The 56,170-nt window shown below is 49.5% G+C and carries 58 protein-coding genes, 5 tRNA genes and 6 pseudogenes (2 of these 69 only partly in view); 34 read left to right on the plus strand and 35 right to left on the minus strand.

Translation table 11 applies throughout. The features are described from left to right. A pseudogene (locus tag HS1genome_RS04240) lies at positions 1–148 on the plus strand (type II toxin-antitoxin system RelE family toxin) (it extends 147 nt beyond the left edge of the window). Here the strand turns inward: HS1genome_RS04240 and HS1genome_RS12230 are convergent. After that, positions 129–269, minus strand: a complete 141-nt coding sequence (locus HS1genome_RS12230) for a hypothetical protein (protein ID WP_170166193.1) — start codon at positions 267–269, stop codon at positions 129–131. The pseudogene HS1genome_RS04240 and the gene HS1genome_RS12230 sit on opposite strands and share 20 nt — an antisense overlap. A gap of 194 nt (positions 270–463) precedes the next feature. Between HS1genome_RS12230 and HS1genome_RS04245 the strand changes: the two genes are divergently transcribed. Beyond that, the gene (locus tag HS1genome_RS04245) at positions 464–1,309 is read left to right on the plus strand and encodes an NAD(P)-binding protein (RefSeq protein WP_126449753.1); all 846 of its coding nucleotides are present in this window, start codon (positions 464–466) and stop codon (positions 1,307–1,309) included. Here HS1genome_RS04245 and HS1genome_RS04250 read toward each other — a convergent pair. From HS1genome_RS04250 to pth2, 4 genes are all read right to left on the minus strand, one after another. Beyond that, positions 1,281–2,060: a carbohydrate kinase family protein gene (locus HS1genome_RS04250; RefSeq protein WP_126449754.1), complete on the minus strand. Its 780-nt coding sequence runs from the start codon at positions 2,058–2,060 to the stop codon at positions 1,281–1,283. The two genes, HS1genome_RS04245 and HS1genome_RS04250, sit on opposite strands and share 29 nt — an antisense overlap. A 692-nt stretch (positions 2,061–2,752) precedes the next feature. Further along, on the minus strand, positions 2,753–4,525 hold the full coding sequence (gene cedB, locus HS1genome_RS04255; RefSeq protein WP_126449755.1) for a DNA import protein CedB: 1,773 nt from the start codon (positions 4,523–4,525) through the stop codon (positions 2,753–2,755). A gap of 32 nt (positions 4,526–4,557) precedes the next feature. Continuing rightward, the gene (gene truD / locus HS1genome_RS04260; protein WP_126449756.1) at positions 4,558–5,652 is read right to left on the minus strand and encodes a tRNA pseudouridine(13) synthase TruD; all 1,095 of its coding nucleotides are present in this window, start codon (positions 5,650–5,652) and stop codon (positions 4,558–4,560) included. Between the two features lie 8 nt (positions 5,653–5,660). Further along, on the minus strand, positions 5,661–6,008 hold the full coding sequence (gene pth2 / locus HS1genome_RS04265) for a peptidyl-tRNA hydrolase Pth2 (protein ID WP_170166198.1): 348 nt from the start codon (positions 6,006–6,008) through the stop codon (positions 5,661–5,663). 57 nt (positions 6,009–6,065) lie between these two features. On the opposite strand from pth2, the gene HS1genome_RS04270 reads away from it, so the two are divergent. Together HS1genome_RS04270 and HS1genome_RS04275 are read left to right on the plus strand one after the other, a co-directional pair. After that, positions 6,066–6,266, plus strand: coding sequence for a zinc finger domain-containing protein (locus HS1genome_RS04270; RefSeq protein ID WP_126449758.1), 201 nt, complete (start codon positions 6,066–6,068; stop codon positions 6,264–6,266). 9 nt (positions 6,267–6,275) lie between these two features. After that, entirely contained in the window at positions 6,276–6,551 is a 276-nt protein-coding gene (locus HS1genome_RS04275) for an elongation factor 1-beta (RefSeq protein WP_126449759.1), read from the plus strand. A gap of 1 nt (position 6,552) precedes the next feature. On the opposite strand, the gene HS1genome_RS04280 is transcribed toward HS1genome_RS04275, so the two are convergent. Beyond that, positions 6,553–6,978 carry a hypothetical protein gene (locus tag HS1genome_RS04280; RefSeq protein WP_229768200.1) on the minus strand — a complete coding sequence of 142 codons (426 nt, stop codon included), beginning with the start codon at positions 6,976–6,978 and terminating at the stop codon, positions 6,553–6,555. Between the two features lie 51 nt (positions 6,979–7,029). Between HS1genome_RS04280 and argC the strand changes: the two genes are divergently transcribed. The 8 genes from argC (at position 7,030) to uppS (ending at position 13,306) form a co-directional block, all read left to right on the plus strand. Then, positions 7,030–8,076, plus strand: coding sequence for an N-acetyl-gamma-glutamyl-phosphate reductase (gene argC / locus HS1genome_RS04285; RefSeq protein WP_126449761.1), 1,047 nt, complete (start codon positions 7,030–7,032; stop codon positions 8,074–8,076). Then, positions 8,076–8,864 carry a [LysW]-aminoadipate/[LysW]-glutamate kinase gene (locus HS1genome_RS04290; RefSeq protein ID WP_126449762.1) on the plus strand — a complete coding sequence of 263 codons (789 nt, stop codon included), beginning with the start codon at positions 8,076–8,078 and terminating at the stop codon, positions 8,862–8,864. The genes argC and HS1genome_RS04290 overlap by 1 nt, the downstream gene beginning before the upstream one ends. Beyond that, positions 8,861–9,283 (plus strand): HTH-type transcriptional regulator LysM, encoded by a 423-nt coding sequence (lysM, locus tag HS1genome_RS04295; protein ID WP_179950429.1) that lies wholly within the window; start codon positions 8,861–8,863, stop codon positions 9,281–9,283. The genes HS1genome_RS04290 and lysM overlap by 4 nt, the downstream gene beginning before the upstream one ends. Positions 9,284–9,369: 86 nt before the next feature. Beyond that, complete coding sequence (gene lysW/argW, locus HS1genome_RS04300) at positions 9,370–9,540, plus strand: alpha-aminoadipate/glutamate carrier protein LysW (RefSeq protein WP_126451309.1); 171 nt, start codon at positions 9,370–9,372, stop codon at positions 9,538–9,540. Then, positions 9,537–10,400, plus strand: coding sequence for a lysine biosynthesis protein LysX (gene lysX / locus HS1genome_RS04305; RefSeq protein WP_126449764.1), 864 nt, complete (start codon positions 9,537–9,539; stop codon positions 10,398–10,400). The genes lysW/argW and lysX overlap by 4 nt, the downstream gene beginning before the upstream one ends. After that, the gene (gene lysJ, locus HS1genome_RS04310; RefSeq protein ID WP_126449765.1) at positions 10,397–11,554 is read left to right on the plus strand and encodes a [LysW]-aminoadipate semialdehyde/glutamate semialdehyde transaminase; all 1,158 of its coding nucleotides are present in this window, start codon (positions 10,397–10,399) and stop codon (positions 11,552–11,554) included. Before lysX ends, lysJ begins: the two co-directional genes overlap by 4 nt. Then, entirely contained in the window at positions 11,493–12,536 is a 1,044-nt protein-coding gene (locus HS1genome_RS04315; RefSeq protein ID WP_126449766.1) for an N-acetyl-lysine deacetylase, read from the plus strand. The genes lysJ and HS1genome_RS04315 overlap by 62 nt, the downstream gene beginning before the upstream one ends. Further along, positions 12,533–13,306, plus strand: a complete 774-nt coding sequence (gene uppS / locus HS1genome_RS04320; protein ID WP_373286778.1) for a polyprenyl diphosphate synthase — start codon at positions 12,533–12,535, stop codon at positions 13,304–13,306. Before HS1genome_RS04315 ends, uppS begins: the two co-directional genes overlap by 4 nt. Here uppS and aspS read toward each other — a convergent pair. Beyond that, positions 13,303–14,592 (minus strand): aspartate--tRNA(Asn) ligase, encoded by a 1,290-nt coding sequence (gene aspS, locus HS1genome_RS04325; RefSeq protein ID WP_126451310.1) that lies wholly within the window; start codon positions 14,590–14,592, stop codon positions 13,303–13,305. The two genes, uppS and aspS, sit on opposite strands and share 4 nt — an antisense overlap. Continuing rightward, positions 14,592–15,101, minus strand: coding sequence for a transcription elongation factor NusA (locus tag HS1genome_RS04330; protein ID WP_126449768.1), 510 nt, complete (start codon positions 15,099–15,101; stop codon positions 14,592–14,594). The genes aspS and HS1genome_RS04330 overlap by 1 nt, the downstream gene beginning before the upstream one ends. 65 nt (positions 15,102–15,166) lie before the next feature. Between HS1genome_RS04330 and HS1genome_RS04335 the strand changes: the two genes are divergently transcribed. After that, on the plus strand, positions 15,167–15,337 hold the full coding sequence (locus HS1genome_RS04335; RefSeq protein WP_126449769.1) for a 50S ribosomal protein L40e: 171 nt from the start codon (positions 15,167–15,169) through the stop codon (positions 15,335–15,337). Here the strand turns inward: HS1genome_RS04335 and HS1genome_RS04340 are convergent, their stop codons facing one another. Then, the gene (locus tag HS1genome_RS04340) at positions 15,338–15,892 is read right to left on the minus strand and encodes a nucleotidyltransferase (RefSeq protein WP_126449770.1); all 555 of its coding nucleotides are present in this window, start codon (positions 15,890–15,892) and stop codon (positions 15,338–15,340) included. It lies immediately after the preceding gene. Between the two features lie 67 nt (positions 15,893–15,959). Here HS1genome_RS04340 and HS1genome_RS04345 point away from each other — a divergent pair. Next, positions 15,960–16,069, plus strand: a tRNA-Cys gene (locus HS1genome_RS04345). Positions 16,070–16,355: 286 nt separating this feature from the next. Further along, positions 16,356–16,429: transfer RNA gene (locus HS1genome_RS04350), tRNA-Ala, on the plus strand. 801 nt (positions 16,430–17,230) lie between these two features. Here HS1genome_RS04350 and HS1genome_RS04355 read toward each other — a convergent pair. Continuing rightward, the gene (locus HS1genome_RS04355; RefSeq protein WP_126449771.1) at positions 17,231–17,869 is read right to left on the minus strand and encodes a nucleotide-binding protein; all 639 of its coding nucleotides are present in this window, start codon (positions 17,867–17,869) and stop codon (positions 17,231–17,233) included. A gap of 123 nt (positions 17,870–17,992) precedes the next feature. On the opposite strand from HS1genome_RS04355, the gene HS1genome_RS04360 reads away from it, so the two are divergent. Both HS1genome_RS04360 and HS1genome_RS04365 read left to right on the plus strand, forming a co-directional pair. After that, on the plus strand, positions 17,993–18,949 hold the full coding sequence (locus HS1genome_RS04360; protein WP_126449772.1) for a phytoene desaturase family protein: 957 nt from the start codon (positions 17,993–17,995) through the stop codon (positions 18,947–18,949). An 11-nt stretch (positions 18,950–18,960) separates the two neighbouring features. After that, positions 18,961–19,251 carry a hypothetical protein gene (locus HS1genome_RS04365; protein ID WP_126449773.1) on the plus strand — a complete coding sequence of 97 codons (291 nt, stop codon included), beginning with the start codon at positions 18,961–18,963 and terminating at the stop codon, positions 19,249–19,251. Between the two features lie 450 nt (positions 19,252–19,701). On the opposite strand, the pseudogene HS1genome_RS13290 reads toward HS1genome_RS04365, so the two are convergent. Further along, a pseudogene (locus HS1genome_RS13290) lies at positions 19,702–20,347 on the minus strand (zinc ribbon domain-containing protein); the annotation flags it as partial. A 327-nt stretch (positions 20,348–20,674) separates the two neighbouring features. Between HS1genome_RS13290 and HS1genome_RS04375 the strand changes: the two are divergent. Continuing rightward, positions 20,675–20,761: transfer RNA gene (locus HS1genome_RS04375), tRNA-Ile, on the plus strand. On the opposite strand, the gene HS1genome_RS13295 is transcribed toward HS1genome_RS04375, so the two are convergent. From HS1genome_RS13295 to dcd, 4 genes and pseudogenes are all read right to left on the minus strand, one after another. After that, the gene (locus HS1genome_RS13295) at positions 20,743–21,138 is read right to left on the minus strand and encodes a TIGR00304 family membrane protein (protein ID WP_126451311.1); all 396 of its coding nucleotides are present in this window, start codon (positions 21,136–21,138) and stop codon (positions 20,743–20,745) included. The two genes, HS1genome_RS04375 and HS1genome_RS13295, sit on opposite strands and share 19 nt — an antisense overlap. Continuing rightward, positions 21,044–22,187: pseudogene (locus HS1genome_RS04385) on the minus strand (zinc ribbon domain-containing protein). The gene HS1genome_RS13295 and the pseudogene HS1genome_RS04385 overlap by 95 nt, the downstream one beginning before the upstream one ends. 234 nt (positions 22,188–22,421) lie before the next feature. Then, positions 22,422–24,034: pseudogene (locus HS1genome_RS04390) on the minus strand (thiamine pyrophosphate-binding protein). Between the two features lie 116 nt (positions 24,035–24,150). Further along, the gene (gene dcd, locus HS1genome_RS04395) at positions 24,151–24,666 is read right to left on the minus strand and encodes a dCTP deaminase (protein ID WP_126449774.1); all 516 of its coding nucleotides are present in this window, start codon (positions 24,664–24,666) and stop codon (positions 24,151–24,153) included. Positions 24,667–24,850: 184 nt separating this feature from the next. Between dcd and HS1genome_RS04400 the strand changes: the two genes are divergently transcribed. Further along, positions 24,851–26,710 (plus strand): DUF460 domain-containing protein, encoded by a 1,860-nt coding sequence (locus HS1genome_RS04400; RefSeq protein WP_126449775.1) that lies wholly within the window; start codon positions 24,851–24,853, stop codon positions 26,708–26,710. On the opposite strand, the gene HS1genome_RS04405 is transcribed toward HS1genome_RS04400, so the two are convergent. Both HS1genome_RS04405 and HS1genome_RS04410 read right to left on the minus strand, forming a co-directional pair. Then, a complete protein-coding gene (locus HS1genome_RS04405; RefSeq protein ID WP_126449776.1) occupies positions 26,700–27,914 on the minus strand; it encodes a methionine adenosyltransferase in 1,215 nt (404 codons plus the stop codon). The two genes, HS1genome_RS04400 and HS1genome_RS04405, sit on opposite strands and share 11 nt — an antisense overlap. A gap of 31 nt (positions 27,915–27,945) precedes the next feature. Then, positions 27,946–28,218, minus strand: coding sequence for a U6 snRNA-associated Sm-like protein LSm6 (locus HS1genome_RS04410; protein ID WP_126451312.1), 273 nt, complete (start codon positions 28,216–28,218; stop codon positions 27,946–27,948). 189 nt (positions 28,219–28,407) lie between these two features. On the opposite strand from HS1genome_RS04410, the gene HS1genome_RS12545 reads away from it, so the two are divergent. Beyond that, on the plus strand, positions 28,408–28,665 hold the full coding sequence (locus HS1genome_RS12545) for a hypothetical protein (protein WP_126449777.1): 258 nt from the start codon (positions 28,408–28,410) through the stop codon (positions 28,663–28,665). Positions 28,666–29,669: 1,004 nt separating this feature from the next. Here the strand turns inward: HS1genome_RS12545 and HS1genome_RS04435 are convergent. Beyond that, positions 29,670–30,408, minus strand: a pseudogene (locus tag HS1genome_RS04435) (IS200/IS605 family accessory protein TnpB-related protein); the annotation flags it as partial. A 67-nt stretch (positions 30,409–30,475) separates the two neighbouring features. Here HS1genome_RS04435 and HS1genome_RS04440 point away from each other — a divergent pair. Then, positions 30,476–30,784: an ArsR/SmtB family transcription factor gene (locus tag HS1genome_RS04440; protein ID WP_373286777.1), complete on the plus strand. Its 309-nt coding sequence runs from the start codon at positions 30,476–30,478 to the stop codon at positions 30,782–30,784. Positions 30,785–31,093: 309 nt separating this feature from the next. On the opposite strand, the gene HS1genome_RS04445 is transcribed toward HS1genome_RS04440, so the two are convergent. From HS1genome_RS04445 to HS1genome_RS04470, 6 genes and pseudogenes are all read right to left on the minus strand, one after another. Further along, positions 31,094–32,728 (minus strand): CTP synthase, encoded by a 1,635-nt coding sequence (locus HS1genome_RS04445; protein WP_126449779.1) that lies wholly within the window; start codon positions 32,726–32,728, stop codon positions 31,094–31,096. Positions 32,729–33,493: 765 nt separating this feature from the next. Further along, positions 33,494–34,156, minus strand: a complete 663-nt coding sequence (locus HS1genome_RS04450) for a CopG family transcriptional regulator (RefSeq protein WP_126449780.1) — start codon at positions 34,154–34,156, stop codon at positions 33,494–33,496. A gap of 449 nt (positions 34,157–34,605) precedes the next feature. Beyond that, the gene (gene pdo / locus HS1genome_RS04455) at positions 34,606–35,295 is read right to left on the minus strand and encodes a protein disulfide oxidoreductase (protein WP_229768198.1); all 690 of its coding nucleotides are present in this window, start codon (positions 35,293–35,295) and stop codon (positions 34,606–34,608) included. A 63-nt stretch (positions 35,296–35,358) separates the two neighbouring features. Further along, positions 35,359–36,015, minus strand: coding sequence for a TIGR00296 family protein (locus HS1genome_RS04460; protein ID WP_126449782.1), 657 nt, complete (start codon positions 36,013–36,015; stop codon positions 35,359–35,361). A 91-nt stretch (positions 36,016–36,106) separates the two neighbouring features. After that, positions 36,107–36,448, minus strand: a pseudogene (locus HS1genome_RS04465) (DUF5615 family PIN-like protein); the annotation flags it as partial. Further along, positions 36,449–36,694 carry a hypothetical protein gene (locus HS1genome_RS04470; protein ID WP_126449783.1) on the minus strand — a complete coding sequence of 82 codons (246 nt, stop codon included), beginning with the start codon at positions 36,692–36,694 and terminating at the stop codon, positions 36,449–36,451. 33 nt (positions 36,695–36,727) lie between these two features. Here HS1genome_RS04470 and HS1genome_RS04475 point away from each other — a divergent pair, with 33 nt between their 5' ends. Beyond that, a complete protein-coding gene (locus tag HS1genome_RS04475; protein WP_126449784.1) occupies positions 36,728–38,455 on the plus strand; it encodes an Rqc2 family fibronectin-binding protein in 1,728 nt (575 codons plus the stop codon). Here HS1genome_RS04475 and tmk read toward each other — a convergent pair. The 3 genes from tmk to HS1genome_RS04490 all read right to left on the minus strand — a co-directional run bounded on the left by tmk (position 38,421) and on the right by HS1genome_RS04490 (position 41,470). Further along, positions 38,421–38,993, minus strand: a complete 573-nt coding sequence (gene tmk, locus HS1genome_RS04480) for a dTMP kinase (protein WP_126449785.1) — start codon at positions 38,991–38,993, stop codon at positions 38,421–38,423. The genes HS1genome_RS04475 and tmk overlap by 35 nt on opposite strands. Positions 38,994–39,047: 54 nt before the next feature. Continuing rightward, positions 39,048–40,436, minus strand: coding sequence for a hypothetical protein (locus tag HS1genome_RS04485; protein ID WP_126449786.1), 1,389 nt, complete (start codon positions 40,434–40,436; stop codon positions 39,048–39,050). Positions 40,437–41,395: 959 nt separating this feature from the next. Continuing rightward, positions 41,396–41,470: transfer RNA gene (locus HS1genome_RS04490), tRNA-Val, on the minus strand. 152 nt (positions 41,471–41,622) lie between these two features. Here HS1genome_RS04490 and HS1genome_RS04495 point away from each other — a divergent pair. The 3 genes from HS1genome_RS04495 to HS1genome_RS04500 are packed head-to-tail and all read left to right on the plus strand — an operon-like array spanning position 41,623 to position 42,998. Next, positions 41,623–42,507 (plus strand): Mrp/NBP35 family ATP-binding protein, encoded by an 885-nt coding sequence (locus HS1genome_RS04495; RefSeq protein ID WP_126449787.1) that lies wholly within the window; start codon positions 41,623–41,625, stop codon positions 42,505–42,507. 45 nt (positions 42,508–42,552) lie between these two features. After that, entirely contained in the window at positions 42,553–42,696 is a 144-nt protein-coding gene (locus HS1genome_RS12550; RefSeq protein WP_232018790.1) for a helix-turn-helix domain-containing protein, read from the plus strand. Between the two features lie 29 nt (positions 42,697–42,725). Further along, a complete protein-coding gene (locus tag HS1genome_RS04500) occupies positions 42,726–42,998 on the plus strand; it encodes a helix-turn-helix domain-containing protein (RefSeq protein ID WP_232018801.1) in 273 nt (90 codons plus the stop codon). Here HS1genome_RS04500 and HS1genome_RS04505 read toward each other — a convergent pair. Continuing rightward, positions 42,964–44,115, minus strand: coding sequence for a tryptophan--tRNA ligase (locus tag HS1genome_RS04505; protein ID WP_126449788.1), 1,152 nt, complete (start codon positions 44,113–44,115; stop codon positions 42,964–42,966). The genes HS1genome_RS04500 and HS1genome_RS04505 overlap by 35 nt on opposite strands. 170 nt (positions 44,116–44,285) lie before the next feature. Between HS1genome_RS04505 and HS1genome_RS04510 the strand changes: the two genes are divergently transcribed. Further along, entirely contained in the window at positions 44,286–44,480 is a 195-nt protein-coding gene (locus HS1genome_RS04510) for a hypothetical protein (RefSeq protein ID WP_126449789.1), read from the plus strand. Here HS1genome_RS04510 and HS1genome_RS04515 read toward each other — a convergent pair. After that, on the minus strand, positions 44,464–44,673 hold the full coding sequence (locus HS1genome_RS04515) for a hypothetical protein (RefSeq protein ID WP_126449790.1): 210 nt from the start codon (positions 44,671–44,673) through the stop codon (positions 44,464–44,466). The two genes, HS1genome_RS04510 and HS1genome_RS04515, sit on opposite strands and share 17 nt — an antisense overlap. A gap of 2 nt (positions 44,674–44,675) precedes the next feature. After that, positions 44,676–44,948: a stationary phase-response protein gene (locus tag HS1genome_RS04520; RefSeq protein ID WP_126449791.1), complete on the minus strand. Its 273-nt coding sequence runs from the start codon at positions 44,946–44,948 to the stop codon at positions 44,676–44,678. A gap of 116 nt (positions 44,949–45,064) precedes the next feature. On the opposite strand from HS1genome_RS04520, the gene HS1genome_RS04525 reads away from it, so the two are divergent. The 6 genes from HS1genome_RS04525 (at position 45,065) to HS1genome_RS04550 (ending at position 49,383) form a co-directional block, all read left to right on the plus strand. Further along, a complete protein-coding gene (locus tag HS1genome_RS04525; protein ID WP_229768204.1) occupies positions 45,065–45,346 on the plus strand; it encodes an Sjogren's syndrome/scleroderma autoantigen 1 family protein in 282 nt (93 codons plus the stop codon). Positions 45,347–45,378: 32 nt separating this feature from the next. Beyond that, positions 45,379–46,197 (plus strand): DUF1028 domain-containing protein, encoded by an 819-nt coding sequence (locus tag HS1genome_RS04530; RefSeq protein ID WP_126449793.1) that lies wholly within the window; start codon positions 45,379–45,381, stop codon positions 46,195–46,197. 511 nt (positions 46,198–46,708) lie between these two features. After that, the gene (locus HS1genome_RS04535) at positions 46,709–47,020 is read left to right on the plus strand and encodes a hypothetical protein (RefSeq protein ID WP_126449794.1); all 312 of its coding nucleotides are present in this window, start codon (positions 46,709–46,711) and stop codon (positions 47,018–47,020) included. Between the two features lie 151 nt (positions 47,021–47,171). Then, positions 47,172–48,524, plus strand: a complete 1,353-nt coding sequence (gene glmM, locus HS1genome_RS04540) for a phosphoglucosamine mutase (RefSeq protein ID WP_126449795.1) — start codon at positions 47,172–47,174, stop codon at positions 48,522–48,524. Further along, entirely contained in the window at positions 48,521–48,922 is a 402-nt protein-coding gene (locus tag HS1genome_RS04545; protein WP_126449796.1) for a Trm112 family protein, read from the plus strand. Before glmM ends, HS1genome_RS04545 begins: the two co-directional genes overlap by 4 nt. A 47-nt stretch (positions 48,923–48,969) precedes the next feature. After that, a complete protein-coding gene (locus HS1genome_RS04550; RefSeq protein WP_126449797.1) occupies positions 48,970–49,383 on the plus strand; it encodes a DUF2153 family protein in 414 nt (137 codons plus the stop codon). A gap of 242 nt (positions 49,384–49,625) precedes the next feature. Here the strand turns inward: HS1genome_RS04550 and HS1genome_RS04555 are convergent. From HS1genome_RS04555 to HS1genome_RS04565, 3 genes are all read right to left on the minus strand, one after another. Then, positions 49,626–49,710, minus strand: a tRNA-Leu gene (locus HS1genome_RS04555). Between the two features lie 159 nt (positions 49,711–49,869). After that, positions 49,870–50,346: a hypothetical protein gene (locus HS1genome_RS04560; protein ID WP_126449798.1), complete on the minus strand. Its 477-nt coding sequence runs from the start codon at positions 50,344–50,346 to the stop codon at positions 49,870–49,872. Positions 50,347–50,364: 18 nt separating this feature from the next. Further along, positions 50,365–51,039: an orotidine 5'-phosphate decarboxylase / HUMPS family protein gene (locus HS1genome_RS04565; RefSeq protein ID WP_126449799.1), complete on the minus strand. Its 675-nt coding sequence runs from the start codon at positions 51,037–51,039 to the stop codon at positions 50,365–50,367. A gap of 196 nt (positions 51,040–51,235) precedes the next feature. On the opposite strand from HS1genome_RS04565, the gene HS1genome_RS04570 reads away from it, so the two are divergent. Both HS1genome_RS04570 and HS1genome_RS04575 read left to right on the plus strand, forming a co-directional pair. Then, positions 51,236–53,029: an ATP-dependent DNA ligase gene (locus tag HS1genome_RS04570; RefSeq protein ID WP_126449800.1), complete on the plus strand. Its 1,794-nt coding sequence runs from the start codon at positions 51,236–51,238 to the stop codon at positions 53,027–53,029. 23 nt (positions 53,030–53,052) lie between these two features. Next, the gene (locus HS1genome_RS04575; protein ID WP_126449801.1) at positions 53,053–54,027 is read left to right on the plus strand and encodes an MBL fold metallo-hydrolase; all 975 of its coding nucleotides are present in this window, start codon (positions 53,053–53,055) and stop codon (positions 54,025–54,027) included. Between the two features lies 1 nt (position 54,028). On the opposite strand, the gene HS1genome_RS04580 is transcribed toward HS1genome_RS04575, so the two are convergent. Then, the gene (locus HS1genome_RS04580; RefSeq protein ID WP_126449802.1) at positions 54,029–55,132 is read right to left on the minus strand and encodes an NAD(P)/FAD-dependent oxidoreductase; all 1,104 of its coding nucleotides are present in this window, start codon (positions 55,130–55,132) and stop codon (positions 54,029–54,031) included. Beyond that, on the minus strand, positions 55,129–56,170 hold the 3' portion of the coding sequence (locus tag HS1genome_RS04585) for a (2Fe-2S)-binding protein (RefSeq protein WP_126449803.1). Its footprint extends 350 nt past the window's final position; 1,042 of the gene's 1,392 nt are visible here — the last part of the coding sequence; its start codon lies beyond the right edge, outside the window; its stop codon occupies positions 55,129–55,131. The genes HS1genome_RS04580 and HS1genome_RS04585 overlap by 4 nt, the downstream gene beginning before the upstream one ends.

The raw sequence follows: 56,170 nt of genomic DNA on the forward strand, positions 1-56,170 counted from the left end.
CCCTAAAAAGTATGCTAGGGAGAAATTGAAGAATCAAACAGATAGGGACGGAAGGCCTTTATTCTCTATAGAAGTAACTGGAGATATAAGGATGATTTATAGCTTTGAGCCAAAAAATTGTACTGTATTCATTTGGAGGATCGGGTAGCATAAGAAAGCTTACCGTTTCTAGCCCTAATCTTCTTAAGCGTTAATTCCTTCAACTTCTCTAATTCTTCATCACTTTCAATTGTTACGAAATAATATTCGCCGTCTTTTCCGCTCTTCATATGTGTAGACTTCTCACAGAGGTTATTAAAGGTGTAGTCTAGAATAAACTCCCCAGTTAACTGAATAGAAATTCAAAGTAGTTAATCCTGTCTAGATCTCAAAAATTTTTAGTGAAAGAGCTCGCTCTCGTGATAATGAAGTTTGGTTTCCAGAAGCTCGACTTCTTTATGTGTAACGACGTACTCCAAAGCGTATGGATTTGGTAATCGGGGGAGGAATAGCCGGACTCGTTGTGGGGAAAAGAACAAGGGGGTTAGTAATAGAGGAGCAACCTAGGTTGGGAGGGGTGTTCGCGATTGAGGAATTGATGGATCTCAAGGTCCCCACAATTGCCCCAGTAGTCTGGAATCCGAGCTGTGCCGACGTGCTTCAGGAGAAATTGAGGGTGCAAGAGGTAGAAGCCGTCTGGACTGGAAAGGGCAAACTAGAACTAGATAACGTGGAATGGGCTCCGATCCCCTCCAAGAGATTCTTTCTCATTCAGAACATGGACATGTTCATTGAAGGAAGTTTTAGGGAGGTGCGAACTATGAGAGCTAGGATAATCAGGTTGACCACCTCCAGGGTAGTACTGTCAAACGGAGCTTCCCTTCCACTTGACTCTGTGTATAACGCTGGTTCCAGGAGGAGGGTCGGAGAAATGTTGGGAATTAAGGAGGAACTCAGTTCTCTGGCGGTAGGAGTCACATTAATGATTTCTGAGAAACTTCGCACAGATTGGAACGTCGCCATAATGAGAGGCACTTCTTTTCAGTATGCCCTGAGAATCGAGGCCCCTAAGTGGGACCTAGTTTTCGCTTACTCCATTTACGAACCAGAGAAGATCCCCCCCGATTTACTGCAGAGAGTCGTCTCTGAGGCCAAGAGGAAGTCGTTAGTGGGGACAGTGGTGGCAGTGAGACAAAGAGTTCTGAGGGAAGGAGTATTAAGTGGTAGTCCAGGAGGACAATTCCCGTCTAACTTCCACCATTGCGGAAGGTTGGGTGAGTGGAAGAACTTGGACCTTTGCTCTACGATAGAGTCGGCAGAGAGTTGCTGAAGGCCTCTACCAACCACTTTGCCTTTTCCCCTGCCTCCCACAAATCGTAACCGGAGAGCCTGAGAGTGAAGAAGGCAGCCAAGAGAAAGTCCCCATTGCCTACAGTTCTTTCCCCCTTCATGTCTGTTCTAACAAACCTAGAGCGCGAGTCGCCGACTAATATAAAGCCGTCAGAGTCGAAGGATAGTAAGACCTCTCTATTTCCAGCTAAACTGAGCTCTTGAAGTGTAGACTTCAGAGTTGAGTATTCCTCGAAGTTTGAGTGAAGTACCTGACCCAGTGGAGGTATCGGCCTCAGGCCGCACTGAGGCCTCACGAAACCTTGAACATCCACAGCTAGGGGTGCTTTCACCCCTCGAAGAAACTCCTCCCTCACCTCTCCGCACACCGGGTCAACTAACACCCCGTCCGCGTCGACATTCACCTTTTCGGAAATCGAGCCAGCATTACTGAGCACTTCCATCCTCCTTACGCCATCCACGAAGGAAACCCCAAAGGTCGTTGTGGAAGGACCCCTCTCTCCTATTAATTCGTGAGGAAAACTGAGTATATCCAACGGGTAGTCAGGCCCGTAGTTTCCCAGCAATAACGGGATTCCACCAGCCGCTACCACCCCCATGCCTGCGTAGAGCGGGGGACCACCGGGATACCTCTTGCCATCTATCAAATCAAAGGTAAAGTTGCCTACAACGAGAACTCTAATCTTCTTCCTCCTCTTCGACATCTTGACTCTCTTCCTCCTCCTCTTCATCTGTACGCTCTATCTCGCGAATTTGAGTACGATCGTGGTTCGCCAGGTGATAGATGGTATCGTCTTGTGTGAAGAAGTAGGTCCCCTTAGTTCTTTCGTCAAATCGAGAATCACAGGGTCTACAGATGGGACACGAGTACAGTCCCGTTTGGAGATCGTAGCATATGTCGTATTTCCTTCCATTTATCTCAACTCTCTTAATCTCCCACTTTGGCGTCCATCTGGCCGTCATTGAGAGGGATTTCAGGGTGTGAATAAAAAGATGTGGAGTCCCCCACTATTTCTCGTATAGAGGGTAGAAGTTAGTTACAGATTAACAGGCCAAACGAGTATAAAGCTTAATGCCTCAGGGTGAAGAGATAGTCTCTACGTAGAGTTGGTGTATATTCGTTACCCCTCATGGAGAAAGGGATTCAACGGGAGTGGAAAAAGTAGTCCTTCAGAGAGGAGTACTTCACATCAATGTAAGTGTACTAGGGGACACCCTCAAATTAATACATGGAAATCCCTCATCGGACACGTCTGGATCTTGGGTGTGTGTTCGTTGCTCCTCCCTCGCTTCCATTCTTCGACAGAGCTGAGGAAGAGCGCCATTAGCGTCGCTGAGAAGATTTTCTTAAGGACTTCACTATTTTATAGAGTCTATACATCTTCGTCGTGAGGTAAGTCTGTTCTCTGGTTAATGCATAACACTAAGACCACCTTTGAGGCACGTCTAGACTGACCCTCATAGGTCTCGGATCACCCAGAAATCTAACTAATGCCTCGCCTCTACCCATATACAACAAATGCCTATCTACCTCTTCCTCCGTGAGATTGGCGAATCTAGCTGCTGAACTCCAGAACTTCCTGTCTCCGTTGTTTAGAAGGACCATGAGTCCCACGTTGTCTAAAAAGACGTCGGCCTCCTCACCTAGGTCTTCTGGATTTTGTGTTGCTATCATTGCAAATAAACCGTGACCTCTTCCTCGTTTCACTATGTCGGCCACTAGGGGATAGTCTGGACCTTCTGCCCTCAGAACTGTCCATGCCTCGTCTAAAAGAACCCCCATCCTAGGTTCGTCTGGAGTTTCAGAAGAGTACTTGTTCATTAGGTCCACCAAGACGGTAAAGGTAGTCAGTCTCCTCAACTCCTCGCTTTTCAGGAGAGAGAGGTCTACAACATTAATCCCATCCCCTATGGCATCTACGATAGAGCCCCCCACCTCAAGAAATTTAACTGAATCAACGACCTTCCTGATGTAAGCGGTGTATCGCACGTCGTTCGACATTACTTTATCCATGACGTGATCCCAGCTAGTTCTATCCGCTTGGGATTCCCTCAAAACGTGAAGAACAGCTTCATAAATGATGGAAGAGGTATATTTGTCCAATCTGAACGAGTTTGCCAGAATCCCTTCCACCTGCTGGGCCCTTACTTCGAGAGGGACCCCTTTTACCTCAAGTAGCCCCAAGCCATTGACTAGCGGGGAAATAACCCTGTGTTGAATCCCGTTCCTCCTGAGCCGCCTCCTCACGTCTCCCTTTACGTCGATAGCCAAGATTGGGAGTCCGCTTACGACGTTGAGTTTAAAGGAAGTCCACAAGAGGAATTCGGTCTTTCCACTCCCAGTTGGGCCCAAAACCAAGAGGTGAGGATTCTGGGACGCGTCGATGTTCCAGAACACCGGAGTCCCATGTTCCATCTCAGTCCCTAGGTAGATACCATTGAGTCTCAGCTCCGCTCTCGGGGTCTTGGGGAAAGAGAACGGAGCGAGGAAAGGTAATTGAGAGGGTAGGGCGGGCTTACTTCCCCCTTTGAGGTTCATTCCTATCAGCCTGCTAACTTCGTCGGAGGTCGCATTTCCCAGCCTCATCCCAATTGAACTTAACGCCGATCTTACAACGGAGGAGACGGACCTGACTTCCTCCGCACTCTTCCCGTGTATGACTACGTAAAACTCGAACTTGAACGGGGCCTCCCCTTCGTTCAACTTATCGATCATTTTCTGAATTATGTCCAGCTTCCTTCTGGCCTGTTGGTTAGATGGATCTGCCTCGACCGTTATTCTCAGGTTCTGTGCAGTGTGGAGAAGCTCCTTGAGGTATTCCGACTTATCAACGTGAGTTCTTCTCATCACAAGAGTCACATCGTTCTCCACATTGATAGACCTGTAAAACATGTTCACCTTGTCCCTTAGGGCATCTCCCCCCATGTCCCTGTAGTCGAAGGGAACGTCAGTCACCTTCAACACAGCGATGGCACCCTTGGGAAATACGGCAAGCCCATCCTCTAGTCTTAATGGACCGTCTGCTCTGGTTATCTTTAGTTTTGACCTTATCCAAGGCCATCCAAGGAAACCCAAAAGGGCCAAGGCTAGAGCAACGAAGAGCGGGTTTTTTGTTATAACATAGAGGAAAGCCAATGGTAACAGGATAGGTAAGAGGTTCCTCTTCCACTCGTCCACGTATGGATGGAGTCCCAACAAACAGGGGGTGAAGACCGAATCTAACTACCCTAGGTGTAGAGCCTAGGATCTCCCCGCAAAATTTCCCTCAATACCACGGAAGCATACATTCCCCTCTCCAAGGAGAACATGAGGACGTTTCCGATGACCTCCAAATCCCTAACTTCCATGAATGCTCTCCTAACGATTGGCCTGAGTGACACCTTGAGCTCCTTCACTCTAAATGAGTCCTTCTCGATGCCTTCCTCTAAATATATCTCCCTGCAGTCCTCATCACATTCGTTGAAGTTGGTAGATAACCTTAGCGAGGTATCTCTTTTCGATTTATGAATGACTCTCGAGAGATACCTATTAAAGAGGTAACTCTGATAAGCTTCAACGAAGAAAGCGGGAGGAACTAAGGATGCCTTGAGGGCCTCTAAACAATTACTGGTTTTCGTGTACCTAGAGAGGACAACCCTTTCCTGCTTGAAGTATGAAGGGATCAGCTCTAGAGCCTTCTCAAGTTCCCCCCGTTGAACCGCCTCTCTGAAAGCCCTGCCCTGAGGACCTTCTCCCAGGAACGGGCGAGAAACGAGGAAACTCAGAGCTCCACACCAGTCACGCTGAGAAATCAGTTTCCCGATGACGTGAGTCACGGGTCTCCGAGTTCCAAACCGTTGATACCCTATGAAAGCTGGAAGGATACGTAAAGCAGATATCTCATTTGCCCTCCTATGCAATTCACCTGTGTCCTCTATGTCCAGTGTGATGTTGAACCTGTTACCGTAATGCGAGGGCCTCACGTTTGTCCTTCCAACCAATCTAGCGACGAAACCCCTTCCCTCCACCACCTGCGGCAGATTAGGCATGTTAGGCACTGTAAGGAGCTGCAACGTTACAGCATCGGCGTCCTTTATGCCCATGTAACTTGGCTTGGCCCTCAATACAGAAGCGAGTTCTCTTACTACAGAGAAGTGATCTCTCCCCTCCTTCCAGAGAAGGTAAACGGCCAACTTCCCATCTTCTCCACCTTTCCAGCTGGAAACGTCCGTTCCTCCATCTACTAGCTCTCGTACCTTAAATCCCTCCGGTCTTACCACTTTCCCGAGTAGGGGAGGCCACGAGTTGATGAAGTAGGTTTCCATTCCGACGACGAGGTCCACAGGATGGACTACAGTAACTTCAGGTCACCTGTTACAACGTCGATTAACTCGTTGGGACCTGGACCGACGGCCGCGCACGTTAAAGTGCCCGGCTCCACTTGAGTCCTCCCAGCGTCTCTTATTTCGGAGCAGATTAGTCCCAACGATCTCGCCTTCCAGCACCTCTCAACTAGCTCGGTCTCAGAGGGAACTTTGACGACGACCTTAGGCTGTCCCTCGGAAAGCCAAGAGTCTAACCACTCTTTCCAACCTCTTTTCTCCATCGCTTCGAGGACAGCTGACACTGCAGCGTGGGCGACCTGTGCGGCGATCTTTCCCTTCCCAAGTTGCAAATCTGTCCTTACCATCACCACCATCTTCACGGCCTTGAGGCGAGGTATAAACTTAAAAACGTATCCAGAGATGCCTCCTTCATGGCAGTTCCAAGTCTGAGCATAAAGGACGAGGTGTTGTCGCCAATATGCTCCAGTTGCGGTAAATTGATCCACCCGAGGGAGAAAGCGGTGGCGTTCCTATGCCCAAACTGTGGGGAAGTGTTGATATGGAGGGACTATCACTGCAGGAAGCAGGGGATACCGTACACTTGCCCCAAATGTGGATTCGAAGGCCCGTAGGTGAGACATGTGACCGATATAATGGCAGTAGTTAAGGTGTTCCCAGAGGGGGACGAAGTAAACTTAGACAAGTTAACTGAAGAAATCAGGGACAAACTACCCCAGGGCTACAGGCTAGTAAGGACGGACAAGGAGCCCATAGCCTATGGGCTGAACGCCCTGGTGTTGTTCATAACTCTTCCGGAGCAAACAGAAGGTGGGACGAATCCTCTGGAGGACACGATAGGAACAATCCAGGGAGTTAGCCACGTTGAGGTCGTCAACGTCACTAGGCTGGGGTTCTAAATCAACGAGGCAGCATTTCTAGTATGGCGGCAATCCCAGACTTGAGCTTGGAGTACGTCAGGTCGTCGTTGATGTTCTTGAGGACAACTTCCCTTAACGAATCCCCCTCTGTTGAAACCTCGTACTCTACCTTGCTCAAGTTCTTCTCGCTCTCCAGAAGCCTGTGAAGGGCGTTAAAGTAGGCCTGGGGAATTTGTAACTTCCGCTTTATTGTCACTCGCACGAGGGGGGGAGTGTAGAATACCTCCGCCAATACTTCCCCCTTGGAGCTCTTGATGTACTCGACAGTTCCTTTGCTACTTCTTAACCCCTGGACTCCTCCAGCCTCGATCACGCTGAGGAGGTATTCGTATACCTCAACTTCTTTTTTCAGGGACGCGATCTTGGATTCCAGAAACCTCTTTAGGTCCTCAACGTCTATCTCCATCAAATGAAATACTCATTAACCTATATATAATCTCCATATGACTGATGGACGATGATAAGAGTAGCAGTGGTGGGAGCGTCAGGCTACACCGGCGGAGAACTGTTGAGGTTGTTGGCGGTGCACCCGCAAGTGGAAGTTACAGTCGCCACTTCCAGGGAGTACGCTGGGAAGCCGGTGGGCATGGTACACCCTAATCTGAGAGGGGTTTACTCCATCAACTTCACCCAGTTCACGGTAGATAAGGTGTCTGAGAAATCCGACACGGTCTTCCTAGCACTACCTCACGGAGTCTCAATGAACTACGTTCCTGAGTTGCTTCAGGTGGGAGTTCAAGTGGTCGACTTGAGCGCTGACTACAGGTTGAAGGATCCCTCTCTGTACAAAACGTGGTATGGAGTAGAACATCCTCATCCGGATCTCCTCGGAAGGGCTGTGTACGGACTCCCAGAGCTTCACGGAGAGGAACTGAAAGGTTCAAAGCTAATAGCCTCGCCAGGTTGTAACGCTACAGCCACGATCTTGGCTCTAGCCCCCGTAGTTGGTTGGGAGCCCCTAGGAAATAGCTTTCTGTCCGACGTAAAGGTGGGAAGTAGCGAAGGTGGAGCTAAACCATCGGAGGGAAGTCACCACCCTGAGAGGCAGAACGCCATAAGGCCTTACGAGGCTGAAGGACATAGACACGAGGCCGAGGCTGAACAGGAATTGTCGAGGTTGTCGAGGGGGCAAGTTAGGGTGAGCATAATACCCCACGCGGTCAGTAGCGTCAGAGGTGTCCTGGCTTCAGCACATGCGTGGAGTTCTTCTGATGTGGAGGAGACTGAGATGTGGCGAAGGTTCGCCGAGTTCTACAGGGGTAAGTCGTTCATCAGGATAGTGAGGAGGGGAATTCATCCGTATCCAGACCCTAAGTACGTGATTGGGAGTAATTTCGCGGACCTAGGTTTCGCGGTAGATAGGAGAGTGAGGAGAGTAACCACCTTCGCAGCCATAGACAACATGATGAAGGGAGCAGCAGGGCAGGCTGTCCAGGCATTCAACGTCTCCAGGGGATTTCAAGAGAACGAAGGGCTTAGAATACCTCCCATGAGGCCTGTCTAATGATAGTGGTAAAAGCTGGAGGCCGTGTAATAAAGCAAGCCAGAGAAAGAGTGGTCGAGAGTGTCGCCAAGGCCCAATCCAAAGTGCTCCTCGTCCACGGAGGAGGAGACCAAGTGACGGAAACCAGCAAGAGAATGGGGATTGAACCAGTCTTCGTAACTTCACCGAGCGGGATAAGAAGTCGCTATACCTCAATGGACGAGCTCCAAGTCTACGTCATGGTAATGGGGATGATTAACAAGTTCATTACGGCCTCCCTGTTTAAGGCGGGGAGGAGAGCAGTAGGAATAACTGGAATAGATGGTCCCACGATATTGGCCGAACGGAAGAAAAGGATAGTAATAATTGATGAAAGAGGTAAGAAGAGAATAATAGACGGCGGGTATACCGGAAAGGTGGTGGAGGTGCGAACAGAATTCGTAACGTCAGTCATGGAGAGAGTGGACGTCGTAGTAGCCTCTCCTTTGGCAATAGATAGAGAAGAAGGGGTCCCCCTCAACATAGATGGAGATCAAGCCGCGTTCTCCCTGGCCTCAGCGCTTAAGGCGAATGTTCTGGTGCTCCTCACAGACGTTGAAGGGGTGCTACAGGACGGCAAGGTGGTGCCGAAGTTGACAATACAAGAGGCTGCCGAGCTCTCCAACAAGATAGGGCCTGGCATGAACAGGAAACTGATGATGGCGGCTGAGGCCGTCAAAGCTGGAGTTACCAAAGTCATCATATCCTCGGGTTTAGTTGAGGATCCTGTGGGAAATGCCCTAGAGGGAAAGGGAACGGTGATATCTTGAGGGAAATAGACGACAACGACATTAAGATACTCGAGATACTGAAGAAGAACGCCCGAACGCCTTACACTACAATAGCGAAGGACCTCAAGGTTAGCGAGGCTGCAGTAAGGAAGAGGTTGGAGAAGTTAGCCAAAATGGGAGTGATCAAGAGGTACACAATAGAGTATGAGTTAGAGAACGAGGTGAGAGCAGTCGTTATGGTTAAGACTGCGCCACCTACGCCTTCTCCTGAAATCTCTAAGAAGATAATAAAGGTTCAAGGGGTAGAGGTGGCCTACGAGACCACCGGTGACTACGACATAATGGTCGTACTAAGGGGTCCTAACATCGCCGCTGTGAATAAGAGCATAGACGAAATAAGGAGCATTCAAGGAGTTGCTGGTACAACTAGCTCCATAGTTCTAAGAGTGTGGTTCTAGGGGCTCAATGGTTCTAGATTCGAACCAAGTCATTATGCTTATACTTTTTCTACCACGTACCAGTTACGTTCACTAGGATGATAAGAATGATGCAGCTGAAGTGTCCAATCTGTGGAGGTCAGGTGGTCGTCTCGGACGACGCCTTACCTGGAGAGATAGTAGAACACGAGTGTGGGGCCCAACTGGAAGTGTTCAAGAAGAACAACTCGCTTTCCCTTAGGTTGGCGGAGGAGGTAGGAGAGGACTGGGGAGAGTGAGGCTAGCTTTAGCGTATGACATTCTGAGGTGGGAGGAGAGGGACATCCTCGAGAAGGGAAGACGGGTTGGAATTGACGTTAGACCCGTTCACCTCGACGAGGTGTTCTTCTCCATGGACAAGGAGGGAGTAAGGGTGCCCTCTATAGGAGAGGCGGACGCGGTGCTACAGAGGAGCATAAGCCACACCAGAGCTTACCTTACCTCAGCTCTCATGGAGGGAGCAGGCTATTGCGTGTTCAACAGCTCTTTTACTATAGAGAGGGCGGGTAACAAGGCGATCGCCTCTTCTCTATTGGCCAGGCGGGGAATTCCAACTCCTAGAACGGTAGTAGGATTCCATAGAGAGGTGGCCATTAAGGCTGCGGCACCCATTGGGTTTCCGCTCGTTATAAAGCCTGTCGAGGGTTCGTGGGGAAGAATGACAGCCAAGGCAGAGAACGAGGACTCGCTGTTGAGCCTCATGGAGTACCAAGAAGGTACTTCCATGAAGTACAAGAGCGTGTTCTATCTTCAGCAGTTCGTTAGGAAGCCTGGAAGGGATCTAAGGATATTCGTGATAGGAGACGACGTTCCAGTGGGAATATATAGGATAAATGACTCAAATTGGAGAACAAACACCGCCCTAGGAGCTAAGGCGGAGCCCGTCGACATTAACGGTGAGCTTAGGGAATTGGCACTCAAGACGAAGGATGTCTTCGGCGGAGTTTTCCTCGGTGTAGACGTCTTTGAGGATCCCTCTGAGGGCTACCTGGTGAATGAAGTTAACACAGTCCCAGAGTACAAGAACACTGCAAGGGTGACCGGGTACGATATTACTTCGGCCATCCTAGGTAAGTTGAAGGAGGAAATTAAGAAGTGAGACTACTCAGTTTCTACCAAGAGCGATCTCTCAGGGTGGTGAGGGCTCAAGGTCAGTACGTGTGGGACGAGCACGGCAGAAGGTACTTGGACCTTCACATAGGTCACGGCGTGGCTTTCCTCGGGCACCGGCACCCGAAGGTAGTCGAGGCACTAAAGAACCAAATGGACGAGATAATGACGCTCAGTACCGCCTTTCAAACCAGAGCTAGGGAAGAGATGTTGAAGGAACTGGAGAACGTGAGGCCTGAGGGGATGGAGAACGTGTTTCTCCTCAACAGTGGAACCGAGGCTGTAGAGCTCTCGCTAAAGGTAGCAAGGAAGGTGACTGGGAGAAGGAAGTTCGTAGCTTTTAGGAACTCCTTCCACGGAAGGACGGTGGGAGCCCTCTCAGTCACTTGGAACAGAAAGTATCGAGAGCCGTTCGAGCCCCTGCTGGAGCCGGTGGAATTTCTTCCGTTCAACAATGTTGATGCACTTAAGGCTATAGATGAGACTGTGGCTGCTGTTATAGTTGAACCGGTTCAGGGCGAGGGAGGCGTAGTACCAGCGACAGATGAGTTCATGAAGACCCTGAGGGAGGTGACCAGGAGTAAGGGGGCCCTCCTCATAGCTGACGAAGTTCAGACCGGGTGGAGGACTGGGAAGATATGGGCGCACCAACACTTCAACGTCAACCCCGATATGGTAACTGCTGGGAAAGCAATAGGAGGTGGGTTCCCAGTCAGTGCAGTGTTTCTTCCAGACTGGATAAGGGAACGGTTGGATGAGGGTGACCACGGAACGACTTACGGAGGTAACCCCTTAGCGGCAGCAGCTGTGGCTGCGTCGTGCAGGGTGCTCAAAGAAGAGGGTGTTGTAGAGAAAGCGGAATTAATGGGACGTGAGTTCCTCAGGGCCCTATCCCCCTTAAAGGAAAGGAGGATAGTCAGGGAAGTGAGGGGTCTAGGCCTCATGGTGGGAATAGATCTCAAAGTCAACCCAGGCCCCGCGATAAAAACCATGCAAGACGAGGGAGTTCTGGCGTTGAAGGCTGGAACTACCGTGGTTAGATTCCTTCCACCATACGTGATAACGAAGGAGGACGTGGAGTTTGCAGTGGCTACGACCAACAAGGGAATCTCTACGGCTGAATCTAAAGTATCTGCTAACTGAGCTCGTCTCCACATACACCCCGTCTGGAGAGGAGTGGAGGGCAGCCAAGTTTTTCGAGAGATTCTCCGCCACAGCTGGCTTACCGTTGAGGGTCACCAAGACTAATTCGTACATTCTTGGTGAAGGGAGAGTGCTCTTAGCATCGCACATAGATACCATCCCTGGACAGTTACCTACAAAGACGGAAGAGGAATGGATAGAGGGAAGGGGAGCAGTAGATGCTAAGGGACCCCTTGTTTCCATGATGGCGGCAGCAGCTATGGCTTGGGCCGAGGGTAAGAAGGTGGCGGTGGCGGCACTATCTGACGAGGAGAACAAGAGTGCTGGAGCGAAGGAGCTCATAGAATTAGGAGGTTCTTACTCTCACATAATAGTTGGGGAACCAACCAATACGAATGGTGTCGCTATAGAATATAGGGGGCTCCTTCACATAGACATCAATTGTGCCGCGCCCGCAGAACACGCTTCGTCGGCTACCTTTAACTTAATCGCCAAGACCTGTGAAAGGATCCTGAAGGTTTACTCCTTCCCTAGATCGTTCGAGGGACCGGTGATTACTCCCACGATCATAAGGGGAGGAGAGTACATGAACGTTTCTCCCACGAGGGTCTTAGTTCACTTCGACGTCAGATTCAGTAAGGAAGTTAGCCAAGAGAAGGTCATGTCGATACTCGGTGAGACCTTTGAGGATTGTGAAGTTAAGGTTGTGGAAAGCGTGCCTCCTGTAGCTGTGAGTCCCAACTCGGAGGCGGTGAAGACAGTGATGAGAGGCCTCCTGACTCAGGGAATAAGGCCCAAGTTAATCAAGAAGGCTGGCACAAGCGACATGAACCTCTTGGTCCAGCTAACGAAGAGCATAGCGACTTACGGGCCCGGAGACCCGCATATGGAACACAGTGGATTGGAACGAGTCAATTTGGAGGAACTATATATAGCCACGAACACCTACAAGTACGCCGTAGATAACCTGTGTCGAGAGTGAGCGATCTACTGCTAGCACCAGTTTACAAGCTGTACGAAAGACGCCTCTGGAACGAGATAAAGGATGGCCCTCTTCCAAACCACGTGGGGATAATACCAGACGGAAATAGAAGATGGGCCAGAGACAGGAGGGAGCCCCTGAGTTCCGCCTACTACCAAGGCTACAGGAAATTGAGAGAGGTACTCATTTGGCTCCTAGAAATGGGAGTTAAGAACGTCACAGTCTTCGCTCTATCTTCCGAGAACTGTTCCAGGAGATCTAGGGAGGAGTTAGATACTGTAATGAGCTACATAAAACTGGGGCTTGAGGAATTACTTAGCGGCGGATTTGTAGATAAATACAAAGTGAAAGTGAGGTCGATCGGCAAAGTAGAATGTCTTAGCGACGACCTTAGAGACGCCATAAGAAAGGTAACGGAACATACGTCAAATTACGATGAACGGAAGCTAAACATCGCGATATGCTATGGGGGGAGGCAGGAGATCCTCGACGCAGTGAAGAAATTAATGTCGTCTGTAGACTTAAGGAACTTCGACCCAGATAAACTGAATGAGGAGCTGTTCAGATCGTACTTCTACTTACCTGACATAGATGACATGGATCTAGTTATAAGGACGTCAGGAGAGATAAGGATAAGTAACTTCCTCCTCTGGCACATCGCATATTCGGAACTGTTCTTCTGCGAAGTGTACTGGCCAGAGTTCAGAAGGATAGACCTATGGAGGGCAATAAGGTCCTTTCAGAAGAGGAAGAGAAACTTCGGGGCTTAGGGAGTGAGTCTTTTCTTATCTCTCGGGAAAGCAACTACGTCCTTTACACTACTAAGACCTGTTAGCATTAGCATAACCCTAGATAGACCCATACCGAAGCCAGCGTGAGGAGGCATGCCATAATCGAACCACCTCAGGAAGAACTCGAAGCTCTGTGGATTGAGCCCGCGCTGTTTAAGCGCTTCCTCCAACACTTCCCTACTACTGTTCCTAGTACTTCCCGACACTATCTCTAGGGACTTATATATCAAGTCGAAACTCTCTGAGACCGTGGGATCGTCCGACCTGGCCTTAGTGTAGAACGGCCTAGCACTGGAGGGCCAGTCAGTTATGAAGTAGAGGTCCTTCCTTAACGCTTTGTTGAGTACCCTGAGGTAAGGGGTACTGAGATCATCGCCGAACTTGACGTCCTCTCCCTCCTTCCTGAGGATCTCTATACTCTCCCTGTAAGTTATCCTAGGTATAGGAAATTCGAATTTAGGTAGTTCGTAGTTTAGTTGTTTCAAACACTCTGAGCACTCACTCCCCACTCCGTCTAACATTCCCTTGATTAGATCCTCCAATAGCTCCATAACGTCGTTATAGTCAAAGAAGGCCGCCTCCACGTCCATACTCACGAACTCCGAGAGGTGGTAGGGGGTATCTGACTCCTCCGCTCTCCATGCAGGGGCGACTTCGAACACTCTCTCTACGCTTCCCGCCAACAGCTCCTTATAGAGCTGAGGACTTTGGGCTAGGAAAGCCTCCCTTCCAAAGTAGATCACAGGGAAAAGCGCGGCTCCTCCCTCTGTGGCCGAGGCTATTATCTTCGGAGTAAATACCTCTAGGAACCCCCTAGCGTAGAGCTTCTGCCTAAAGGCCTTAACGGCGGCGGACTGAATCTTCATCACCGCCTGCATTTCCAACCTCCTGAGGTCCAGGACTCTTTCCCTCAGGCGAGTGTCTATATCTGCGCTCACCTTATCGGAGACGTCCAAAGGCAGGGGGGCCTTCGCCTTAGATAGGATGGAAAGTTCAGAAACCTTAACTTCGATCCCTCGAGGTGCCCTCTTGTCTACCTTCACGGTGCCCTTAACTCTCACCACAGACTCCTGAGTCAACTCTTGAGCTGAGTGAAAGGCTTGGTCTCCCTTCTCGACAACTAACTGCACGATGCCAGTTCCATCCCTTAAAACTATGAACTTCTTTCCTCCTAGATCCCTTAGTGTATGAACCCACCCTGCTAAAAAAATGTCCTTGCCTTCGAGGCTCTCGTTCACTTCCCTCGCGGTGTGCGTCTTGAACATCATTCGACCCTTATCTTGACTGTGGTGGAATATAACTTAGAGAGGGCCCTCTCCAGTTCCAACGTCCCACTAGGGAGATACCTTCTTTCGTTTTTCGATACCCTTACCACATACTGCACTGTCCCGTCAGGTAACCATAGGGTGTTGACTCCAAGAACTCTGGCGGGAGAGAGTAACTGGGATGCGCTGGCCTTTAGGTCGTTGACTTTCTCGACTATCCTGACAGTTTTCACCTTCAACTTCTCTTGGAGCGCTTTGGAAACCTTAACCCACCTGCTCTGTGTCATGTTTGGGCCGCTGGTGACAACGAGAACTAATAAGTGGCCTATCCTTATAGCTCTATGATATACCGAGTCCTTCAGTTCCCTAAATTGAGACTCCTCGAGTTCTAGAAGAACTCTCATTATCTCAACCTCCCCCGAGTCTACATCGCCCGAGTCAACTAGGCCCTGACATCGGTCGCAAAGAAGCCCGCTCCTGACGCACACTGAGTCCAGAGGAATCTTCATCACACTCTCACTTCCTTACCACAACACTTTTGAACTCCTCCCTAAATAATTTAGCTAGGTCCGTCATGCCACTAACCGATCCAGCGCAAGTCCAAATTGTTTACAACAGGGTGTTCGCGAAGAAAGTATGCAGAGAGTGTGGAGCCCTGAACTCTATCAGGGCGGTGAAGTGTAGGAGGTGTCATAGCTACAACCTCAGACCAAAGAAGAAGGAGATAGCGAGCAAGAAGTCCTAATCACACCCTCAGACCTAAGCCACTCAATCTTTCCCTAATACTCTTCGAGTTCTCTTCGAAAAGTTCCACATGTGAGGACAGATACCCTCTATCAAGTTTTATCTTACCGTCTGCCACGTAGATTAGGAGGGACTTGAGTTCCTCCTCGTCCTCCTCTCTGAACGCGTTCAACTTGAGCAGGAAGTAGTCCTCTATTCTGACACCCTTGAACTCCCTCTTCCCCAACCTTACGACTTCTGCCGACTCCAGCACCTTGGGGGGGACGAAAAAGTCCTGCAAGTTATCGTAGAAGTCGACTTGGAGCTGCTGTTCCTCAACGTCCACGATCAACCTAGGCGTATCTATGGGAGTTCTACCCAACTCCCACCCATTTTCTTCAGAGAGCACTATTATGGGTCCCTCATCTAGTAACAACCCGTTCACGAACAAGTCCACATCACTCTCTGTACCCTTCCTCCCTAGCGCCACATCTACCACTGTATCTCCTATCACAACAAATTCGACCCTTTCCCCTATCTTCGCGAGGATGTCGCCGACCTTATCGAACTTAATCATTTGGGTTCGCTATCCCTTCTGTGACGTATGTTAAAACATTTTTACTCCCGCTGGCACCTTAAGGTGCGCCGGGGTGGCCGAGCGGTCAAAGGCGACACCGCCCAAGGGCGGCGCTAAGGGCTGCAGAGAATGCCGAAGAGACCCGTTAAATCGCGGGTTCGAATCCCGCCCCCGGCTTTTCCACATTCTCCTTTAAGAATCAGGAGTAAGTTGAGGAAACCCAATCTGATTGGCCTCAGAGCTGCAGAGATAAAAGTCTTCACCTTTCAGACCGCCCATCGCACATCACAGGCCAGCTGAGGTAATGATTGAAATATATACGTCAGTAGTCATAAGATTTAACTTCCTTGCACTTTCGATCATAGGCTCAACTTTGAAGTACACACAGCGCAACCAACCTAGGATTGGAGCTCTTTCGGAAAAACACCAAAGACTTTAAACTACTGATGTCTAGTAATTCCATGGGCCGGTAGCTCAGCCTGGAAGAGTGCTCGGCTCGCACCCGAGAGGTCCCGGGTTCAAATCCCGGCCGGTCCATTGCAGGGGAACCCACTTCTGTTGAATCTCGCCAAACAACCAAATACAATGTGTACCTGTGGTGTATTTGACCTTCTGTAGCAATCTTTGGTGACCTTAGGCAGTAGATCGAACCCGTTCCTAAACTCCTCAAATCCTACATAACGTGTTCTCGATGGGTTAGTTTTTCTTCCTTTCAACAGAACTACACATAGGGCTTTAGCGTAATTAGACGAGGGTAGTATAAGGCATGTGTCTGGAACAACGATCCTCGTTTAGGCGTCATAGGAACGCTGGACTTCCTCTCCCGTCCTGGAAGGTTCCTCCTCCAAAGGTGTCACTATTTCCACCGTCGATTCGGGATAGCATCTCTAGTCTGGTGGGCAGTAGGGTGGGTCATAGAAGAGCCTAATGGGGGAACCTTCATCAACTACCTCTGATTCCCGCACATCGAAATGTGATGTTGGTTGCTCCTCCCTTTATCCCTAGCCTTGGTAGAGGTTGAGCAAAAGCATCGTTAGAGTCATCGAGAAATTGGCAAACCAAGTTTGAATTACGTCCCTCAAAGCGCAAGGCCCGTCCTTTTTTAACTCCAATTATAGGAATTCGCCTAATTGTTAAGAGAAATTTAGAGTAAGGGTGATCGATTCGTTATCCTCACTTTTAGAACGGTGAGGTTCGCTTCACCGATCGCTGATCTTAGAGCTCTAAACAGTGTACTTGTTCATTATTTCTAACGTTCGGTTCTACGTAATCGAAAACCTTTGCAACTTTTCAAATTTATTGACGGATTCTCTGAAAGAAGGGAATCAAGGAGGAAATTTAATCTACGAAACCACTAGAACGCTCAGAAACCAAGAGGTAAGCGATTTCCATCAACTGAATAGGCACGTCTAGGGGTCCTTCCGCTGAGTAAGAATATAATCTCTCGTCGAAGGGAACTACCCCACACACCGACACTTCAAGTTCTTCACAGAGTCTCCTGAATTTAGAGGAATTGGCTAACTCCTCCGGAACTGGCGGAACCATATTAACTACTAATCCAGCATTTACGGCATGCGTGTGACCTCTAAGGAAGCTCGCCAATGCTATAGTGCTTTTAACGCTAGAAATCGACGAGTCAGTGACGTAGACTCTCTTAGCTACCTCTCCTCCAAAAAGGGGTTCTGTTTTCACCTTCCACCTCGTTATTGGGGGCGGATCCAATACACAGACCTCCTGATTTCTCAACTTGATCAACTCGACCGCGGGACCCTCACCTCTCACTTTGATGCTATTTACTCTCCCTTCTAGACTTCTCCCATTTCCTATCAGTCTCTCAAGGACGTAGGAGGACCAATTAAGAGGATCCATGTCTAGGAGCAGAACTTCCCTCCCCTGCTTGGCCAACTGAAGTGCTAAAGTTGCCGCTACTGTGGACTTCCCCACCCCACCCTTAGCTCCCAGCACTAGGAGGAACATCGATTGAAACTACTAAGCCGTCTTAATAAGGTGTGTAAGAATTCTCCTCGAAGATTTCTAACAGAAATGTTCTATTTTCTGACTCGAGTTGCAGATTTAGACCCTGAGGTGTTAGACTGACAGATGAGAGTCTGCGTAATAGGTGGAGGACACAACGGATTGGTGGCAGCCAACGTTCTAGCCGAGGCAGGTGTGGAAGTGGAGGTCTTCGAAGCTAGGAACGTCCCTGGAGGTCTGGCAGACTCTAGAGAGTTCAAGGGAGTGAAAGTCAGTAGGGCCTCCTACGTACTGGGACTCATGCCTTCTTCACTAGTGAAGAAGTTTGGGATACCTACCATAAAACAGGATCCTTTTCAGACCCTCTTCGTGGACGGTAAGGTCTACCCGTTCTGGAGGGAGCCAGAGAAGAGGAGGAAAGAGCTTCTGACTAGAGGACTAGAGCTCTTCCCCGAGTTCGATCGTAAACTGTTGGAGTTCAAGAAAATGATTGATGAGGAGTTCACCTTCCTTGATTCTCCACCTTCCATGGAGGACGTTAAGGAGGAGGCCAAGCGAAGAGGAGTTGAAGAGATCATGGAACTCTCTTCAGGGAAGTTTTTAGAGCGATACCTCCCTAAAGAACTTCACAGAGCCTTCATTTACCCAGGCATGTACGACTCCCCTGCCTATTTAGTCGCATACTTCTACAGTCCGCAATGGTCGGTGGTCCCTGGAGGTATGGGAACAATTGGAAAGATTTTGGCGCAAAGAGCGCAATCCCTTGGTGCTAAGCTCAGACTAGGCAACTTAGTTTCTAGGATAGAAGCTGAAGGTGGTAGGATTAAGTGGATTGAGTCTGGAAGAAAGAAGTTTCAATTTGACGCAGTGATTTCCGCTACAAGTCCACTAGTGACTTGGAAGCTGATAGGTGAGGCACCGAAGGTTCAATCGATGCGGCCTCATTGGGTGAAGTATAACATGGTCTTTAGGGAGATTCCAAAGCTGCCGGAGGCCCTGAAACCATTCTATGCTTCCATATTGGACATAGAAGCAGGTGAACTACTGTTCCATTCTGCCTCAGACGATTCTCTGGGGGAATAGTAGCCAGCTTCATGGGAAGTTTGGAGGAACTATACGAGCTAATTCCAGATATAAAGGAGAAGATCATAGGGATAGACTTGCTAGATTCAAAGGAGGCCGAGACTGAGTACTACTTACCTGGTGGAGACCTCAATCACCTTCCTATGAAGGTGCCGTACCTTTTTGACGGCAGGCCTGGATACAGAACTGAGTTTCAGGGTCTGTACATGGGAAGTGCAGGGAGTTACCCAGGTGGACAGGTGACTGGGATACCAGGATTTAACGCTGCACAAGCTCTCTTGAAGGACATGGGAATAAAGTAGTCGACTTAGGAGTGGAGCTGAGGTGTGGACCACTTACGAAAACTCCTTTCACTTCTATACTTTGCTCAAGGTAATTGTGCCTCTGAGAGCGGGGAACCATGTTACACATCGGTGGAATCGTTTACATAAGAAGGGGTTAAGGGGGCGGAAAGCCTCTCGCGGACGGCCTCTCCTTTAAATTCAGTTTTTTAGTATATGAGCGACACTGAGGACCTCCCCAGCTCTACTGAGAGCTTAATGGTACTGAGGGAGGGTCGACTACTATCTCTCACTCTCGTTCGTGGGATCCGGAGGTAACTCGACGAGGATCCACCTTTTCGTGGGGAGACTCCGGAGCCCCGACTGCCCACCAAACTAGAGATGTCGTCATGAACTGACGGTGGGAACTGTGAAACCCTTGGAGGGGAACCCTTCTAGGGGGGAAGTCAGCTCTTCACTACTCCAGTGAATTTAGCACTGGACTTTGGGGTTTGAGCTTCTTAGAATTTTCATGAATTTGTATCTAATCCTCAGCCCTTGGGCATCACCAGAGTCTCGGGTTAACCTGCTCATACCCCCCTTTAGCGCGATGACCCCGTTCCACTCCGTGGTATTTCACCCACGGGGGAACCAGCGCGTCTTGAGGTAGATATTCGAAGACGTGTTCAACTGCCTATCGAGGGTGAACCCACACCTCCTGCACTTGAAAGTCCTGCCAACCTTTCGAAAACCCATTCACGTCTGGAACGGGACTTAGACGTAAGACATGGGCGCCTCCTTCACAAAAGAACCGTAAAGAGGAGCCTGATATTTCAAGATACGGTGGATAGTCTCCCAAAAAGTTCTTGAAACCTTCTCAGAAAGAGAATTATTAGCGTCCTGGAACATTGATTGTTTACCCAACTTCTCAACGGCCCATAATAACAGGGGATACGTCTCCACTGACTTTCTCCCCGCCACTAACGGCGAGGCCTTCCGCCCCCTCAATCCCCTATTCTGTAAGCGGTTTACAAATTTGTTAACAATCTCTAACGGGGTTCCTGTCGCGGTGAGAATACTTCTTCAATAACTCATTACCATTCCTACTGTGTTTTGAAGCGAAGGACTGTATTTTACTCTAAGAACAAGTTAAACCCTGATTTTTGCGAAAATTCTTCGTAGTAAACCCACGCTACGAACTGGCACTTCGCGATCCGCTTTAATCTGTGGATAAGGGGATGTGGAGCGAACTTAGGAGATAGCCAACGCTCGAGGCCGTCTAGACCCTCGCACAGGTGACTCGGTGACGTTAACCCATCGTTGAGTAATCGATTATGCTCCGAGGAAACTTCCCGTAAACTTAAGGGGCGTGGGTCTCAGATGGCGAAGTTTTCGATTCCTTGAGGTAAAGGAGCTTACACAGATCGGGTAAACCTTTTATTAGAGGTTGTAAGTAGCGTTTATCGGGCCCGTAGCTTAGCATGGTAGAGCGCTCGGCTGATAAGTGACCTCAGACACCGAGAGGCCGAGGGTTCAAATCCCTCCGGGCCCACTTCTTCTTCCCTTCAAAAACAATGCTATCGAAACCAAGTAGAGTGCTACAAGAATCACAGAGATGGTGGCGAATACCCATAGAAATGGACCGAAAAGTTCCTTGGTGCCTGAACCGAAGATTATGGGGAAAGGTCCAATGAATATCGCCCCTGCCAAACTAGAGGGTACTTGAGATGAAGTGGAGAGTAAAGCGCCCAACAGAACTAGAACAAAGCCCACAAAAGTCACTAAAAAGCCAAGTGCAACTAGCTTCATAGAAAAAGACTCTACGAGGGGCAAATTAATCTTTACCATTATACTGGTTCCCTCGGAAATGCCTACAAACCGACTTCTCGCCAAAGGGCGAAGGTTCCCCCCATCGATTCGGGGTTGCATCTCCCATTAGGGGTAGTCGAGAAGATCGGAGACCCCTCCCATTGAGGTCAATTATCGCAATAACGTCACGGTCATTCTCGTAACCGCAAGAGTGACAACGAAAGAACCTATAGCTGACTTCTTTCATTTTCCTCCCGCACCTTGGACAAAATAATGAAGACTTGGGTTAACATATTCGACAAATAGCCGGTGCTTCTTTGTTTGCCTCTCAACCCAATATCGAATTCTACGGTACTACATCAAGTGTAGCTTATCGTGAAAACTCCTCGGTAGTTTATCTACATTCTAAATTAGGTTTCTGAGAGTCTCTAACTTAATAAATCCCATAAAGGATTCTCCTATTCTCTTTCCACCTCCTAGGATACTTCTTTTGAAGGTTCCCAGCTAACGACTTCCAGTGGTGGACCTCGTGAAGGTGTGTAGGAATTCTAACGTGGTGTACATTTTCCTACAACTACTTCAGCCACGTTAATGTCGACGGCGATGCTCGATTTCGGCTCCATATGGTTTTTAGAACGCGACTTTCAGGAAAGCCTTATCGCCCTTTACCACTAGCCTCCTTCACCTTCCATGCTAAATACTCCTTCAAGTTCCTAGGGTAGCCCAGGATTTGAAGCCTTACCAACACTTGCTATACGACCGTTTTGTCTAAGTCTAGATTATAACTTTAGGTGTTAGCCATACACCTGGCTTATATACGCATCTATCCTCTTTGGGATTATACCATCCCTATAAATTGTTAGGGCATCCCTATAACAATCTTCCGCGATCTTTGATAGCAGGTTAAACTCCTCTCTCGGTTTAGAGTATAAATCCTCGTGGGCTTTCGCTAAAACGCTCTCTCTTGTGAGCTTTGGATGTTCTCCTAATAAATCCTCGTGGGCTTTCGCTAAAACGCTCTCTCTTGTGAGCTTTGGATGTTCTCCTACAACTAGAACGCGACGAAACGTAAGGCTTTCGCGTAGTTGTTCACGAGGGCTGAGAGGGGGATCTGATAGGGGGATCTTCATCGAAGCTGTGGCTCTGATCGCTTTAACCCTCCTAGCCATTAAAGGAATTAGGAAAAAGAAGAACCTAAGTGTAAGGGGTCTTCCGTCCACACCAGAGGCTTTCCGCCCCCTCAACCCCCTATTCTGTAAACTACACCCACCCTTACGGACGTGGTCTCCGCGGGCAAGAAACGATGTTGGTTATCTATCCTTTTAGCTCTAAAGACTTTCTAAACCAAAGCTATTTGCTGGAGCGAACCACCCACGCTACGAACTGGCACTTCGCGATCCGCCTTAAAGGACGATACTCTTGTAGTCGTGGGACAGCTTAACCTGCACTACCTTTACTCCCTTACTAGTGTTCCCGAAGGTCTCCCTTAACTCCTTCTCATCGCGTACCTCGATGGCTCCCAACTTGGTCTTTAAGTCGACCTTTGTCTCCACCTGAGTTCTACCAATAGAAGGAAGGTCCGATTTGGTTAATTCCAAGTAGGAGGTGTTCTCGTCGTCCAACACTAAGATAGTAGACATTGCCCCATTAGAAGCAAGGATCATGTCCATATATCTGAGTACGCCAGTGAGGTCAGTTATCCCTACCGTTCCCTCAGAACCATCCTCCAAGGCTCCAGCCACTGCTACTCCCCTTTCTAGTAAGGTCTCGCTAGTCACCCAAGTGTATGGCTTCTCGATGGGCAGCCTTATGGCATCTATGGTTGGGGCAGTTATATCCAAGAAGATCTTGGAGTAGCCACTCTCTCTCAAGACGTTAAACACATCTACTGGCCACAATCCCTCGTGCTGAGGAATATTCTCCTCGTCTCTAAGCTTCCTCAACAGATCAGCACTTCCTCTGTTCACCTTCTCCTTGAACTTCTGTCTTAAGGCGTTCAGGAGTTCCTTGAGGAAAAGTCCTGTGTCAGCCACCGCTGGAAGTTGGGGTAAGTAGGACTTTCCTACATCTTCTCCGTCAACGTTATTGTGAATCAAAAGGCCCTTATACTGGAAGGACCACCCTCCTGTACTTAATTGAGGGAAGCTAGTCCCTAAGGCCAGTATGACGTCGGCCTCCGTGCTCAACTGAGAACTGGCCCTCGTCCCCATGAGTCCTAGGCCCTCCCCGGCGAAGAGCGGATGAGATGCGGGTATCGATCCCTTGCCCTTTATCGTGGTGACCACAGGTGCGTCTAAGAGTTCCGCTAGTTCCTGAAGGAGCTGAGCTGCCCCGCTAGTTAGGACGCCGTATCCAGCTACTATTAGGGGTTTCTTAGAGTTACCTAGAAGCTCCGCGGCCTTAAGTACAGTGTTCTTGTCTGGAGTCTTCTTCTCAGGTCTCTGTTCGCTTCCAGCTAACGGATAGGCCTTAAGTTTGAAGAGGTCCTCCGCTACTTCCACGTAACCTGGCCTCGGCCTATTGCTCATAACCTCCTTGTAGGTCTTTTCCACCCCTACCGTGATCTCCTCAATGCTAGTTACCCTCTCCCTACTCTTGGTAATAGGGGATAGTATACCCATAACATCGTCTATAGTCCTCAACTCTCCTATCCTACCCCTTCCATTGTCCCTGTACGACCTTACTGTGGAGACCAAGAGGAGAGGAACTGAGTCGACGAATGCTTGTGCAATCACATTTACAGCATCCAACAAGGGAGTACCAGGGATCTGAAGGACTACGCCGGCCTCATTAGTTCGTGAGGCAAATGTGTAGGCCATCAGCACAGTTCCTTTTGGTGTTGGAGAGAACGAGACCTGCATATCATATTCCTTGAGCCTATCCAAGATGTAATCAGGTAGCGCGGGAGTTGTGAACACTTTCTTAGTTCCAATTTCCTTCAAAACGTAAGCGAGGGCTTCATCCCCCTCATCTCCTTCCCCACCGTTTCTTCCTTCCTTTTCAGTCCTTGGCTCATGTCAACTCGTTAAGGATCTCCCCTGACAGTTTATAAAGATGGGGGAACTTATCTGGGATTGTTTAAAGATCTTCACATAAATTTAATTGTGTTGTGAATGGCTCGCTACTTCCAATTCACTTCACAAACTTCGGCAACGTCACTCCCCTCTGTCCCTGGTACTTTCCGCTGTAGGGTCGCTCTATGGGAGTCAAGGTCTTCGCGAACACCAAGTGGAGGAATCTCGTTCCTGCTCGTAGTTCCACTGGAAAAGCTGAACCCACCACTTCTATTGTGAGCTCGCCTTTGAAACCGGCATCAACTATGGTGGGAGGGATGAAGAGCCCCAGCCTAGCGAACGAGGAACGAAGGTTCACGAAAGCCATAACATCGGTCGGAAGTTCTAAATACTCCTGTGTGGTCAGGAGGACGTGTTCGCTTGGGTTAATCACGAACTCTTCCCCATCTTCAACCTTAAAGAAATTCGAAACGTCCTCGCCTAGCCTTAATACTCCAGCGTTTACCATCCTCGCTATCTGCTTCCCCACCCTCAAGTCCAGGCCGTTCTCACGTACAGTGTCTTCCGAGAAGGGTTCGACCTTGATCAGTCCTCGGTCTATGAAGTACTTGAGGTCTCTGTCTCCTAGGATCATTACGGCCAATTTTTACGGCTCAAAGTTTTAAAGTCGTACCACACGATATTTCATTGAAGATTATAGCCAAGTGAACGGGTTGAGTGTGACGACTGGTGTGGTGCATCCAAACCCTTGGGAACACTTTTCGTGGCTCAGAAACTACCAAAAGTTTTTACCGGAAGTGCACGAACATAGTTAAATCATGCACCCAGGCTTAGACCCCACTGGTAAGATAGACGAAAGGACGTTGGTCATGGGAGTGGACATAGAGCCTGGGTCAAGCCCAAACTCTGTTAGAGAGGCCAAATACTCCGTGGCAATTATAGACGGGAAGGAGCGGGTGGTAACTAAGCTCGAGGGAGTCCCTACTCCTCGTCTCGTTAGACTAATCTGGGACTACAGGCCGCGCGTCCTAGCCCTGGACAACGTTTTCGAACTTGGAGGAGACGAAAGGGGCTTCAGGAAAGTAATGGAAATGCTCCCAGACAACTTACAGGTAGTCCAGGTCACATACGTTGACGGGGAATTTCTCGATATTAGGGAAATCGCTAGACGAACGGGCATAGAGGTGAGGGGGAAAACTGACCCCTTGGAGACTGCCGTGATAGCTGCCAGGTTGGCCTTAAGGAACGTAGGAACTGGAGTGAAGGTTGTAGAGAACAGGACCAAGATAATAATTTCAAAATCGAGGAAGTACGGCCCTGGAGGAATGAGTCAAAACAGATTCAAAAGGAGAATAAGAGGGCTCCTACTTCAGGCTACTAGAGACATAAAGTCGAAGTTAGACGCTCACGGTTTCGACTACGACGTCTTCATCAGGAGATCCAAGTCGGGACTTGAAGGGGCCATGTTCGTTGTCTATTCTCCACGGGAGGCACTCTATGGTATAGTAAAGAAGGTGAGGACCCACGACCTATCGGTAGACGTGAGACCTGTCTACACAACTAGAGTTAAGTTCTCTGGGAATAGGAGGAAGAGCGACCGTCCGCTAGTAGTAGGAGTTGATCCTGGGTTGGAGGTGGGAATCTCCGTATTAGACTTACAAGGGGCTCCTGTTCTTCTCACAACTAAGAGGGCAATAGACAGGGAGGAGATCCTCAGCATTATCTCTCAATATGGCGTTCCAATTTTGGTGGCAACTGACGTTAATCCCGTTCCAGACGCGGTTAAGAAGATCGCAGCCCAGGTTGGGGCCAGAATTTTCGTCCCTGAGAAATCCATGAGTGTCGAGGAGAAGCAGGAACTGGTGAGCTCCCTATGTTCAAGATTCGGACTGAAGGTAGACGATCCTCACGTCAGGGATTCCTTAGCCTGTGCCTTGAGGGCCTACAACGAGATGGAGCACAAGCTGAGGCAAGTTGAGGGTTACCTCAATAGGCTCGAGCTTGACGTAGATCACGACAGAGTACTGATGTGTGTAGCGATGGGAAATCCGACCATGGAGTGTGTAGAAAGGGAAATAGAGTCCATGTTAAGCCCCAGCGAAAAGGAGGAGGTAAGGGCTAAGACCGAATCGAAATCCCAGAGGCCCGGCGAGCAGAGGCCTCCCGAGCAAGTGAGCGAGATGCGAAAGGAGGTCGAACAACTCAGGAAGAGATTGAGAGAAGTCCTTAGGGAGAAGGAGGAGGTCGAATATAGACTAGAAGAGGAAAGAATAATGCGGAACAAAGAACTCATGAACGATAGGAGGATTTACAGACTAGCTGGCGAACTCACCATAAGAAACAAAATCGTTACTGAACTCAAAGAAGAGCTGAACCAACGAGCCGCGGAAATCCAGCGACTAAAAGAAGTAGTGGATATGTTAGTGAGCGGTAGAGGGAAGATCGTAAGATGCGAGGGTAAAGTACAGTTCTGTGAGGGTTCGCTGAGGATATTAGGAGATCCTGTGTCGTATAAGGTAGCCGTGTTTGTTGGAGAGGACTACGCCATAGTGGACGAAGGAACCCTTAAGGATGCAGAAGTATTAGCGAAGGAGAGGGAGATCGAGGAAGGAAGAAAGATAGACTTAGTCAAGCTCATACTTGACTACAGAAGGGAAAGAAACGAGTCTAAAACATAGGGGCGTTTCTCTCCAATATGGTATCGGTCAGCCTCTGGAAGTCGCTTAAAGCTTCATCTACCACGCCTCGTATCTCATTCTTCATGTCCTGTGTGAGCTTGCCGTCAACCGCAACCGTATCGACGTTCACTATCATGGGGTCATCTATCGGTCTACCAATTTGCCCAAGTACCTCTATCTGAACGGACTTAACTCCCTTCACCTGTTCAACTATGCGCTTGGCCGCCATATTAGCCAATACGTTGTAGAGCTTTCCAACGTGATTAACTGGATTCTTTCCAGCAGTGGCTTCTAGAGACATAGGCCTCATAGGCGTTATGAGGCCCGTCGCCCTATTTCCTCTACCGGTCATTCCATCGTCTCCATGTTCGGCGGAGGTACCGGTTACTGTTAGGTAAAATATACCCTTCTCTGGCCTGTCTCCAGCGTTGATGTGAACCCTCACCGTGTGGTTGGGGGCCAACTGGGATGCTAAGTCTAGAACTTTCTGCTTAACCTCCTCCTTAACTGCCATATAGTGGTTAGGGTCTCCAACGAGGGAGGAGATGACGGCCATAGCCACTGTTATATCTATCTCATTACCCTTCCGAAGACCCATCACTTTCACGTCCTCTCCCACCTCTGGCACCTTTGCCTTGAATTCCTTGCTGTTCAGGATCCTTTCGGTTGTGAAGACCAATCTCTCCAATGTTGAAAAAGGAGCAAAACCTACACCGAAACTTGTATCGTTTGAGAGAGGAGCGGCTTTCCTGTTGTTAAATATGCCGACCAAATCGGCAGAGCCCTTCCCAATCTTGTAGTCTATTATCACGTGTTTCTCTGAATCAAGATACCTGAAGTTCTCCTTTAGCCAGTTTCTGACGCTCTCGATCACAATCCTACCTATGGGAACGCTCTCTGTACCTTCCTGTGTCTTAACTTCGGTAGTGGCCCTGCCAGAGACCACTATATATATTGGGTGGATGACGTCTCCACCTCCGAACCTTGGAGCTGCTTGTCCCCCGACTAATAGCGTTTTGTCTAAATTGTGATGAAGAATAGTTCCGAACCTCTTAAGGTAGTATAGGGAGAGTTCCCTGCTGGCCTCCTCGGAGGCCGAGTCAGCGACGTAGTCTGGATGACCAATTCCCTTACGCTCGACTAGCTCTACCTCGAGAGCATCCACATCCTGGCGCCGACTCTCTTGCACGTTAATGTTCTTCATGGTGATTCACGAGGATCCGTACTATCGCTTTTTATAGTTTGCTTCCTTCTTTCCCAGCGACTGTTTCATAATCTATGCTCACGAATAATATGTTACTACCTCTTATTAAGACGTGCCCGTACTTCGTGACTACCTCGTTACTGTTCTCCCTCACTTCGCTACAGTCCTTAAGTACTAAGTTCATCGTCCCATCACTCTGATCGAGTCTGCCTACGTACTCTGAGCCGTCCTTGAGCTTCACCAAGACTAACTTGTTAGTGGCCATCTTAAGGCTCTTTAACGGATTCTCCACCTTCGCCTGCAACATGTATCAGCCTTTACGAAGTTAACCTATCGTTCTACCCCTATTTAACTTTGTGGGAACTGACTTCCTCCCCGCCCTGAAAGAGTGAGGGTTTACAAAGTCGGGAGTTGAGGGGGCGTAAAGCCTCGCCCTTCACGGCGGGGACGGATAGCCCCCTCATATTTATACTTCTTTGTGAAATTTCTCTTAGTGGTACTAACGACGCTCCTCCCCAGCTCGATCGAGTGCTTGACGAAACTGAGGGAGGAGCAAGCAGCGGCTTCAATTTCCTTTAAGGGACTAGACGTAATGGGTGAAAGTCCCCTCCTCTTCAAATGGGAGTGGATCTCTGATCCACTCGACTGCCCACCAAACGAGACATGTAAACCCGAATCAATGGTGGGAACGATGAACCCTCTGGGAGGGAACCCTCGTCCCTTCCAGGGCGGGGAGGAAGTCAGCTCCTAGAACGCCCATCTTGAATAAGTCCTTATGCCGCTTCCCCATTTGGGTTTTTAATCTCTTTTCCTTAAATAGCCAGAAAAGGACGAAACGTAAAGCTTTCGCGCAGTCATTTAATAAGGCTAGGAGGAGATCTGATAGGGCCATCTTCATGGAACATTAGTTCTGATCGCTTCAATTCTTATAACTATTAATTGAATTTTAGAAAAAAGAATATTTAAATCTATAAGAGAGGCCATCTCCTTCTCAAAGAGGCTAGACTCTTTGCTCCCCCTTCTCGTCCCGAAGAGTTCTTTTATAGGAGAGTTCTTGTCTCCCTCTAAGTCCTTGCTTACGTCAGGACGGCTGAAGAACTGACCTCCATCTCACCCTAAACGGTAGATCAAAGCACATTATTTCATAACTGACCTCCTCCCCGCCCTAAAGGGCGAGGGTTCCCCTCATCGGTTCGGGTTTACATTTCTCATCTGAGGGGCAGTAGAGAGGGTCAGAGACCCCCTCCTGTTCAAGTTCACGATCGCGACGACGTCACGGTCGTTCCCGTAACCACATTTCGCACAGCGGAAGTACCTATGAGCGACTCCATTTTCCTACAGCATTCAGGACGTAAACCACCCCGTCCTCACGGGCGGGGCTTCGGGGTTTCCGGTACCCTTCGCGGTGCACCTTCATCCCCCCTTCGGGTTGTTTACCTACCCCCGACCCGTACCTCTCGTTGAGGCACGGGCTACGTTGATCGACGCGTTCAAGTCGCGGTTACGTACCACACCGCACTTACGTCTGTATTCCCTTCCGTCCGTGCGGGCAACGTGCCCGCATCAGTGACAAGTTTTGGATGTTCTAGGACTACGTTTAGTTCATGCCTCTTCTCTTCATTAGGGTTTAGGATTTTTCCTCGTATTGCTATCTTTACTTCAGCTTTCAGGGAACGTCCCAGATCTTTTCATGTCTGTTTTGATATTTACACTTATACTCCCCGCCCGTAAGGGCGGGGTCTCTGGTGAGTAAGATGAAACTGAAGAATAACAAGGGTTAACGTACTGGACTAGAGTACCGTGCTTCTCAGCTTGCCACTCGATCCAATACCGCAAACGACGATATTGCATCAAGTACAACTCATCGTGAAAACCTTTAGCTAGTCTATCCACGTTCTTGATGAGGTTCTCCAACTTAACGACGTTGGCACCCATCGTTTCGGCGATTTCAACTACCCACTTTCCTGGCGTAATCCTCCACGACTCTGCTAGCCTTTAGGTGGAAAGAACGGGAACCTGGCAAGAATCCTCTTGTTCTCCCTCCACCTTCTTTGATACTTCTTTTGAAGGTTTTCAGCTAACGATTTACAATGATGAACCTCCTCGAGGCGTGTTGGGATCCTAACGTAGTTAATGTCGTCCCTCCCTACGACTATTTCGCCCATGTCAATGTCGACGGCGACGCTCGATTTCGGCTCAACCTTCTTCAACTGTTTCCCGAAAACCACTTCGAGGAAAGCCTTATCGTCTTTAGCTACGAGTCTAGCCTCCTTCATCCTCCAGTTTAGGTACTCTTCGATGTTCCTAAGATAACCCAGAATTGGAAGCTCACCAACACTAACAATCCTAACAGTCGTCCTTTCAAGATCAACATAACTCGCTTTAGGAGTTAACCATACAGTGGGCTTATAAACTCTAGGAAAACGACCTCTCCTAGGATTTGTACCAACCCTTGTACTGAGAGGGCATTACGATGACTGTCCTCGGCGACCTTCATCGAGACTGTTGCTCTGATCGCTTTAACTCCCCTAGCCATTAAGGAAACATGAGGAGTCTTCTTTTTGAGGCTTTTGAACTCTAACAGAGTGCTCATGGAACTGATAGTGACAGATCCGGAAGGGATATACAGAACGTCTTATGCGTTAGCCTCCATGACTAGAATAAACATTGTGAAAATGGTGAGTTTGAGGCCGATGAGCGTCACTGAAATAAGTGAAGCCCTCAGGCTTACTAAGGGGAACGTTAGTAATCAGATCGCATCTTTGGAGGAAGCTGGATTACTGCAAGCTTCGTTCGAGAATGGCGTCAAAGGTGTCAGGAAGTTACTTAAAAATAGGTACGAGAAGATAGTTCTCGTTCTCACCGAATGAGTTGCACGCGCTAGAGGGAGGAGTTCCAATGACCCCTTCCTGTGAGCTAGAATCTACCTCGGTCGACCCATCTTGACACTAGCTAGGAAGCATCTAGGAGCGCCTAAGCGGCGGCACACTCCACACTCACACCTAGGAGCCCTCTCTAGCCGAAGGGGTCACCTCAACGTCCATAAAGCCTCCATATTTACAATAAAGCTAGAAACTTAGCCAACTGAGTACTCCACCGTTGTGAAGAGGGTGTTTATAGCGAGGAAAACGGCCTCGTTAAATCACGAAGGGCCAACCGTCCTTTGAAACTCTGGGTATCTAGGGAAGGGTAGTAATTGGAACCGCTTGTGCACTAACCTCCAAACCGGCGGCTGCCGCTAGAAACGCCATATAAATAGGAGAAGGCCTGAGAGGCCTGCTCTTGTACTCTGGATGAGGCTGAGTTCCCACAAAGAACCTGTGTCCCTTGAGCTCGACGAATTCCACAAGTCCCTCGTCGCTCACTCCAGATACAACTAACCCAGCCTTCTCTAACGCATCCACATACTCTGGGTTGACTTCATACCTGTGCCTATGTCTCTCGTCGACGACGCTAGTCCCATAAATTGCACGCATCAACGTACCATCCTTAATGTAAATTTTCTGCCCTCCTAACCTCATGGTTCCACCCATTCCTCTAGTTGGCTTATGACCCTCTAGTACGGTCACCACTGGATGTGGTGTGTTTGGGTCCACTTCAGTGGTGTGAGCCCCTTTAAGTCCTAAAACGTCTCTAGCGAACTCGACAACAGCGAGCTGGAAGCCGTAACATATTCCTAGAAAGGGAATATTGTTCTCTCTAGCGAATCTTACAGCTCTTATCTTCCCCTCCACTCCTCGGGAACCAAAGCCTGGTAGAACCATTAAACCTTCCGAGTTCTCCAGTAGCGAGAGTTTTTCCTCTCCCCCCTCCAACTCCTCGGCCTCCACCCACTTTATCTTGGGCTTGACGTTTAGGGCTACTCCAGCGTGGTAGAGCGCTTCCCTTATGCTTATATAACTGTCCTTGAGCTTGACATATTTACCCACCAAGGTGAGATCGACTTCCCTTGATGAGTTCTTCATCCTTTTTACAAAATCCTCGAGCGGGTTACTTCCCTCCTTCCTGGGGCTTATCCCAAGTCTGGAGAGGACTCCCTTATGAAGTCCTTGTTGCTGGAGTATAGAGGGGACCTCGTAGGCCGTGTCCACGTCGTAACTGGAGAAGACTAGCTCAGGTCTAACGTTAGTGAAAAGAGCTATCTTCCTTCTACTTTCCTCGTCAAGCGGAACCTCTGCCCTAGCCACAACTATATCAGGTTGTATCCCTATCCTACGGAGTTCCTGCACGCTGTGTTGAAGAGGCTTAGTCTTCAATTCTCCCGTAGCCTTCAGATGTTCGACTAGCGCAACATGGACGAAGACTACGCCCCCCTCGTCCTCAAGCTTCATCTGTCTCACTGCTTCGAGGAAGGGAAGGCTCTCTATATCGCCTACCGTACCTCCTATCTCCACTATGGTAACTTCCGCGTCGGCCATCTCAGCAGCCCTGTGTATCATCGACTTTATCTCATCAGTGACGTGAGGAATTATCTGGACCGTCTGACCGAGATACTTACCTTCCCTCTCCTTTCTTATAACCTCGAAGTACACCTTTCCGGCCGTGACGTTGTTGTACTTCGACATGTCTATTCCGACGAACCTCTCGTAGTGTCCCAGATCTAGATCGGTCTCAGCGCCGTCTTCTGTGACGAAGACTTCGCCGTGCATGTAGGGATTCATGGTCCCAGCGTCTACGTTTATGTAAGGATCAACCTTAACGAGAGATACCTTCAAACCCATCTCCTTAAGAAGTAGACCTAGTGATGCTGAAACCGTCCCCTTCCCCACGCTCGATAGCACTCCACCAGTGACCACTATGTACTTACCTCTCACCTATAGGCTCACAGTAACAGAATTACTGTGTGTGCCATTAAAAAGTCTAGCTAGGTGAGTAAGACGTTTACGCCACTAGAGAGCTACATAGGTCTGACAAGCATTGTTAGCACGTTTTGAAACCATGAGAATATTTTTATATCAGTTTCTGGATTTACACAGCCAGTTTTCACCATCCCCACTCAAAGATAGGGGTGGAGGTACGAATCCCACCCCGTCGGGCTCCAGATATCCTGCAATTTAGTCACAATTAAGGCGATCAAGCCTTATATGGATGTGAAGCGGGATTGAATTCTTCTTAATGAAACTACTTTTACTGCCCTCGCCACCCTCTGGCTCTACACGGTGCTTAAAGAGGCTGAGTAGCAGGATCGATTTCCCTACTACGGTCTAAGGCTCCTCTAGGGTGGTTCCCACCGTATGTCCGAGGTTACGTTCAGATGGGAGGAACGAATGGGGAGAACCTCCACTTGAAAGGTAAGAAGTGGAGTCCCAGGGGGGTTCCTCCGGACTCCTGAGGTGCTCGAGTTACTTCGCCAGTTCCTCCGTGGAGTTGGTGGAGAGATGGCGCCGAGGGAAAATGGCCGGAAAGTAGTTCAAACTTCACAGTAAGGGTTAGTCCCTGTCGGAGGAGTTTCACGGCCTTTGAATCTCTCTGTTTTTAACACATTGCGGCACTTGACACGACGAGGCCTCCTCCACCCACACGTGGAGTCCCGCTCCATCAAGACGATTCGATCTCCCTGGGATTATCTAAGGTATGTGCTACTCGAGAAGGAGAATCCACCTATGTTTGGTAGAGTCAAATATTGCGACAGCATAGTTCTTCAGCTTCTCGAACAACTTATACTCGTTTGGTCTGAGTTTCTTCTGAGCCTCCTCCATGTCTTCAGTGGTGATCGTGGACAACTTCTCCTTGAACTCCCTTAGGAACTCTTGATCTATTGCTATCCTTTCCGTTTCTGTAGTTATTATCTTGGCTCCTTCCTTATCTAATTTACTAAAGAAAGCATCAGGACTCCTCAACCTAAGTTCGCTCTCGAAGAGTACTCCTCTCTCTTTCAATATATCCATCGCTGTCTTACGTTGATCTTCCTGTCTCTGCTGCTGTTGGGTCCTAGTCTCCTGTTGTTTTTGAGGCTTCTGCTCTTCTGACCCCGCTACCCTCTCCTCTAATGCTGTCACCCTCCTAGCTAGGTCGTCTATCTTTCCGGTGAAGGGGTTGAGGACGTCTTGTAGCTTTCTTTCTAGTCTTTGAGCTATAGCATTACTGATGGCGTTAATGTCAACTCCCTTCTCCGTCTGCTCTTGTCTTCCAAATAATGCTGTTCTGACGTAGTCAGAAACTAGAGCATATCCCTCTGATCTCGCCCTCTCCTCCAACTCCTTATATTCGTCTTCTGTAAGTTTCAGCGTCAGGTACTTCAAGAGCTCCCACTTTACATTAATATTCCCCAGTTTTAAGCATGGAGGAAGAGCCACGTCGCTGGAGGTCTATAATAGAAGGGAGAAGGGTCTAAGTGAACTACCCCGCCCTCGCGGACGGGGCATCTCCCGGTGGGGATTTCCTGCTTCCCGGAGGGACCTAGATCCCCTTACGTAGCGGAGGTTCGGTGGAACCTTTCTGTGAACAGTACGGAAGGGGGGTCGCGGAGGGTTTCCTCTCCACGGGCGTGAGTTCCCCCAGTCCAGAGGGTGCGACCCAGCTCTCACAGTAGAGGTCGTAGAAATAGTATTTTGACAACCGTAAAGAGGTTTACATAAGGGGGCTGTCCGTCCCCACGGAAGGGGACTTTCGCCCCCTCAACCTCCGTTAAGTTAATTTGACCCATAAACCAACGTAACCTAAAACTCGAAAACATGATCTTTACGTGTGATCAGGTAGCCTTCTGTTTCTCCAGTATGCTATTGATTAAGTTCTCCTCAGTAGGAACCCCTATGAACTCCACTGAACCGTTTATCGCCATTGTTGGAACTGACATTACTTGATACTTCTCGGCCACGTCCTGGTTCTCGTAGGCTTCTATCGCATCAGACACCACGTTACTCCTGCCAGCTTTGAAGGCCTCGTAGGCCACCATGTGGCCCATCAAGGCCGCATATGGACAGTATGGGCAAGCGTGAGTGACTATGGTCTCTATTCTCACTTTCCCCTTAACTGACTCCCTGACCGTCTTAGCGACTTCGGGACTGAGTCCACTATCTCCAACTGAGAGTCTCACTATAGTCTCTACTAGAGCCCTCAATTCCTCTCCTATTGGGGCGCCAGTCCACCTAACTATACCGTCTAAGAAGGCCACTGTTGGGACTCTCTCTACCATGAACTTCCTGAATACATCATCGTCCTGTCCCTGATTGAAGACGTGGACCTTGAGTAGTCCCTTACCATTAGGCCTGGGCGTTGCCTCCCCTATGAATTTCATCAACTTCACGGTGAGATCGCAGTACTGGCAATCGGCGTCATTAGACGTGAAAACATATACGTCGACTTCTTCTTTCATATCCTTCAACGCGTCCTTCAACGCTTCCTTCACTTCGTCATTGAAGAGTTCTACATACTCCTCCACGGTTATGCACCTAATAGAACCCTTGAACCATACATTTTAAAGGTTTCTTTATTCCAATTTAGCTTAAATATTTGAGACTTTCGCTACGAAGTTCCTTGGCTCTACTTGGACTACCTCTCCACGAGGACTTCTCTCTCTGAATATTACAGCAGTAAACACACTCACCTTGGTCCGCTTGTCTAGCCAACAATCGGGGGACATTCCGGCCTTAAGACATCCCTCTGCGAGGAAAGTTTGAGAATCCCACCCGTTCTCGGGCGCCACCTGGGGTAGGAGGACCCCATTGTACCACGGTTCCCGCTCCACTACAATGCCGTGTATACCAATCTCCACCTTACCTGGAATCTCCCACCTGTTCTCGACGACCAGTAGTGAGGGGGGAGAAAGAACAGTCACCTCTATGACGATCGACTCCAGTTCACTCTTTCTCAAAGGTGGAAAACGGGGATCACTAAATGCTGCCCCCAGGGCTGCCTGAGCGATCACCTTCCATATCTCCGCGACCGGTCTCAGGTAACCTATGCAGCCTCTTAACTCTGTTGTGTCCCCGTATAGAGTCTCTAGAGTCACGAACCCCATCCCCCTTTTCTGGAGAACTGGGTTTTTCACTTCCAGCTCTCCCTTCCTTCCCCAGAGCTTTCTTTCTATCGATTCCCTGGCTATCATCACGAGTTCCTTCCCCGACTCCAGGTTCAGCTCCCGCGGGTCTAGAAGTTCCATCTTGTTGCACTAAACGTTCTAATCTTATAAGCGTCGTCCTCATCGTCCTCCAGTGAGAACCCTTCCAATAAGACTTGCCACATTTACTGCACTTCCATTTTCCTGGGGACGTAAGTTGAAGAGTGCCGTTGCACTCAACACATCTGCTACCGTTGAGATCCACGTCGATAGCAAGGTCGTAGGCCCTAGCTAAGTAGGCTAGCGCCTCTATGGTATCGGACCCCGGCTGGACGAAGAAACAGGGAAGCCCATTCTTCTTGGCCCTGTGATAAAGGCCTCTATCTCTAGTCACTATCACTCGCCCCTCGGTTGAGGCTACTTTCAATATTTTCCAGTCCTCCATTTCCTTGTCGTATAGGGTATCGTAGCCTAGGAGTCTGAGCCACCTGGCTGTACTGCCCAACATCGCATCGACAACGAACTTCCAAGTCATTCACTGCACCAGCAGTATCCATAGTAGAAGCCAAGATATTATGAATGTAGATACACCCTTCCCTAGAACTATCCATCTACCGCTCCCCGGGTATCTACTTCTCACGACTAAGACAGAAATCACGTAGAAGGTCAGCGGAAGCGCAAATGTGTAATAGAGCAGGTGACTGTAAGTCAGAAAGGAGAGCACGCCAGTCGCAGCACCCATAAGGCCCCTAAGAATAATTACTTCGTCCCCCTTATCCATGTTCGAGACTCACCATAAGGGAGGTAATAACGGTTGCACACCAAGACGTCTATGAGCTACGTGGACCTAGCAGCTTGGCTCACCGAGTGGAGAGACAAGTTGACAGGGAGCGTAATAGAGAATGTCTACAGAGCGTGGGGAAGTGAGGCGTTCCTGTTCAAACTCCACGGTAGAGACGGGGACAATGTTCTACTTCTGGAGCCGGGCAAGAGAGTGCACTTGACGAGGGTGGAGAGGAGGAAGGAGGCTGATGGTAGCGTAATTAGGTTGAGGGAGCTAGTCAGATCCGCCCACATTAGATCCATAGGTACAGTTAACGAGGAAAGGGTAATGAGAGCGGAGCTGTCAAACGGAAACTGGCTCATAGTGGAATTGCTTCCCAGAGGGGTCCTAACAGTGACTGATGGTGAAGGAAAGATACTCTATGTCTCCGAAAGGAGAAAATTCAAGGACAGGGTGTTAGAACCTGGGGCGTACTACGCTCCGCCTCCACCGTCTCCTTTCAGGGTTCCTCGAGACATCTCTGAGGCACTAGGTGAAGTTAGCGAGAACAAGTGGAGGGAAATTGTTGAGAAGGTATCAGGTGGATTGATTGCTCCGTGTTTAAAGAAGGGGTTCACCGTTCTTCCGGTGGAGTTCCCAGGGTGCGAAAGGAGAGAGAATTTTAACGACGCCCTAGAGGAGTTCTTTAACGAACTAGAGCAGAAGACAGCCACCGAGAAGGCAAGGGAGAGAATAGAGGCGGAAAGGGCCAAGATAGGAGCTTCCTTAAAGCAAGTTGAGGAAGCGGAGAGAAGCTACTTTGAAGAGGCGGAGAAGTTAGTGTCCTTGGCTAATCGTATTCTGGTCGAGTACGCACGGTTGGAGGAGCTATTAAGCAGGGCTAGGAGAGAAGGAAAGACGAAGTTGGAGGTGGAACTGGGCGGAACGAAAGTAGAGCTTGACTCCACTGTTTCGGTACAAAGGAACGCCTCGTACTATTTCGACAAAGCAAAAGAGCTGAGAAATAAGGCTAAGAAGGCTGCAGAAACCGCAGAGGAACTACGAAGGAGGCTAGCTGAGCTAGGGGAGAGCGCAGAGGATGCGGCGGAAATGGTCAAGTTGAGCGTGAGGACCAAACAGTGGTACGAAAGGTATAGGTGGACCTTGACGAGAAGGGGGTTCCTAGTGATAGCGGGAAAGGACGCGGACCAAAACGAAAGCGTGGTGAAGAGGTACTTGGGGGAAAAAGACATATATCTACACGCGGACCTCACGGGTGCCCCCTCTACCGTCCTACTCACCCAAGGTAGACAGCCTACAGAAGAGGACATCTACGACGCCGCTGTCCTCGCTGCCTGCTATTCTAGGGCGTGGAAGGTTGGACTCGCGGCGGCTGACGTGTTTTGGGTTTTTGGATCCCAGGTGAGCAAAACCCCTCCATCGGGGGAGTATATCTCCAAGGGCTCCTTCATGGTCTACGGAAAGAAGAATTACATCAAGGGAGTGAAACTAGAGTTAACCTTAGGTTTGGAAGGAAAGGAGAGGAAACCGATAGTAGGAAGCGAGGAGGCGGTCTCCTCTAGGACGGACGTCTACGTGGTTCTCAGGCCTGGAGATGAGTTGGAGAAGCTCGCGGATAGGGTAGTGAGGATATTCTCGAAGAGAGGGGAAATTAAAGGAATCGGGGCCCTAAAGGACGAACTACTAAAGCTTCTACCTGGTAAGTCGTCCATAACTAGGGTCTCTAAGACACTTCTTGGGACCGGCCGAGTAAGTTGAGGATGTGTGGCAAAACCGCGTTGAGCACCTCCTCCTGGGGCTTAGAAGCGTCCACTACCAAGAAGCCAAACTTACTCGCTAACTCCAAATACCTTTTCCTCACGTTTGGGAGCGAGTCCCACTTCCTCCTAAAGTCGTAGGTATCTCGCTTTAGCCTAGACCTTGCTACGCTCGGATCCAAGTCTAAAAGGACGGTTAAGTCGGGTTTAGGGAAATAGCTGTTGACTTCTGCTATCCATTCCTGATCAATTCCTAGAGACGATTGGTATGCCATGGAGGAGTAGAAGTAACGGTCGGTCAGAATTAAGTCAGCGTTCTGGGCCCTCATCCAATTGACGTGGATCGCCCTGTCGGCCGCGAAAAGTAACGTCAAGAGTATTCCATCCTCCCAACCACTTCTGGCTATCAAGGAGGAGATCTGGACGTCGAAGGGCTCGGAGGTCACTATAACTTTGTAACCTACCAATTTGGGCCTTAGAGAATTCGCGAGGGTGGTCTTCCCGGCCCCGTCTATCCCTTCTATTGCTACTAACTTCATCTGACCGAGTGCCGAGGTTCTACCATAAATTAACTTCGGTCAAGGGGGGATGTTTCACCTCCGTAATAGCAGTACCAGGGCGATCGCTATCACTACTACCACTATCACTACTAGAACTAGGGTCAAATTGATCTCTCCCTTTTCGGGAGTCGGAGAGGTGATCGAGGTTCTGTTGGAGGTTGTGGAGGTGTTAGTAACATGAACGCTGGGATGAGAGACTTGAGAGGTGGTGATCGGACCGCTTAACGTGAGGTTGGAGCTCTCCCTCTGTCCGTAGGGCTGGGCAGAAAACGCATAAACAGCTACTGAGTAGTTCCCCACCGACGTTGGCGTGAACTGAACTTCTTCCTCATCGCTTCCGTTGACGGGGAGGGTCAGGTTGAAGGACTTATCTACTGTGGTTTGTCCATTTACTTTAACTACTATAGTAACATCAATAGGGCCCGAAACATTCCCCATGTTCTCGATACTGACCTGGACGTAGTAAGTAGAGTTGGCCCTTAACGTAATTAATCCGACTGAGGTAGCATTACTTAATTTGGCTGTGACAGCGGGCTCCACGAGGAGTGGTAAGAACAATACGCCAACAGTTGCTCCCGTGCTTTTTACGGTGAGTGAGCCGTTGGGGTATAAATCGTCGAAGAAGCTGGGGTTGTGCACGACGTAGGTGTAAGTCCCGTTGTGCACGTGGAAGGTTATCTCCGTGGTGTTGGTGCTCAGGGTGGTGCCGTTGAGGGTAACGGACCAGCTGGTGCCGGCCGGTAGGCCGTGCTCCACGAAGGTGACCGTAACTAGGGGCGAAACACCAACGTAGACTAAGTAGGTTGAGGTGACCGCTGATTGCATCCCCGTGGCCGTGACTGTTAAGTTATATATTCCATTAGATTGTGGAGTCCAGAGGAAAGCACCGAAGCTGGTCTGGCCTGGAGACAAAGACAATACTATCGTCTCGTTCTGCACCACAATGGATCCCTTCGTCAAGACTAGGTTCTCTAGAACAACGGTCTGTTCGTTTCCTTGATTAGATATGAGAGCCCCAAGTTGATAGGTTTGACCCGTTTGGAGTAAGGAAACAGGAGCCCCAGAGGCGGTACTGACGGCCCTCTCCCCTTCAAGTACTAACTTGACGTAGGGAGGGGCGTAAGTCACGTTAACCACGGTATAATTGAAGGCGTAGAGTGTGCCGAAGGATGGGGTAGGAACCAGCCCGTGGACGGGAGAGATGTTGTACTGCAGTTCACCTGGTTGAACATGGAAGGTTATCTCCGTGGTGTTGGTGCTCAGGGTGGTGCCGTTGAGGGTAACGGACCAGCTGGTGCCGGCCGGTAGGCCGTGCTCCACGAAGGTGACCGTAACGAGCTGGGTTGACTGGGCAAACTCTGGGAATGAAAGAAACGGTAAACATAGAACGCTTAGAAGGACTAAGACTAGATATCTATTCACGAGGGCCGTCCGTGGAGGACAGTATTTAACATTTTTCTAAACCTAGATGAGAGGGCTCAGAGAATGGACGTCTTGATCTTAACAGAGGGTTTGAGGGGTGGAAGACCCCTCCCGTGGAGAAGTCTCCTCATTTAGATGCCACTTCCGAGAAACTACATCGACGACAGTTACAGACAGAGTGATCAATGAGACGCTTCTGTCGAAGCGAGGGTGGATAAGGTACGCCTGCCCTCAGACCGACGGCCCTACGCGGGCGACGATCGATTCCGCACGGAGATAGGACGACCCTCAGTCCCCTGTAGCTTTACCCTCCACCGTTAGGTGAGTTGTACGATGAAGTGGAAGGCCCATCGGGGCCAGCTCTCCATTGACCTTGAAGTAGAAAACCAATCGCTCCCTATGTTTAAGCGCTTCCTTAAGAAAGAATTTAGCCGTTGTCAGCAGTTTCCGATAAGCCATAAAGTTCATATCATTTGATGTCATTTGACAGTTCTAGCCCTCTCAATGCTATTAAGTAAGCTGAGGCTGTATGTCTATCAAATCCCTTCTCCCTCATCACCTTATCATGCCCTTCAGAGTTGGTAGTACCCTTAGGGTTAACCTATGAAAGTCCGACCCCTATCCAGAATACTTACTACTATGACTGACTTCCTCCTCGCCCTAGGAGGGTTCCCCTTCGAGAGGGTTCATCGTTCCCACCATCGATTTGAGACTTCATATCCAAATTTGGTGGGCAGTCGAATGGACCAGTGATCTCCACATCTTATATTCGCTCCCATATGGAAAGATAGGGACTATCATGCGTGACGTCTGATCCTATGTAGATAAGGAAAGGAAGATCTTAGTTGCCCCTCCCTCAGTCCCATTAAGCCCCCAATTGAGTTAAAGAGCTATCAACTCCCGCCTCAGAGAGGCTTTCCGCCACCTCAACCCTAAATTTTGTAATTATCTTCTATAAATGGGCCCGCTGGGACTCGAACCCAGGACCTCTGCCGTGTGAGGGCAGCGTCCTAACCAGGCTAGACGACGGGCCCAGTGCTCTAACCTCATGCACCCTATAAAAATCTAATTTCGAAGTGGCCGACGTCGCCCGTAACGGCCAGCTAAGGATATGAACGACGGAATGCCCCTTAGTGACTGGATACTGAGTCAAGGTTATTACGTGGCTACCTGAAAGTTAAACCTAATGAGTTCAAACAATCCGTTCAGGATAGACGGTAACGTCAAGAGACCACCTAGAGATCTCAGGAAAGTAGCTCCACAAGTACCAGCAGTAGACCTGCAGATCCAACAGCGAATGAGTAAGGTTAAGCATAAGGTAGCTGTAATAAGTGGGAAGGGAGGAGTAGGAAAATCTTTCGTATCCTCCAACTTGGCCATGGCCCTCGCAGCACAAGGTAAGAGCGTGGGCTTAGTTGACGTGGACTTCCACGGTCCATCGGCGCCTAAAATGCTGGGAGTGAGAGGACAGGCACTTGTCGCGGACGAAAACGGCATAGTTCCTGTTCAGGGGCCATTCGGAGTCAAGGTAGTCTCGATAGACTTCCTCCTCCCCAAGGATGACACGCCTGTGGTGTGGAGGGGTGCTATAAAACACACTGCCATAAAACAATTCCTCGGGGACGTAAACTGGGGAGAGCTGGATTATCTCATTGTAGACATGCCCCCAGGCACCGGCGACGAAGCCCTATCAGTAGCTCAGCTGGTCCCTAACATTACTGGGTTCGTTGTAGTTACTATACCGTCAGAGGTTTCAACGTTGGCAGTTAGGAGATCTATAACTTTCGCTAGGACAGTCAACGTGAAAATTCTAGGCGTAATAGAGAACATGAGCTACTTCATGTGTCCAACTGACGGCTCTACTCACTACATATTCGGCGAAAACAAGGGGAGAAGGATGGCCGAGGAGATGGGAGTGCAGCTCCTGGGACAGATACCCATAGACCCTGAGATCTCCGCGGCCAACGATGTGGGTGAGCCGTTCTTCTCGAAGCATCCTACCAGTTCCACCTCTAAAGTCTTCCTCTCCATAGCAGAGGGATTAATAAAAGCCGTTGAAGGTAAACCTTAGTGTAATCATGAAACGAATTTAAAGTAGTTCTTCGAAAGTTAGCCCATGACGGTTACTGGAGAACAACAGATAAGGGAGATGTACGAATCTGGACTTTCCATAAGGGAAATAGCGAAGAGAGTAGGGAGCAACTACAGTGCGGTCAGGAGGGCCTTGATAAGAGCTAATGTGAAGTTTAGGGAAGGGTAGATTCCTCAATCGAAGAGACGATAGTGAGGATGGGGAAGGAAGGTGCTAGCGCCAATAGGATAAGCAAGGAGTTGGGGCTTAATTTCAATACGGTGTCGAGAGTCCTCAAGAAGCACGGACTTGGAAGGACGAGAAGAAAGCTGACCAGAGAACAGATAGAGGAAATCAGGAAGTCGAGGCAGAGGGGGGAAAGCATTTACTCCATAGCAAAGCGCTTGAACATATCTACGAACTTAGTTTCCTACCACCTCAAGCGCTCCGGCCAAGTCAGACGCTCAGGCCGTGGACAGTCTCCCACATAACAGTAGCCAACTTACCCCGCCTCATATATACTTCTATCATGTCCTTCGAAGCCTCCTTCCTTTCCCTGTGTCTCTCGAGGAACTCGTTGATCTTCTCTATCAAGATCTCCTTTAACTCTCCTGTAAGCAATTTGCCCGACCTGTAGTCTCTCTCGATCGCAGTTATGACCTGATCATTTGGTTCGAAGAAATAGTAGAGCCACTGGAAGGGGACGTCTATCTCTGGGTTACCTCCCAATTTCCTGTGAAGTTCGACGGTAGGTTGCCCCCCAGAGAAAGCGTATCTATTCACCTTTAGCCTGACGGTCTTTGGATCATCAGTTAGGTATATCGCTGTTTCTGGCTGTGAAGCACTCATCTTCCCTTCGGTCCCAGTCAGTGGGGGCATGAATTTGCTGTGTATAGCGGCAACCTTGTAGAACCCTAAGCTCTCAGCTATGTCCCTCTGCAACCTCCAGTACGGGTCTTGATCTATTCCAGCTGGAATAAGACACCTTCTTCTTTCGAACATGGTGGGGACGATCTGCAGGGACGGATAGAAAAGCATCCCAACGTTTGTAGACTCGGTGAATCCGAAGGTTGCTCTCACCTCGGAGAAAGTTAATTTCTTGGCTACCCTCACCGCTAAGGGGTACATGTTCCTGACATACTCTATGTCTGTAAAGATGAACGTTCTGTCCGGATCGAATCCTACTGCTGCTATGTCTTGTATATTCGAATATGCCCACTTCCTAGTTTCCTCTAGGTCCAACTCGTTCTTCTGCATGAACTTCTCGTCGTCGGTAACCTCGATATACAGGTTTACTCTGAACTTATCCTGAAGCCACTTGGTGAAAATGAAAGGAATAAGATGTCCTATGTGCATTTCCTTGGAGGGTCCTCTTCCCGTGTAGAGGAAGAATCCCTTCCCACTCACGTAGTCGTTCAAAATAAGGTCCAGGTCCCTATGAGAGAAAAAGACTTCCCTCCTGAGCATGGGGTGCAGTTCTCCAACTACGGACTCGAATCTCTCCTTCAGGTCTCGGGTAATTCTCTGAGTTCCGAATCTCTCAATCAGCTTGTCGTAGTCTACCTTTCCCTTAACGTCCCATGGGTTTACCTCAAAGTCCTCAGGCACAGGTGCTTCAACACCAATGGATAAATAAGTTGACCGCCCTGTATACCTGACTACTGACTATCCTGCGACTTTTCCTTCAGTCTATTGAACATCACGTACTACTGTGTCGTAAACGCGTCAATAGTTAAGGGGTCATCTGAATTTTTAACACAAGAAGTAAATGGTTACCTATGGCACAGAGCACCAAGAAAAGGAGGGTAAACCTCTACTTGGACGAGGACGTTTACTACGTCTTCAAGACTATGGCAGCTGTAGAGAAAAGGAGACTTAACGATCTCTTCTCAGAGGCTATAATGGAGTACGCTAAACGAAAAGGAGAAGAAATAAAGAAAATGATGGATGCGGTATCTAAGATCGTGTCTTGAGCCTAAACAGGAACTTCCTTTTTTCGTAGTCCGGTACTTTTTCGATCTCGCCAACTCTAACCATGTCGGATAACACTTGTCTAAGTGTCATGGGATCTACCACGTCTATGAGGCGGTCACGCAGTTGCTCTGAAGTTAAAGGTGCTTCACTAAGTTGCTTCAATATCATTTCTCTCACTTCGCTCTCCTTCAAGCTCAATCCCTTATTGTCTCCAACGTAGAAACGATGTTCCATATGGATATTCTGGTGTGTGAAGGTATGTTAGGATCTTGATTTATCTCCTCCAATACTCCTATGGCATTGGCAGCCCTCACTGCTGGACTCAGGGAAGCGTCCTGGAGTTGCTTTATGGCTTCAGTGGCAGCCCTCCTTATGTTCCTAGGTACACTAGTGTCGTTAACTATCTTAGTGAGCACTGTAACAGCCTGTCTTATCTTACTTTCGTTATCGTAGAATGCCTCGGCCAATGTCACCACCTGTCCCTTCGTTATGCTTATTATGTGATATTAAGCTATTCCTATGAGGGCCGTTGTCTCAAGATCCTGTGAAGAAGGCCGCTGAGCTACTAAGGCAGGGGGCGACCATGCTTGGAGACGCCTGCCCGGAATGTGGCTCCCCTCTTTTCAAATTAAAGAGCGGCGACGTAGTTTGCCCTCAACACGGCAAGGTGGTGATTGTTAAGGACGATCAAGAGGAGCTTAAGGTGAAGTCTGAGGTCCTCCTTTCCCAGGTGGAAGAGCGTCTTATTCAGGGACTAGAAAGGGCCTCAGGTAAGATACGGGAGGCTCCAGAGGACCCAGATGTTGTCAACCAAGTGATAAGGTATTTGGAGGCGCTAGAGAGGGTGAGAAGGATCAGAAAGTAAGTTTTATTCTTTATCGCTTTCTAAAGTTACGTGTGACATACTCGGTAGTGGCCTACGATCCTGAATTAAAGGCTTGGGGAGTGGGAGTAGCGAGTAAGTTCCTCGCCGTAGGCGCTGTAGTTCCTTGGTTGAAGGTTGGGGTGGGGGCGCTGGCTACCCAAGCTTTCGCCAACGTAAGGTATGGAGAGAAGGGATTGGAACTCCTTCGTAAGATGAATGCCGAGTCTGTGGTAAAGTCCCTCACGGCCGACGATCCCATGAGAGAAAGAAGACAGCTAGGCGTGGTGGACTCAAAAGGAAAGGCCTTCGCCTTCACTGGAAAGGAGTGTCACACCTATGCTGGACACATAGTTGGGGAAGGATTCGCGGTTCAAGGAAACATCTTGGTGGGGTCTGAGGTGTTGGAGGTCATGGCTAGGCGAATGGAGAGAAGGGGGAAGTTTCACCGGAAGATCTTAGAGGCGTTAGAGGCAGCAGAAAGTAAGGGCGGAGACAGGAGAGGTAAACAGAGCGCCGCTCTGAAGGTCGTGGCAGAGGGAACCGGTAACTTCCTAATAGAGGCCGGCATATATGTGGACATTAGAGTAGACGATTCCACAGATCCCCTGCCCGAGCTCAGGAGAGTTCTCGAGTTGTGGGAAGCTACATTCCTAGAGGACGAGATGGTAGACCTCAGCGCATATCAACAGGAGATAGCCGAGGGGTTGAAGAAATTGGGAGTACGGGACTTCAGGACGTGGATCGAGATGAACAACTTCGAGGCAAAATACGATGGAAGGAAGGTTGGAAAGACGGTGTTAAAGGTATTCCTAAGGAGTTGTTGTGGCAAAGAGTTAAACGAATCACCTTAGAACTCCTTAATCACAACAATCGGTCTTTGGGCCTCACCGAAGCCGCAGGGAAGGTTAGTGCACCTTAGTGGGACAACCTGCTATCTCGCGAGACGTATAAATATGTGGATCTACTCGTCCTGAACCGAAGCTTCTCCGCCAAAAATAAGCCCTGTAGGGTGACCTCCGCCATCGGTTCGGAGCTACGTCTCTAGTTTGGTGAGCTAGCAAGGAGAGCCAGAACTCTTCTATCTGAAGGGTAGGTATCCGTAGATGAACGCATACTCACCCCGTGAGAGATGAACGCGTTGACCCTTCTTCCTTCAGTCGGGTTCCACAATCGCACTGGAGAGAACCACATTATTGTCGAAAAATATTTTCTAAAGATGTATTCAAATTTCTACATTTCTATAAAGAGCCGTCTGCCTCGCATCTTAGAAGGAGGAGACTTCACATTCTTCCCTGGTCAACCTACGTATACCCAACAATTCGTTTCGAGAGGACGACTTTCGAGCCGGAGGGCGCCACGAAGGTGAGGGGACTCGACCACCTCCCCGACGAGGGATCCCCAACTAACTTCGACGGGAAGTGTCGAACCCCCGAGTCCACTCGGCTAGCGGAGTCCGTCGCACCCGGCCGGAACCCGGGGAAGCGGGCGGTGGGAGAGGTCAGGCAGGTGGAGGGAGCAAATCCCCGGTGGAGGACGAGAGCGGCCTCGCCTAGACCGGGTGGTACGTCCTCTCCCGGGGGTGCCCCCGCCGTCGACGACGAGGTGCTATGTGTCCAATGGACTGAGGGGACGTCACCCCCTGAGGGAAGCGGTGGAGGCCTCCTGTCGGTCTGAGCGCGAGCTGAGACCGACGAACTCTCCCCGGAACAGCGTAGACGCTCAGGTGGGCCCCTTCGTCGCCCACGAGCCGCCTCGGCGGGGGGAGAGGAATTGTTTGACGGATTCGTCAACCTATTATAAATACATGTAATCTCAACTCCCTTATATGGGAAAACTTTTCGGAACTGCGGGAGTGAGAGGATTAACTAACAAGGACCTGACACCAGAGTTCGTATCGAAGTTTGCGAGGGCGGTGGGAACTTTCTTCGGCTCAGGCTCTACTATACTCACTGGGAGAGACGTCAGGGCAGGAGGAGACATGGTACTAAGAGCCCTCCACTCTGGGCTGCTCAGCTCGGGAGTGAAGGTCTTCGATGGGGGGATGGCCCCTACGCCGGCCGTGCAGTACGCAGTAAGGGAATTAGGTTACGATGGTGGAGTCATAGTCACTGCGAGCCACAATCCGGCCGAGTTCAACGGTATAAAGGTGCTTTCCAGGGATGGATCCGAGATATATAGAGATAAAGAAGAGATAGTCGAACAGATTTTCTTCGAGGGCAAATTGTTCACAGAGGATTGGAGAGGATTGACAAATGACGTGAAGAGGGAAGACAGGGTACTAGACACTTACGTGAGAGGAGTCCTGAACAAGGTCGATATCGAGAGAGTGCGCTCCAGAAACTTCAGAGTTCTAATCGACGGGGCCAACAGCGTAGGTTCTCTTACAAGTCCGATTATAGCTAGAGAGCTTGGGTGTAAGGTTTATACGTTGAATTGCAATATCGATCCGACTTTCCCAGCGCGGGAGCCCGAACCCGGCTTCGACACTTTGGTGGAGACGGCAGCGGCCGCTAAGGCCATAGGAGTGGACCTAGCGGTGGCCCACGACGGCGATGCAGACAGAGCCATCTTTATGGACTCAAAGGGCAGGATACAGTGGGGAGACAGAAGTGGTACGCTGCTATCTAAGTGGGTAGTGAGGAAACACCCAGAATCTCCGAAGAGGGTAGTGACTGCTGTCTCCAGTTCGATTCTCGTAGAAGAGTTTCTTCGGCCAGAGGGAATAGAAGTGGAATGGACTAAGGTAGGCATAATTAATATAGCACATGCCATAAGGAGCCACGGCGCAGCGGCCGGCTTCGAGGAGAACGGTGGATTCCTGTATCCCAAACACCAGTTCGATAAGGACGGCGGCATGACTTTCGCTTTAATGTTAGAAGCTCTAGCGAATGAGAAGATAAGCTCGGCCGATCTCTTCGATTCTCTTCCACAATACTACACCATAAAGACCAAGGTTCCAGCGAGAGGTGAGCCCAACGATATCTACGAGAGGGTGAAGAGATCCTATAGTTATAGGGGAAGATTGATAGACATTGACGGAGTGAAAGTAGTGGGAAACGATTACTGGTTCTTAGTAAGGAGAAGTGGGACCGAACCGGTGGTCAGGATACAGGTTGAGGCCAAGTCTAAGGAGCAGGCTGAGACATTAGCGAAAGAATTGATGGGTGTAGTTAAGTGAAGTACATGCTTATGGACCTCTTGGCCTGTCCGGAGTGTAGACACTTTCCCCTGAAGCTCATCGTGTTCGAACAAGAAGAGGTGGAGAGGACTCCTGAGAGAGAGAGACCACTCTGTGAGCTATACTGCGCATACTTAGGAAAGGAAGTGAAACGCGAAGACAACTACCCCTGCGAAGAATGTTACAAGAAAGAGGTAAGGGAAGGACTTCTAACCTGCGACTCCTGTGGAAGATGGTTTCCCATAATAGACGAAATACCAAGGATGCTACCCGATTCCCTACGCCTAAAGAGGGAGAGGAGGAACGAGCTAGACTTCCTCAAGAGTAACTCTCACAGGGTGCCCAAGTCAGTGCTCGAGGATGGGAAGCCCTACAATCTGAGAAACCAAGAAGTTTAATGCGAGTTTATTAACGTAGAATGAGACTCTTCTAAGAGGGTATCAGAGTGGAAGGTTCCTTTGTTAATAACTTGGACGAATGGATAAAGATGCAGAAGAATCTGCTAAGTACGCTCAGGGAATTAGAGAAGAAGTCTGAGTCCGAGGAGGACAGGCTGAATCTCATATTGGAGGCCAGGACGGCCTTCCAGCATATGATGAGAACTCTGAAAGCGTTCGATCAGTGGCTGCAAGATCCGATGGTCATAAGACATATGCCCAAGGAGATGTTGGAGGACGTCAAGAGGACCAGTTGGCAGCTCCTAGAACAACTTGTGGAGCTAGACATAAGACACACGAGCGAATTCAGGGACGTCATTCTAAAGCTTGGTAAGGAGGGTAAGTTAGATCCGTTGATATGGGTTAGGCCACCGCAGGAAGAACAACAGCAGGGAGGCAGGCGCTCCTTCACCACTATGTGATTTTTACGAGAAATTCACGCAGGAAAATATTCTCGACCAGTTATTTTACCTTTTTATTATTGATGACTGTTGGACTAACGGGAAGCGTTATGCAGGTCAGTGTTAAGATCTAGGTCCCTCAAACAGAAGGAGGGCTAGTTGTTAAACCGGAGGTCATATCCACCCTCTCAAACTCTCAATTCCGTAACCACGATCGGTTTCTTCACGAGTAGATTCAGATCGCTAACATGTCAGATCTCGAGTGCGGGGGGTGGGACTTGAACCCACGCAGGCCTACGCCATCGGGTCCTGAGCCCGACCCCTTTGACCATGCTCGGGCACCCCCGCGCCGCTCGAGGTTGGTGTTTAGAGGCGCTAAGCTTTACTTATGTGTTTCGGTTCGGCGCAGAAGGAAAAGGGCCTGAGAGTTAGCATCTGCTGACTTCCTCCCCGCCCTGGAGGCCGAGGCTTTCCGCCACCTCAACCCCCAATTTTATAAGAGACTTTTCACCTCCTATTTCTCCTTCTTTCTGCTCTCATCTTAAGGTTCAGCTCCTGATCTATTGCCTGTACTTTCGGCCTCAGCTCGTCTATAGCTGGAAGCACCTTAGACTTGAACTCGTCGTCAATAGCGATAGTAGCTATCGTGTCTTCTCCTTGGCTGGAGAGCTTTAACCTCTTGTCTCTCGGGTCACTTTCCAGCAGCTCCAGATATAGGAGTGAAGTGAGATCCTCCTTAAACTGTGGACTTATCAACGAACCATTGGGAAGGGTGGTGAATTGATACTCCACGTCTATTCCTTTCTCCTTTAGAAGACTCAGAAGACTGAGTAACCCCTTCTCCGAAACTGGAGCGATCTGTTTTATTACAAACAAGAGCCTAGCTTTTCTGCGGTCCTCATTTACTACAGTGGGATTTATGACCTGTTTCTTCACTATCTTCAATTCCTTTGACTTTGAAGCGCCCGGTTGTGCGGAAGACAAGCTCTAACCCCTTGATCTCTATATCCTCCCACTTATTACGTTAACGATCTCCCGAGTTGCAGTCTCAGGATCTCTGGCACGAGTAATTGCCGACCCAACGACGTAAATGTTGATCGGTAAATCCAAGAGCTGCTGCACAGAGGACCTGTTTAATCCACCAGCAACTGAGACTAATAGTCCCATTTCACCTATCTTCCTTATTTCGCTAGACATTACACTGGCGTCGACTTTACGACTCTTCTGGACGTCTATACCCACATGAATCCCAACGATATCCACCTCCAGTTCCTTAAGTCTCCTGGCTCTGGCCACGGGATCGGGAACGTTAATCAGGTCCGCCTGTACCAGGATACCTATCTGCTTGGCCTTCCTGACCGCTCCCTGTATTGTGGAATCGTCCATAGCTGCCAAGACTGTCATTACGTTAGCTTGACCCATCCGCGCTATTTCTACTTCTACTTCTCCCGCATCTGCTGTCTTGGTATCGGCTACCACCGGCCTCTCTCCTGCCAGTTTTTTGATTTCCCTTACGGCCCTTACCCCTTCCGCCTTAAGTAGGGGAGTTCCCACTTCTAGCAAGTGAACACCACCACTAATGGAGGCTTCCGCGACCTTCAAAGCGTCCTCGAGTTTCAGGAAATCAAGTGCGACCTGCAAGTTTCTCCTGGAGCTTAACCTCTCCTTCACGTCCATGAAGTCTGAACGAAGTATTCGCTTATAACGGTTGGGGGTAGAAGCGCGTTACACATGAATTTCGTTTGGATTTCGTTATAATGATGTCACTTCTCTAGACCAAAGGTGGGCTCAGCGTAACTCTGTTAGCTCACCAATCGCTCTTATTCTCACATCAAAGCCCACCCTTAAGTATGGGGAATGAGAAATTTAATACATGAAGTTCGGGATGGTGGCGGAGTACTTCGCAAAGCTCGAAGACATTTCATCAAGACTGCAGCTTAGCGCCACTCTAGCGGAGTTGTTCAGGTCCGCCGACAAGGCCGTACTAGATAAGGTAGTGTACTTAATCCAGGGAAAACTGTGGCCTGACTTCCTTGGGATGCCGGAAATCGGGGTTGGGGAGAAACTGTTGATAAAGGCGGTTGCACTAGGTACAGGAAGAAATGAAGGAGAGGTGGAATCTGTCCTCAGAAAAATGGGAGACTTGGGAGAGGTCGCGGCCAGCCTCAAGGGAGGCAATAAGATGGATAGTCTGACTGCTTTCCTAGGGACTAGAGACGAAGGTGAGCTCACAGTTGAAGAAGTCCACGAGAAATTGGCCAAAGTGGCACTTGCTAGCGGAGAAAGAAGCAGGGACATCAAGGTGAGGACATTAGCTGGACTAGTAAAAAGGGCCACCCCGATCGAGGCCAAGTATATTGTGCGGTTCGTTGATGGAAAGCTAAGGCTAGGGATAGGAGACGCCACCATCTTGGACGCTCTGTCTCAGGCATTCGGCGGGTCTAAAGCCGACGTGGAGAGGGCCTATAACTTGAGGGCGGACCTTGGGCAGATAGCTAAGTTGTTGGCCGAAGGTGGAGCGGAGGCCATCTCGTCGGTAAGAGTAACGGTAGGTATTCCAGTTCGTGTGATGCTTGCAGAGAGACTCTCGGAAGCAGGGGAGATAATGGAAAAGGTGGGAGGTAAAGCGTTAGTGGACTACAAGTACGACGGTGAACGAGCGCAAATACACAGAAAGGGACAAACTGTCACCGTTTTCTCAAGGAGGATGGAAAACATCACTTCGCAATACCCAGACGTGGTGCAGTGGGTCAGGGACTACCTTAAAGCAGAGGAACTGATATGTGAGGGAGAAATCGTGGCTGTAGATCCAGCCACAGGCGACATGAGACCCTTCCAAGAACTCATGCATAGGAAGAGGAAGGCGGATGTGTTGGAGGCTACTAAGGAATACCCTGTCAACCTCTTCTTGTTCGATCTCCTCTACCTCGAAGGGGAAGACTTCACTACTAAGAACCAGCTAGAGAGGAGAAGGAAGTTGGAGGAGTTAGTGTCGCAGGAACAAGACAAGGTCAAGGTAGCTCAGAGTATGATCGTGGAAGATAGGGCTAAGTTGGAGGAGTTCTTCTTCAGGGCCATATCAGATGGCGCGGAGGGAGTCATGGTTAAGTCCATTTCTCCAGACTCAATTTATCAGGCGGGGGCGAGGGGTTGGCTCTGGATAAAGCTGAAGAGAGATTACAAGAGTGAGATGGCTGACACTGTCGACTTAGTAGTGGTGGGAGCGATTTACGGAAGAGGTAAGAGGGGAGGAAAATTCAGCTCGCTCCTACTCGCGGCCTACGACGAGGAAACCGATACTTTCAAGACGGTATGCAAGGTCGCCTCAGGATTTTCCGACCAAGAACTGGACCAAATGCAGGAGTTGGTGAGAAAACATGCGATCCCCCATAGACACCCCAGGGTCGAGTCGTCAATTGAGGCAGACGTATGGGTTGAGCCTTCCCTGGTTATGGAAGTGAGAGGAGCTGAGTTGACGCTCTCCCCACTGCACACTTGCTGTCTTAACTCGTATAGGGAAGGGATGGGGATCTCAATCAGGTTCCCTAGGTTCATAAGGTGGAGGGAAGACAAGTCCCCAGACGACGCAACTACTTCGAAGGAAATACTGGAAATGTACAGGAACAGATTGAAGAAGGTCGAGGTCGAGGGAGACGAGTCGGTTTGAGGTGAGAGAGGACGAAGGTCTCGATTCAGAGGAATGGCGCTGTCCTCCTCGGCGAGAACTTCGTTGCCGACGGCCACTATGGCAGACCTTTTCGGATAGTCACCCACTTCCATACGGATCACGTCGGAGAGATCGGAAACAGTGTTAGAGTTTGCCTAGGAGTGATAGGTACACCAACTACGATCAGATTTCTGAATGTCTTGGGATACCGAGTCCCAGAAGCTAAGGCCCTCCCTCTGGACTACGGCAGGTGGATAGAGGTCGATGGAGAGAAGTTAAGACTGGAGAGGGCAGAACATGTAATGGGTGCTGCACAAGTCTTCGTGGAGACTAAGGACGGTTCCTCCATAGTCTATACTGGGGACTTCAAGACCCCAGGCAAGGGTACCCCGATATTGAGCGGAGACGTCCTTGTCATAGAAGCAACCTATGGACACCCTAACATGAGAAGACCCTTTAAAGAGCAAGTGAAACAGGAATTCCTAGATAGGGTAAACGACGCATTGGCCTTAGGACCAGTGAGGGTGTTCGGTTACCACGGCAAGCTACAGGAAGCTATGAGTATGCTGCGGAAAGCAGGAGTCGAAGCCCCGTTCGTAGTGGGTGGAAAGGTGGCGGAATTCACTAGAGTGGCAATGGAAGAGGGCCTCGAGCCTGGAACGGTCTTGACGGAAGACGTTCCTGACTCGTTTGAGGTCATAAAGACTGGATGGTATGTGAGGTTCTCCCACTTCAATGAGTTCAGGAAGAGGACAAACCGTCACACTAACTTCCTGCTCAGCGGTTGGGAGTTCCACACGCCGGTTAAGAAGACAGACAGAAACTCTTACATCGTTGCCCTTAGCGACCACGCAGATTTCGAGGATCTAGTAGAATACGTTTCGGCCTCTAGACCGAATTTAGTGGTGACTGACGGAAGTAGAAGTAAGTACGCTAAGGACCTCGCCAACTACATCAGACGAAATTTAGGAATAAGGGCGGTTCCCATGCCTATCTAACTCAGATGACCATGTTTTCCTCAAGGAGTTTGTGAGTCCTGAACCTCTCTGGAGTGAAAGGTTGGGCGAGGCCATCGATCTTCCCGTCTACTATCATCTTTGCCATTATCTCCCCCGAGAGAGGTGACATCATCATTCCGTGTCCACTGTAACCCGCGTCTATGAACAGTCCCTCTGGCCACTGAGGATCGAAGCCCATCACGTGGGACCTATCGGGAGTCATTTCGTAGAAACCACTCCATCCCCTCATCAAACCTATTCCTTCTATGCCCCTCACCAGATGTCTCAGTCTCTTCAAGTAGGCAAGCATGTTATCCAAGGAGATCGAGAACTCAACGAAACCTTGAACTCCCCTATCTATTCCTCCTATGATCTCACCTTTTAATGTGTGAGAGAAGTAAACTCCAGTCGCAAGGTCTATGACCAGTGGCTTTACTTTAAACTTTACGTCTTCGGTTATGTAGGCCTCCTTCCTCTCTGGGACGATTGGAATGGATAATCCTAGAGAGGATAGGAGCCTAGAAGTCCAGGCTCCAGCCGTTATGAGCACCGTGTCCGCTTGAACTTGGCGTCCTTCAACAACTACGCCCTTCACTTTACCCCCCGATGAAAGCAACTGGGTCACCTCTCCACTTAGGAAGGTGTGAACTTTCCTAACCTCCTCATAGTAGCTGAGTGTGAGGTAATCGTGGTGGAAGGATCCCGCCAACGGACCAAAGTAACACTCTCCCAAACCTTCCTTGAGGAAATTGAAATTGTTACAATCCAGATATTTTCCTCCCAAACCTTCTGAGTCCCATAGGTTGGTGCTCCTCCTGAAGCCCTCAGTGGGGCCCTCTCCGAGGATCCACAGATAACCAGTCCTCATGAACATTGTGTTGAACTTCAACTCTTTACTCTCTTTCGAGAAGAACTCCATCGCTTTCCTAGCGAACTCGACGTTCTTTTTGTCGTTAAAGTAAACCCTGTACCTCGAGATGTTCCTGCTGCTAGAACCGTAACCTACACGTTTTGCCTCGATAATCACAACGTTCTTCACCCCCCTCTTCAGGAGGTGATAGGCCGCGCTCAGCCCGTGTCCGCCAGCTCCAACTATCACGATCACGGTATCACCAACGGGGTTAGTGGACTCCTGAAGGTTATGAGAGACTTGCTCCCCATTACGCTCCCCAATAGGAAGGCGCACTGCTTACCTTGACAGCTTCCAGTGCACACTCCTAACGCCCTCTTGACGAACTCGACATCTGAGTCGGCCCGCATGTACTCAGCCACATCCTCATACGTCAAGTCCTCACACTCGCAGATGTATCCTCGTACACCGAAGATGTAAGGAGAAGGGCTGCTCTCCCAATTTCCTCTGTAGTAGTCCAATAGATACGACTCGGTCTCTCTCAACGACTCGACAAACTGATCTATATCTCCCATCGCCGCATGGGCACTAAGTGCAGAGGTTATGGGGTCTGAAATCCCCCTAGCCCCTCCAAGTAACAGCGAATTCCCATTCCTTCCCACTAGATCGTGATTAGGCAAGTAGACGTGAGTCTTAGAGTAGAACGTGTAGGAAAGTCCGAAGTTGGCTGGAGCCTCCAAGCGAGGTTGTCTGACGACTCCGTAAATTAAGGAGTCCGCTTTAAACTTAACACCATCAACCTCCACAGAACTAACTCTGGTCCTGCCTAACGCTCGGAGCGATTGTGCCGGTATTATCTCTACCCCAACTGTCTGGGCCTCCTCTAGGACCCTCCTGGAGAAGAACGCCGCCCCCCTTCTGTGAATTACCTTACCTCCTACTAGAGAGGCCGCCCTCAACACGTCGTCTGAAGAGCCTACGAAGAGCGGGTTCTTGAACCATTCTTTAGCCTTCAAGTACAACCTTACCGAAGCAACTCCAGGAAGATCGTTCCCAGGGAAGAGAGGTGGGACGAACCTAGAACCATTGGCAAAGGCAACGTTCTTGGCCCTCACTACAATCGTTGCTGACCCAGACTGCACCACGAGCCCCTCGTCGAACCTACCCTTGTACTCCCCCATGATTATGTGCTCCGAAAACTGTTTGACTACGCCTTTCAGCTCCTCCAGCAATGGCTTCCCCACCCAAGGAAGAGCTGCCTCTCCTAGTACGTCTCTGGCGACCAATACTCCC

The organism is Sulfodiicoccus acidiphilus (assembly GCF_003967175.1).
Taxonomy (GTDB): Archaea; Thermoproteota; Thermoprotei_A; order Sulfolobales; family Sulfolobaceae; genus Sulfodiicoccus; species Sulfodiicoccus acidiphilus.

What these genes read in the sequence shown, in the direction of transcription:
- lysW/argW (WP_126451309.1), top strand. Translation starts at nt 9,370, where the DNA reads ATGATGCAGCTGAAGTGTCCAATCTGTGGAGGTCAGGTGGTCGTCTCG.
- glmM (WP_126449795.1), top strand. Translation starts at nt 47,172, where the DNA reads ATGGGAAAACTTTTCGGAACTGCGGGAGTGAGAGGATTAACTAACAAG.
- dcd (WP_126449774.1), bottom strand. Translation starts at nt 24,666, where the DNA reads ATGATCCTAGGAGACAGAGACCTCAAGTACTTCATAGACCGAGGACTG.
- HS1genome_RS04360 (WP_126449772.1), top strand. Translation starts at nt 17,993, where the DNA reads ATGAGAGTCTGCGTAATAGGTGGAGGACACAACGGATTGGTGGCAGCC.
- pth2 (WP_170166198.1), bottom strand. Translation starts at nt 6,008, where the DNA reads ATGGTGGTGATGGTAAGGACAGATTTGCAACTTGGGAAGGGAAAGATC.
- HS1genome_RS04570 (WP_126449800.1), top strand. Translation starts at nt 51,236, where the DNA reads ATGAAGTTCGGGATGGTGGCGGAGTACTTCGCAAAGCTCGAAGACATT.
- HS1genome_RS04245 (WP_126449753.1), top strand. Translation starts at nt 464, where the DNA reads ATGGATTTGGTAATCGGGGGAGGAATAGCCGGACTCGTTGTGGGGAAA.
- HS1genome_RS04250 (WP_126449754.1), bottom strand. Translation starts at nt 2,060, where the DNA reads ATGAAGAGGAGGAGGAAGAGAGTCAAGATGTCGAAGAGGAGGAAGAAG.
- HS1genome_RS04470 (WP_126449783.1), bottom strand. Translation starts at nt 36,694, where the DNA reads ATGGATAAGGGGGACGAAGTAATTATTCTTAGGGGCCTTATGGGTGCT.
- HS1genome_RS04290 (WP_126449762.1), top strand. Translation starts at nt 8,076, where the DNA reads ATGATAGTGGTAAAAGCTGGAGGCCGTGTAATAAAGCAAGCCAGAGAA.
- HS1genome_RS04405 (WP_126449776.1), bottom strand. Translation starts at nt 27,914, where the DNA reads ATGAAGAACATTAACGTGCAAGAGAGTCGGCGCCAGGATGTGGATGCT.
- HS1genome_RS04500 (WP_232018801.1), top strand. Translation starts at nt 42,726, where the DNA reads ATGGGGAAGGAAGGTGCTAGCGCCAATAGGATAAGCAAGGAGTTGGGG.
- argC (WP_126449761.1), top strand. Translation starts at nt 7,030, where the DNA reads ATGATAAGAGTAGCAGTGGTGGGAGCGTCAGGCTACACCGGCGGAGAA.
- HS1genome_RS12550 (WP_232018790.1), top strand. Translation starts at nt 42,553, where the DNA reads ATGACGGTTACTGGAGAACAACAGATAAGGGAGATGTACGAATCTGGA.
- HS1genome_RS04270 (WP_126449758.1), top strand. Translation starts at nt 6,066, where the DNA reads ATGGCAGTTCCAAGTCTGAGCATAAAGGACGAGGTGTTGTCGCCAATA.
- aspS (WP_126451310.1), bottom strand. Translation starts at nt 14,592, where the DNA reads ATGTTCAAGACGCACACCGCGAGGGAAGTGAACGAGAGCCTCGAAGGC.
- HS1genome_RS04495 (WP_126449787.1), top strand. Translation starts at nt 41,623, where the DNA reads ATGAGTTCAAACAATCCGTTCAGGATAGACGGTAACGTCAAGAGACCA.
- HS1genome_RS04365 (WP_126449773.1), top strand. Translation starts at nt 18,961, where the DNA reads ATGGGAAGTTTGGAGGAACTATACGAGCTAATTCCAGATATAAAGGAG.
- HS1genome_RS13295 (WP_126451311.1), bottom strand. Translation starts at nt 21,138, where the DNA reads ATGCAACCCCGAATCGATGGGGGGAACCTTCGCCCTTTGGCGAGAAGT.
- HS1genome_RS04340 (WP_126449770.1), bottom strand. Translation starts at nt 15,892, where the DNA reads ATGATTAAGTTCGATAAGGTCGGCGACATCCTCGCGAAGATAGGGGAA.
- HS1genome_RS04280 (WP_229768200.1), bottom strand. Translation starts at nt 6,978, where the DNA reads ATGGAGATAGACGTTGAGGACCTAAAGAGGTTTCTGGAATCCAAGATC.
- HS1genome_RS04355 (WP_126449771.1), bottom strand. Translation starts at nt 17,869, where the DNA reads ATGTTCCTCCTAGTGCTGGGAGCTAAGGGTGGGGTGGGGAAGTCCACA.
- HS1genome_RS04400 (WP_126449775.1), top strand. Translation starts at nt 24,851, where the DNA reads ATGCACCCAGGCTTAGACCCCACTGGTAAGATAGACGAAAGGACGTTG.
- HS1genome_RS12230 (WP_170166193.1), bottom strand. Translation starts at nt 269, where the DNA reads ATGAAGAGCGGAAAAGACGGCGAATATTATTTCGTAACAATTGAAAGT.
- HS1genome_RS04510 (WP_126449789.1), top strand. Translation starts at nt 44,286, where the DNA reads ATGGCACAGAGCACCAAGAAAAGGAGGGTAAACCTCTACTTGGACGAG.
- HS1genome_RS04330 (WP_126449768.1), bottom strand. Translation starts at nt 15,101, where the DNA reads ATGAAGATTCCTCTGGACTCAGTGTGCGTCAGGAGCGGGCTTCTTTGC.
- HS1genome_RS04335 (WP_126449769.1), top strand. Translation starts at nt 15,167, where the DNA reads ATGCCACTAACCGATCCAGCGCAAGTCCAAATTGTTTACAACAGGGTG.
- HS1genome_RS04460 (WP_126449782.1), bottom strand. Translation starts at nt 36,015, where the DNA reads ATGGAACTTCTAGACCCGCGGGAGCTGAACCTGGAGTCGGGGAAGGAA.
- HS1genome_RS04565 (WP_126449799.1), bottom strand. Translation starts at nt 51,039, where the DNA reads ATGGACGTGAAGGAGAGGTTAAGCTCCAGGAGAAACTTGCAGGTCGCA.
- tmk (WP_126449785.1), bottom strand. Translation starts at nt 38,993, where the DNA reads ATGAAGTTAGTAGCAATAGAAGGGATAGACGGGGCCGGGAAGACCACC.
- HS1genome_RS04525 (WP_229768204.1), top strand. Translation starts at nt 45,065, where the DNA reads ATGCTTGGAGACGCCTGCCCGGAATGTGGCTCCCCTCTTTTCAAATTA.